The organism is Bacteroides sp. AF29-11, assembly GCF_003602895.1.
GTDB lineage: Bacteria > Bacteroidota > Bacteroidia > Bacteroidales > Bacteroidaceae > Bacteroides > Bacteroides uniformis.
The window spans coordinates 21951-77756 of record NZ_QTLY01000012.1 but is presented as its reverse complement, the minus strand read 5'-3'; the positions used below and the strand labels follow the sequence as shown (position 1 = coordinate 77756).

General features: G+C 44.6%; 67 protein-coding genes, 4 tRNA genes and 1 pseudogene (1 of these 72 cut by a window edge). 14 read left to right on the top strand and 58 right to left on the bottom strand.

What is annotated here, in order from left to right; all coding sequences use genetic code 11:
- Nucleotides 1–344 carry the final stretch of a hypothetical protein gene (locus tag DWZ03_RS18975; protein ID WP_016271991.1) on the top strand. It extends 394 nt beyond the left edge of the window, so 344 of the gene's 738 nt are visible here — the last part of the coding sequence; its start codon lies beyond the left edge, outside the window; its stop codon occupies nt 342–344.
- Between the two features lie 27 nt (nt 345–371).
- On the opposite strand, the gene DWZ03_RS18970 is transcribed toward DWZ03_RS18975, so the two are convergent.
- Nucleotides 372–722: a lipocalin family protein gene (locus tag DWZ03_RS18970; protein WP_005825659.1), complete on the bottom strand. Its 351-nt coding sequence runs from the start codon at nt 720–722 to the stop codon at nt 372–374.
- Nucleotides 723–1155: 433 nt separating this feature from the next.
- Here DWZ03_RS18970 and DWZ03_RS18960 point away from each other — a divergent pair, with 433 nt between their 5' ends.
- Together DWZ03_RS18960 and DWZ03_RS18955 are read left to right on the top strand one after the other, a co-directional pair.
- Nucleotides 1156–1434 (top strand): LysO family transporter, encoded by a 279-nt coding sequence (locus tag DWZ03_RS18960; protein WP_117749837.1) that lies wholly within the window; start codon nt 1156–1158, stop codon nt 1432–1434.
- Complete coding sequence (locus tag DWZ03_RS18955) at nt 1431–2051, top strand: lysine exporter LysO family protein (protein ID WP_117749838.1); 621 nt, start codon at nt 1431–1433, stop codon at nt 2049–2051. The genes DWZ03_RS18960 and DWZ03_RS18955 overlap by 4 nt, the downstream gene beginning before the upstream one ends.
- Before the next feature lie 229 nt (nt 2052–2280).
- On the opposite strand, the gene DWZ03_RS18950 is transcribed toward DWZ03_RS18955, so the two are convergent.
- Together DWZ03_RS18950 and DWZ03_RS18945 are read right to left on the bottom strand one after the other, a co-directional pair.
- Nucleotides 2281–2733 carry a DUF6078 family protein gene (locus DWZ03_RS18950; RefSeq protein ID WP_008661850.1) on the bottom strand — a complete coding sequence of 151 codons (453 nt, stop codon included), beginning with the start codon at nt 2731–2733 and terminating at the stop codon, nt 2281–2283.
- Between the two features lie 11 nt (nt 2734–2744).
- Entirely contained in the window at nt 2745–3389 is a 645-nt protein-coding gene (locus DWZ03_RS18945; protein WP_317125016.1) for a DUF6563 family protein, read from the bottom strand.
- Nucleotides 3390–3515: 126 nt separating this feature from the next.
- On the opposite strand from DWZ03_RS18945, the gene DWZ03_RS18940 reads away from it, so the two are divergent.
- Nucleotides 3516–5414 (top strand): MutS family DNA mismatch repair protein, encoded by a 1899-nt coding sequence (locus DWZ03_RS18940; protein ID WP_009037299.1) that lies wholly within the window; start codon nt 3516–3518, stop codon nt 5412–5414.
- Between the two features lie 40 nt (nt 5415–5454).
- Here DWZ03_RS18940 and DWZ03_RS18935 read toward each other — a convergent pair whose 3' ends face one another.
- From DWZ03_RS18935 to rpsU, 52 genes are all read right to left on the bottom strand, one after another.
- Nucleotides 5455–5994 carry a hypothetical protein gene (locus DWZ03_RS18935; RefSeq protein ID WP_005833536.1) on the bottom strand — a complete coding sequence of 180 codons (540 nt, stop codon included), beginning with the start codon at nt 5992–5994 and terminating at the stop codon, nt 5455–5457.
- Between the two features lie 109 nt (nt 5995–6103).
- Nucleotides 6104–6517: a hypothetical protein gene (locus DWZ03_RS18930; RefSeq protein WP_005825677.1), complete on the bottom strand. Its 414-nt coding sequence runs from the start codon at nt 6515–6517 to the stop codon at nt 6104–6106.
- Between the two features lie 141 nt (nt 6518–6658).
- On the bottom strand, nt 6659–7162 hold the full coding sequence (gene rplQ / locus DWZ03_RS18925; RefSeq protein ID WP_005825680.1) for a 50S ribosomal protein L17: 504 nt from the start codon (nt 7160–7162) through the stop codon (nt 6659–6661).
- A gap of 3 nt (nt 7163–7165) precedes the next feature.
- Nucleotides 7166–8158, bottom strand: a complete 993-nt coding sequence (locus tag DWZ03_RS18920; RefSeq protein WP_005825683.1) for a DNA-directed RNA polymerase subunit alpha — start codon at nt 8156–8158, stop codon at nt 7166–7168.
- A gap of 11 nt (nt 8159–8169) precedes the next feature.
- Complete coding sequence (gene rpsD, locus DWZ03_RS18915) at nt 8170–8775, bottom strand: 30S ribosomal protein S4 (protein ID WP_005825685.1); 606 nt, start codon at nt 8773–8775, stop codon at nt 8170–8172.
- Between the two features lie 117 nt (nt 8776–8892).
- Nucleotides 8893–9282 carry a 30S ribosomal protein S11 gene (gene rpsK / locus DWZ03_RS18910; RefSeq protein ID WP_002558049.1) on the bottom strand — a complete coding sequence of 130 codons (390 nt, stop codon included), beginning with the start codon at nt 9280–9282 and terminating at the stop codon, nt 8893–8895.
- An 11-nt stretch (nt 9283–9293) separates the two neighbouring features.
- The gene (gene rpsM, locus DWZ03_RS18905; protein WP_004291218.1) at nt 9294–9674 is read right to left on the bottom strand and encodes a 30S ribosomal protein S13; all 381 of its coding nucleotides are present in this window, start codon (nt 9672–9674) and stop codon (nt 9294–9296) included.
- A 34-nt stretch (nt 9675–9708) separates the two neighbouring features.
- The gene (gene ykgO, locus DWZ03_RS18900) at nt 9709–9825 is read right to left on the bottom strand and encodes a type B 50S ribosomal protein L36 (protein WP_002558051.1); all 117 of its coding nucleotides are present in this window, start codon (nt 9823–9825) and stop codon (nt 9709–9711) included.
- A 9-nt stretch (nt 9826–9834) separates the two neighbouring features.
- Nucleotides 9835–10053 carry a translation initiation factor IF-1 gene (infA, locus tag DWZ03_RS18895; protein ID WP_002558052.1) on the bottom strand — a complete coding sequence of 73 codons (219 nt, stop codon included), beginning with the start codon at nt 10051–10053 and terminating at the stop codon, nt 9835–9837.
- Nucleotides 10054–10062: 9 nt separating this feature from the next.
- Nucleotides 10063–10863, bottom strand: coding sequence for a type I methionyl aminopeptidase (gene map / locus DWZ03_RS18890; RefSeq protein WP_005825687.1), 801 nt, complete (start codon nt 10861–10863; stop codon nt 10063–10065).
- A 13-nt stretch (nt 10864–10876) separates the two neighbouring features.
- Nucleotides 10877–12220 carry a preprotein translocase subunit SecY gene (gene secY / locus DWZ03_RS18885; protein WP_005825690.1) on the bottom strand — a complete coding sequence of 448 codons (1344 nt, stop codon included), beginning with the start codon at nt 12218–12220 and terminating at the stop codon, nt 10877–10879.
- A gap of 4 nt (nt 12221–12224) precedes the next feature.
- The gene (gene rplO, locus DWZ03_RS18880) at nt 12225–12671 is read right to left on the bottom strand and encodes a 50S ribosomal protein L15 (RefSeq protein ID WP_005825692.1); all 447 of its coding nucleotides are present in this window, start codon (nt 12669–12671) and stop codon (nt 12225–12227) included.
- Between the two features lie 30 nt (nt 12672–12701).
- Nucleotides 12702–12878: a 50S ribosomal protein L30 gene (gene rpmD, locus DWZ03_RS18875; RefSeq protein ID WP_004291222.1), complete on the bottom strand. Its 177-nt coding sequence runs from the start codon at nt 12876–12878 to the stop codon at nt 12702–12704.
- Between the two features lie 11 nt (nt 12879–12889).
- The gene (gene rpsE, locus DWZ03_RS18870; RefSeq protein ID WP_005825693.1) at nt 12890–13408 is read right to left on the bottom strand and encodes a 30S ribosomal protein S5; all 519 of its coding nucleotides are present in this window, start codon (nt 13406–13408) and stop codon (nt 12890–12892) included.
- A 5-nt stretch (nt 13409–13413) separates the two neighbouring features.
- Nucleotides 13414–13758: a 50S ribosomal protein L18 gene (gene rplR, locus DWZ03_RS18865; RefSeq protein WP_005656518.1), complete on the bottom strand. Its 345-nt coding sequence runs from the start codon at nt 13756–13758 to the stop codon at nt 13414–13416.
- 20 nt (nt 13759–13778) lie between these two features.
- Complete coding sequence (gene rplF, locus DWZ03_RS18860; RefSeq protein WP_120130530.1) at nt 13779–14348, bottom strand: 50S ribosomal protein L6; 570 nt, start codon at nt 14346–14348, stop codon at nt 13779–13781.
- 15 nt (nt 14349–14363) lie between these two features.
- A complete protein-coding gene (gene rpsH / locus DWZ03_RS18855) occupies nt 14364–14759 on the bottom strand; it encodes a 30S ribosomal protein S8 (RefSeq protein ID WP_004291226.1) in 396 nt (131 codons plus the stop codon).
- 55 nt (nt 14760–14814) lie between these two features.
- Nucleotides 14815–15114 carry a 30S ribosomal protein S14 gene (gene rpsN / locus DWZ03_RS18850; protein ID WP_005825697.1) on the bottom strand — a complete coding sequence of 100 codons (300 nt, stop codon included), beginning with the start codon at nt 15112–15114 and terminating at the stop codon, nt 14815–14817.
- Between the two features lie 4 nt (nt 15115–15118).
- The gene (rplE, locus tag DWZ03_RS18845; RefSeq protein WP_005825698.1) at nt 15119–15676 is read right to left on the bottom strand and encodes a 50S ribosomal protein L5; all 558 of its coding nucleotides are present in this window, start codon (nt 15674–15676) and stop codon (nt 15119–15121) included.
- Nucleotides 15676–15996, bottom strand: coding sequence for a 50S ribosomal protein L24 (gene rplX / locus DWZ03_RS18840; RefSeq protein ID WP_005825699.1), 321 nt, complete (start codon nt 15994–15996; stop codon nt 15676–15678). Before rplX ends, rplE begins: the two co-directional genes overlap by 1 nt.
- 20 nt (nt 15997–16016) lie before the next feature.
- Nucleotides 16017–16382 (bottom strand): 50S ribosomal protein L14, encoded by a 366-nt coding sequence (gene rplN / locus DWZ03_RS18835; RefSeq protein WP_005825700.1) that lies wholly within the window; start codon nt 16380–16382, stop codon nt 16017–16019.
- A gap of 2 nt (nt 16383–16384) precedes the next feature.
- On the bottom strand, nt 16385–16654 hold the full coding sequence (gene rpsQ, locus DWZ03_RS18830) for a 30S ribosomal protein S17 (RefSeq protein ID WP_005825701.1): 270 nt from the start codon (nt 16652–16654) through the stop codon (nt 16385–16387).
- On the bottom strand, nt 16651–16848 hold the full coding sequence (gene rpmC, locus DWZ03_RS18825; RefSeq protein ID WP_005825702.1) for a 50S ribosomal protein L29: 198 nt from the start codon (nt 16846–16848) through the stop codon (nt 16651–16653). The genes rpsQ and rpmC overlap by 4 nt, the downstream gene beginning before the upstream one ends.
- Before the next feature lie 5 nt (nt 16849–16853).
- Nucleotides 16854–17288, bottom strand: coding sequence for a 50S ribosomal protein L16 (gene rplP, locus DWZ03_RS18820; protein ID WP_004291234.1), 435 nt, complete (start codon nt 17286–17288; stop codon nt 16854–16856).
- Between the two features lie 21 nt (nt 17289–17309).
- Nucleotides 17310–18041 (bottom strand): 30S ribosomal protein S3, encoded by a 732-nt coding sequence (gene rpsC, locus DWZ03_RS18815; protein ID WP_004291235.1) that lies wholly within the window; start codon nt 18039–18041, stop codon nt 17310–17312.
- Nucleotides 18042–18046: 5 nt separating this feature from the next.
- Complete coding sequence (gene rplV, locus DWZ03_RS18810) at nt 18047–18457, bottom strand: 50S ribosomal protein L22 (protein WP_004291236.1); 411 nt, start codon at nt 18455–18457, stop codon at nt 18047–18049.
- A gap of 36 nt (nt 18458–18493) precedes the next feature.
- On the bottom strand, nt 18494–18763 hold the full coding sequence (rpsS, locus tag DWZ03_RS18805) for a 30S ribosomal protein S19 (protein ID WP_002558070.1): 270 nt from the start codon (nt 18761–18763) through the stop codon (nt 18494–18496).
- Between the two features lie 20 nt (nt 18764–18783).
- A complete protein-coding gene (rplB, locus tag DWZ03_RS18800; RefSeq protein ID WP_005825705.1) occupies nt 18784–19608 on the bottom strand; it encodes a 50S ribosomal protein L2 in 825 nt (274 codons plus the stop codon).
- Between the two features lie 5 nt (nt 19609–19613).
- Entirely contained in the window at nt 19614–19907 is a 294-nt protein-coding gene (gene rplW / locus DWZ03_RS18795; protein ID WP_005825706.1) for a 50S ribosomal protein L23, read from the bottom strand.
- A 16-nt stretch (nt 19908–19923) separates the two neighbouring features.
- A complete protein-coding gene (gene rplD, locus DWZ03_RS18790) occupies nt 19924–20550 on the bottom strand; it encodes a 50S ribosomal protein L4 (protein ID WP_005825707.1) in 627 nt (208 codons plus the stop codon).
- Nucleotides 20550–21167: a 50S ribosomal protein L3 gene (rplC, locus tag DWZ03_RS18785; RefSeq protein ID WP_005825708.1), complete on the bottom strand. Its 618-nt coding sequence runs from the start codon at nt 21165–21167 to the stop codon at nt 20550–20552. Before rplC ends, rplD begins: the two co-directional genes overlap by 1 nt.
- A gap of 19 nt (nt 21168–21186) precedes the next feature.
- Nucleotides 21187–21492: a 30S ribosomal protein S10 gene (rpsJ, locus tag DWZ03_RS18780; RefSeq protein ID WP_004291244.1), complete on the bottom strand. Its 306-nt coding sequence runs from the start codon at nt 21490–21492 to the stop codon at nt 21187–21189.
- A gap of 86 nt (nt 21493–21578) precedes the next feature.
- Nucleotides 21579–23696 (bottom strand): elongation factor G, encoded by a 2118-nt coding sequence (gene fusA / locus DWZ03_RS18775; RefSeq protein ID WP_117866807.1) that lies wholly within the window; start codon nt 23694–23696, stop codon nt 21579–21581.
- A 59-nt stretch (nt 23697–23755) separates the two neighbouring features.
- A complete protein-coding gene (rpsG, locus tag DWZ03_RS18770; protein WP_005825710.1) occupies nt 23756–24232 on the bottom strand; it encodes a 30S ribosomal protein S7 in 477 nt (158 codons plus the stop codon).
- A gap of 155 nt (nt 24233–24387) precedes the next feature.
- Nucleotides 24388–24789 carry a 30S ribosomal protein S12 gene (rpsL, locus tag DWZ03_RS18765; protein WP_005825712.1) on the bottom strand — a complete coding sequence of 134 codons (402 nt, stop codon included), beginning with the start codon at nt 24787–24789 and terminating at the stop codon, nt 24388–24390.
- Between the two features lie 117 nt (nt 24790–24906).
- The gene (locus tag DWZ03_RS18760) at nt 24907–25218 is read right to left on the bottom strand and encodes a DUF3467 domain-containing protein (protein WP_005825714.1); all 312 of its coding nucleotides are present in this window, start codon (nt 25216–25218) and stop codon (nt 24907–24909) included.
- Nucleotides 25219–25486: 268 nt separating this feature from the next.
- On the bottom strand, nt 25487–29782 hold the full coding sequence (rpoC, locus tag DWZ03_RS18755) for a DNA-directed RNA polymerase subunit beta' (protein WP_008661873.1): 4296 nt from the start codon (nt 29780–29782) through the stop codon (nt 25487–25489).
- Between the two features lie 108 nt (nt 29783–29890).
- Entirely contained in the window at nt 29891–33703 is a 3813-nt protein-coding gene (rpoB, locus tag DWZ03_RS18750) for a DNA-directed RNA polymerase subunit beta (protein WP_005825717.1), read from the bottom strand.
- 105 nt (nt 33704–33808) lie between these two features.
- Nucleotides 33809–34186, bottom strand: a complete 378-nt coding sequence (gene rplL / locus DWZ03_RS18745) for a 50S ribosomal protein L7/L12 (protein WP_004291279.1) — start codon at nt 34184–34186, stop codon at nt 33809–33811.
- A 61-nt stretch (nt 34187–34247) separates the two neighbouring features.
- On the bottom strand, nt 34248–34769 hold the full coding sequence (gene rplJ, locus DWZ03_RS18740; RefSeq protein WP_005825719.1) for a 50S ribosomal protein L10: 522 nt from the start codon (nt 34767–34769) through the stop codon (nt 34248–34250).
- 15 nt (nt 34770–34784) lie between these two features.
- Nucleotides 34785–35483: a 50S ribosomal protein L1 gene (gene rplA / locus DWZ03_RS18735; protein ID WP_005825721.1), complete on the bottom strand. Its 699-nt coding sequence runs from the start codon at nt 35481–35483 to the stop codon at nt 34785–34787.
- 15 nt (nt 35484–35498) lie between these two features.
- On the bottom strand, nt 35499–35942 hold the full coding sequence (gene rplK / locus DWZ03_RS18730; protein WP_005825722.1) for a 50S ribosomal protein L11: 444 nt from the start codon (nt 35940–35942) through the stop codon (nt 35499–35501).
- Nucleotides 35943–36001: 59 nt separating this feature from the next.
- Nucleotides 36002–36544 (bottom strand): transcription termination/antitermination protein NusG, encoded by a 543-nt coding sequence (gene nusG, locus DWZ03_RS18725; protein WP_120130529.1) that lies wholly within the window; start codon nt 36542–36544, stop codon nt 36002–36004.
- 12 nt (nt 36545–36556) lie between these two features.
- Nucleotides 36557–36745 carry a preprotein translocase subunit SecE gene (gene secE / locus DWZ03_RS20475; protein ID WP_005825726.1) on the bottom strand — a complete coding sequence of 63 codons (189 nt, stop codon included), beginning with the start codon at nt 36743–36745 and terminating at the stop codon, nt 36557–36559.
- A 14-nt stretch (nt 36746–36759) separates the two neighbouring features.
- Nucleotides 36760–36832 (bottom strand) — tRNA-Trp (locus DWZ03_RS18715).
- A gap of 56 nt (nt 36833–36888) precedes the next feature.
- The gene (gene tuf / locus DWZ03_RS18710) at nt 36889–38073 is read right to left on the bottom strand and encodes an elongation factor Tu (RefSeq protein WP_005825727.1); all 1185 of its coding nucleotides are present in this window, start codon (nt 38071–38073) and stop codon (nt 36889–36891) included.
- 50 nt (nt 38074–38123) lie between these two features.
- A tRNA-Thr gene (locus DWZ03_RS18705) sits at nt 38124–38195 on the bottom strand.
- A gap of 17 nt (nt 38196–38212) precedes the next feature.
- Nucleotides 38213–38295, bottom strand: a tRNA-Tyr gene (locus DWZ03_RS18700).
- Nucleotides 38296–38419: 124 nt separating this feature from the next.
- Nucleotides 38420–38493: transfer RNA gene (locus DWZ03_RS18695), tRNA-Thr, on the bottom strand.
- Nucleotides 38494–38586: 93 nt separating this feature from the next.
- Nucleotides 38587–38886 (bottom strand): ribosome hibernation-promoting factor, HPF/YfiA family, encoded by a 300-nt coding sequence (gene hpf, locus DWZ03_RS18690; protein WP_005825731.1) that lies wholly within the window; start codon nt 38884–38886, stop codon nt 38587–38589.
- 18 nt (nt 38887–38904) lie between these two features.
- On the bottom strand, nt 38905–39789 hold the full coding sequence (locus tag DWZ03_RS18685) for a tyrosine recombinase XerC (protein WP_009037304.1): 885 nt from the start codon (nt 39787–39789) through the stop codon (nt 38905–38907).
- A 73-nt stretch (nt 39790–39862) separates the two neighbouring features.
- On the bottom strand, nt 39863–40054 hold the full coding sequence (gene rpsU / locus DWZ03_RS18680) for a 30S ribosomal protein S21 (RefSeq protein ID WP_005825735.1): 192 nt from the start codon (nt 40052–40054) through the stop codon (nt 39863–39865).
- Between the two features lie 279 nt (nt 40055–40333).
- On the opposite strand from rpsU, the gene DWZ03_RS18675 reads away from it, so the two are divergent.
- Together DWZ03_RS18675 and DWZ03_RS18670 are read left to right on the top strand one after the other, a co-directional pair.
- Entirely contained in the window at nt 40334–42127 is a 1794-nt protein-coding gene (locus tag DWZ03_RS18675; protein WP_120130528.1) for an aminopeptidase P family protein, read from the top strand.
- A 3-nt stretch (nt 42128–42130) separates the two neighbouring features.
- On the top strand, nt 42131–42643 hold the full coding sequence (locus DWZ03_RS18670; RefSeq protein WP_120130527.1) for a gamma carbonic anhydrase family protein: 513 nt from the start codon (nt 42131–42133) through the stop codon (nt 42641–42643).
- A gap of 92 nt (nt 42644–42735) precedes the next feature.
- Here DWZ03_RS18670 and DWZ03_RS18665 read toward each other — a convergent pair whose 3' ends face one another.
- Together DWZ03_RS18665 and gltX are read right to left on the bottom strand one after the other, a co-directional pair.
- The gene (locus tag DWZ03_RS18665; RefSeq protein WP_005825739.1) at nt 42736–43956 is read right to left on the bottom strand and encodes a 3-deoxy-D-manno-octulosonic acid transferase; all 1221 of its coding nucleotides are present in this window, start codon (nt 43954–43956) and stop codon (nt 42736–42738) included.
- Between the two features lie 31 nt (nt 43957–43987).
- Nucleotides 43988–45514 (bottom strand): glutamate--tRNA ligase, encoded by a 1527-nt coding sequence (gltX, locus tag DWZ03_RS18660; protein WP_016271998.1) that lies wholly within the window; start codon nt 45512–45514, stop codon nt 43988–43990.
- A gap of 97 nt (nt 45515–45611) precedes the next feature.
- Between gltX and DWZ03_RS18655 the strand changes: the two genes are divergently transcribed.
- The 7 genes from DWZ03_RS18655 (at nt 45612) to DWZ03_RS18625 (ending at nt 54356) form a co-directional block, all read left to right on the top strand.
- Complete coding sequence (locus DWZ03_RS18655) at nt 45612–47672, top strand: HD family phosphohydrolase (RefSeq protein ID WP_009037308.1); 2061 nt, start codon at nt 45612–45614, stop codon at nt 47670–47672.
- A gap of 5 nt (nt 47673–47677) precedes the next feature.
- The gene (locus DWZ03_RS18650; RefSeq protein ID WP_120130526.1) at nt 47678–48451 is read left to right on the top strand and encodes a hypothetical protein; all 774 of its coding nucleotides are present in this window, start codon (nt 47678–47680) and stop codon (nt 48449–48451) included.
- Between the two features lie 133 nt (nt 48452–48584).
- Nucleotides 48585–49538, top strand: coding sequence for a tyrosine-type recombinase/integrase (locus DWZ03_RS18645; RefSeq protein ID WP_057087507.1), 954 nt, complete (start codon nt 48585–48587; stop codon nt 49536–49538).
- 435 nt (nt 49539–49973) lie between these two features.
- Nucleotides 49974–52637, top strand: a complete 2664-nt coding sequence (locus tag DWZ03_RS18640; protein ID WP_120130525.1) for a PL29 family lyase N-terminal domain-containing protein — start codon at nt 49974–49976, stop codon at nt 52635–52637.
- A gap of 224 nt (nt 52638–52861) precedes the next feature.
- Complete coding sequence (locus tag DWZ03_RS18635; protein WP_005824474.1) at nt 52862–53086, top strand: helix-turn-helix transcriptional regulator; 225 nt, start codon at nt 52862–52864, stop codon at nt 53084–53086.
- On the top strand, nt 53086–53412 hold the full coding sequence (locus tag DWZ03_RS18630; RefSeq protein WP_022401131.1) for a HipA N-terminal domain-containing protein: 327 nt from the start codon (nt 53086–53088) through the stop codon (nt 53410–53412). Before DWZ03_RS18635 ends, DWZ03_RS18630 begins: the two co-directional genes overlap by 1 nt.
- 2 nt (nt 53413–53414) lie before the next feature.
- Entirely contained in the window at nt 53415–54356 is a 942-nt protein-coding gene (locus tag DWZ03_RS18625) for a HipA domain-containing protein (protein ID WP_087333457.1), read from the top strand.
- A gap of 28 nt (nt 54357–54384) precedes the next feature.
- Here the strand turns inward: DWZ03_RS18625 and DWZ03_RS18620 are convergent, their stop codons facing one another.
- On the bottom strand, nt 54385–55491 hold the full coding sequence (locus tag DWZ03_RS18620) for an AAA family ATPase (protein ID WP_120130524.1): 1107 nt from the start codon (nt 55489–55491) through the stop codon (nt 54385–54387).
- Nucleotides 55492–55652: 161 nt separating this feature from the next.
- Here DWZ03_RS18620 and DWZ03_RS20300 point away from each other — a divergent pair.
- Nucleotides 55653–55806, top strand: a pseudogene (locus DWZ03_RS20300) (site-specific integrase); the annotation flags it as partial.

Sequence of the window (55806 nt, the reverse complement as noted above, 5' to 3'; positions counted from 1 at the left end):
TAGATTATGCCTCTTACGGCTATGTGGATTTACAGGCCGGATTCTCCACCTTCAACCACATAAACGGCGAAATCCACAACGGAGAAGTGAATCTGGTATACGACGCAACCAAGCAGGAACCGGACACGCTCAGACTGCAACTTTGCTACAATCCGCGCATTCCCGACGGATGGACAAAAACAAGCCATCACTTCCGTACCGTATCATGCGATATCTCTTCTCTATCTTCTCTCCAACAATGGAGCGATTCGCTGACCCTCGTCATTGATGACGGAAGCAAAAAGAAGCATCTGAGAAGAATGAGCCGGAACGACTTCTTGAAACCCAGCCCCGAGACTAAATAACCAAAATCAAAGCATTTTTTTCTTTATTCAGTCTTCGTTGGTTTTGGCATACCTCAAGAGTAGCTCTCCTCTTTTAAGAGTCAGACTGTCCTGCGTCAGTTTTTCTATTGTCAGCGTATCCGTAAAAGAAATATTCTGGTGATTGCCGATGCTGGTACCTGAAAGTAACAACCGGTTTCCTACTTTTTTCCATGCCTCATATTTCAAGGTGGCCATGTTAATGGAAGAGGCGCTTCCGTCCCCATCAAGAACGAAACCTTGTTGCATACCGGACATTCCCGGAACCGGCTCCACCCAAGAGCCTTCAATGGAGGCATTGTTGCAAGCAGTCAAAGCAACCATGCCAAGAACAGCAGTTAAATCTCTCAATCTTTTCATGTCTCTTTTCTTTTTAAAACTATATTTCTAAACAAAGGAACTCTTGTATTTCCTCTATGTTCCTGCAAAAATAATGTTTTTACGGGAGCTTCCATATATTGAAGAGTCTTTTCACAAAACAAATTATGAATATTTATTTGGAAATTATTCAAGCTAGCATTACCTTTGTACCGAAATTCAAAAAACGATATGAACCAGTCTTTAACTACAACATACAATACGCGCAATGCTGCATGGGGCAACAAGACCTTATGCGGCCATTTCATAGTGCACGTACATTGGTTCAGCGGATTCATTTAACTACCCTGCAATTTACATTTTACTATTTTGCACTTCCCTTACCGAGAAAAGGAGGGAGAAATGCCGTGTATGGGGTTTCCATTCGGAAAAACCGGACTAACCTATGTATTCACCAAAAAGAAGAAGAAAACTTATGTTTACAATTATATCTATCATGTTTATAGGAATCGGTATCGGATACCTGATGCGTAACGTACAGATGTTGCAAAAAGTGGAGAAAAGCGCCTCGCTCACCATCTTACTGCTGCTCTTTGTACTCGGCGTATCCATCGGTTCCAACCGTCTGATTGTTGACAATCTGGGAAGATTCGGGTGGCAGGCCGCCGTACTGGCCTCACTGAGCATTACAGGCAGCATGTTGGCCTCACTGATGGTGTTTCACCTATTTTTCAAGAAAGGAGAGAAGAAATGAAGGGAAGTTTGACGGTTGTTGCATTTTTCTGTGCCGGCTGCCTGATGGGAGTAGCCAATGATTTTCGGTTCGACCTGCACGACTTATCCATGTATGTGCTCTATGCATTGATGTTCCAGGTGGGCATCGGCATCGGAAGCAACAAGAAACTGAAGGAGCTGGTCAAGAGCCTGCGGCCCAAAATGCTTTTGGTGCCGATGGCCACCATTGTGGGAACGCTGTTGTTCTCTGCCTTCGCCAGTCTGCTGTTGAGCCAATGGAGTGTGTTCGACTGCATGGCGGTGGGTAGCGGATTTGCTTATTATTCGCTTTCCTCCATTCTGATTACGCAATTCAAGGAACCTTCCATAGGCCTGCAACTCGCCACGGAGCTGGGCACCATCGCCCTGCTTGCCAATATCTTCCGTGAAATGATGGCTTTGCTGGGTGCACCGCTCATCCGGAAATATTTCGGCAAATTGGCACCTATATCGGCGGCAGGGGTCAATTCGATGGATGTACTTCTACCCTCCATCACCCAATATTCCGGAAAGGACGTGATTCCTATCGCTATATTCCACGGAATATTAATTGATATGAGTGTACCGGTATTCGTATCCTTCTTCTGCAATCTGTAAACAGCAGGCCGAAAAGAGGGAGATAAGGCCTCATTGTATTCATACTGTAACAACGTGAACAACAGCGACTTCTCACTGCAAAGTGAGTGCATGCTTTTTGCAGTGCCACTGCATACCGTTTGCAGCGTCACTGCATACCTATTTGCAGTGATACTGCAACTGCTTTGCAGCGCGACTGCAACGGGTTTGCAGTGACGCTGCAAAAGGTGTGCAGTGACTTTGCAGCCGGTCACCAAGCTACCGCATACTCGTAGTGGTCGAACTTAGGCTTGGTGCCTATGCCTACCGCTTTGAATACCCGGGCTATCCGCTGCTGTTCTTCGGGAGAGATAGGGCGCTCGCCCTTGCGGCAATGATAGTAATAGCGTTCGCAAGAGAAGCATCCCATCACGCGATGGCGCACGGTGAAAAGCAGCTTGGCGGGTACTTCGTCGAAAAGGCGTGTCATACCGCGGGCATAGTGCAGCTGCTCGCTGGAGCGGTAACGGGCACAGGTGGAGGACCCGGACAAGCTGCTGACATAAAAAGGATTCACCGCACGAACGGACTGTGGTTGGGGGGCTTCACTCTCGGACAACAGTTGTGCCGCTATCGCCCGCAGGCAGGAAGAGGCTTTGGGGCACTTTCCGTTACCCGCAAAGCAGTATTCGTACCCATCGGGCACGTCTTGCAATAATATCATCTTATTAATGATTAATGATTAGTGATTAATGGACGGAGTGCACGCAGATACTTGCCGATGACCTCTGCCGACTCGCTTGTTTCTTTCTCGAATTCGGCGTGCAGTGTCGGGTATCCGTCAAGCAGTTGCATCATCCGCTCACACCCCACGAATTCGGACTTTCCGGTTTCGGGATTCAGTTCGTAATAAACGCGCGCATGCACCAGTCCCGAAGCATGGATGGCATCTCCCACTTCACCACCCAAACGCGTGGCATCATCGGGAGTCATGGTACTGGCGGCCGCTTGTCCCACGGGCTGTGCACAGAAGTAAACCTTGCCGCCGAGCCACATGGCAGGTGCATACCACTGCCCGAAGCGATAACGCTTATAGCGCATCTTACGGCAATTGACATAAAGCGAGGTATCTACCCGTACAGCATAACAACGGGACTTCAAATAACGGCAAAGACCGGGATTGTCGTCTACCGTAATACGATAATCGGCACCGCCCATGAGGTAAATCTGGTTCTTTGTACGCTTCTCAATCTTCAGTGTGGTAACCGTATCGCCACGGTTCTCCACCAACTCTTTCAGATTGGAATACATTACCTGTTGCGCCGCCGCCGGCAAAACCGCCAACAACATCAGAACGCCTGACAACCAACTCTTCTTCATATCCCAACCTCCTCTTTTCTGAAACTTTGTTTTAGTGAGCGAAAGGTACATTTTTTATCGGAAGTAGACAAAAAATCGCGGAAAAAACAATTGGAAATGTATATCTTTGCCTTAAACTTAACATGTATGGAGCAAATAAATACGATAGATAAAATCAGCGCCGTCTACCGCAACACGGCAGAAGAGGCAAGACAAGAACTGAATAAAGTACAACAGAAGATTTACCGCATCGGCAGCCTGCGCCTGCTGCTGTTTGTGGCAGGAGTAGTAGGAATTATCTATTTCTGGAGCGAGAGCTGGGGTATACTGGCCTGCATTGCCCTCATCACCCTACTGCCGTTCCTATTTTTAATGAAATACCACAACCGGCTGTTCCATCGCAAGGACTATCTAGAAAAGAAGATGGAAATCAACGAGCAGGAACTCGCCGCTCTGGATTACGATACGTCTTCTTTCGATGACGGCGAAGCATACATCGACCCCACCCATCTCTACACCTATGATTTGGATGTTTTCGGTCCGCATTCCCTTTTCCAGTACATCAACCGTACCTGCACACAGCCCGGGAAACACCGCCTCGCCCACTGGCTGGGGAAACATCTCGAGAGAAAGGAAGAAATCATCCGCCGACAAGAAGCCGTCAGTGAACTGGCTCCGGAACTGAAATTCCGTCAGCGCTTCCGTATCCTCGGCCTGCTGTACAAAGGAAAAGCCGCCGATGAAACAGAACTGTGCCAATGGGCGGAAAGTCCGAGCATCTTCCGGAGCCGGAAATTACTGCGCCTCCTGCCGGTACTGGTGACGGGAGCCAACCTCATCTGCCTCGCACTCGTCATGGCAGGAATTCTGTCCGCAAGTATCTACGGCATCATCTGGACCTGCTTCGTCATCGCCGGCTTCGGCTTCACTGGCAAAGTCACCAAGATGCAGGCCATCTATGGCAAAAAACTGCAAATTCTCTCCACCTACGCCGCCCTGCTCCACCTCATGGAAAAGCAGCCTGCACAAGCCACCCTGCTCAAAGAGATAAGACAACAGATTGACGGAGAAAAACGGAAAGCCTCCCACTCCATCAGCAGGCTGAACAAGCTCATGGATGAACTCGACCAACGCAACAATGTCTTTATGTACGTCATTCTGAACGGCCTCTTCTTCTGGGAACTGCGTCAAATCATGCGCATTGAAGCCTGGAAAGAGCAATATGCCGCTGAACTGCCCGGGTGGCTCGATGCCATCGGACAAATGGATGCGCTCAACTCACTGGCAACATTTGCCTATAATCATCCGGACTATATTTACCCAAAGATAGTTCAAGCGGAAAGAAAGGGGAAAGGAAACCTAAATAAAGAAGAAGAAAGCAATTCTGAAACGGAAGCACCCATCAATGCCCCTTCCTCCTTCCGTCTCCGTGCCGAAGCCCTAGGCCATCCGCTGATGAACCGTGACCGCTGTGTCCGCAATGACATCGACATGGTGAAACGACCGTTTTTCATCATCGTCACCGGCGCCAACATGGCAGGGAAAAGCACCTATCTGCGTACGGTGGGCATCAATTACCTCCTTGCCTGCATCGGCGCCCCCGTCTGTGCCCGCCAAATGGAAATATGCCCGGCCCGGCTCATCACTAGCCTGCGTACCTCGGATTCACTGAACGACAACGAGTCCTACTTCTTTGCCGAACTCAAACGTCTGAAACTCATCATAGACAAGCTGCAGGCTGGTGAGGAGCTTTTCATCATCCTCGACGAAATTCTGAAAGGTACCAACTCCATGGACAAGCAGAAAGGCTCCTTTTCCCTTATCAAGCAATTCATGACTTTGCAGGCCAATGGCATCATTGCCACCCACGACCTGCTGCTGGGAACACTCATCGACCTCTTCCCCGATGACATCCGCAACTATCGCTTCGAAGCAGACATTACAGACAATGAACTGACCTTCTCCTACCGCTTGCGCCCAGGCATCGCCCAGAATATGAACGCCTGCTTCCTGATGAAAAAAATGGGGATTGCCGTTGCCGACTAATCCCCACCACAGTTAAAGTCAAGTCTAACTCTTTGACTGATTATGCTGTTTTACATTTCTCCAGGAAAGTAGATACTGCAACCGCATCGCTACCCGTATAGTAGCGTACGGAAGTTACCGGAGTATACGTGTAAGGCACAAACTGATACAACTGTACAGCCGCAAATTTATTGTCCTGCGAAATCATGACATCCATGCGCACATTTCCACTGCCGCTACTTTTTATTTCAGTCTCGCCATTCAGCTGTTCATTCTCAATCATATCTGTAAGTTTGCCCAAATATTTCAAATCGAAGAAAACACTGCGTTCCTTGGTCACACTGCCCGTCGGCAAATAGACCACTTCCTTCGATTTCCAAAACAGACGGAACACGCCAAGCAAGACGAATGCCGTACCCAGCACCATCAAAGCCATGCTGAGAGTGGAAGATTTATCACTCATCTCAAAAATGGATGCAAAAATAAAAACACCGACCAGCAGCATAGCTACTGAAAAGATAAGTCCTGAAACACTGGTACGCTTTACAATATCGGGATGTGAAGACGCAAAAAGAGTTGCGTCAATAGTTTGAGTTGCCATAATTATAATATGTTTTAATGAATTTATTAGAAATAGAAAATACAGTATTTCCCTGCAAAAACACATAGTCTGACCATACACAAGGGAAAAAGGAAGATTCAATAAAACACTAAATGAGAATACGCCTTAGCGTGAAAATGTAATATTCGCACACCGGCTGGCAACGATAATAGGCAGTGGCATCATAGAGTTTCTCACGATGCAGAGACAAAACAGCCGCTCGCTGGGCCAGTTTGTCAATCCAGTCCTTTAAAGAAAATATATATTCCGTGGTAGAAATGCGCTGTATACGGGAGTACGTCAGCGAATGTAATTGTCCACCCATGCCCGCCAGCTCTGCATCCGGCAGATAAGGCAATTGAGGCATCGCAATATAGGCATCAGTCTGCTCATGTACGGCAATAGTATTCTCACTCACAACATTCCCACCACTCGCCGCTTTATTGGCAAATGTATCGCTTACAGTCTGCCATAAAGCCAATGCAAGCACCATGAATCCTATGAATCTTAAGAATTTAGCCATATCTATGTGCAAATATAACAGTTTCTTTCAGGAATTTGTTTAATGCACACATCTTTTAATGTTTCTTGGATGATTTATAGGAAATAAAAAGCCGCTCCAAACAAATTGGAACGGCTTCTATATATAAAAAGAATAGTTGAATTATTCAGCTTTAGCTTCCTCAGCAGCAGGAGCTTCTGCAACTGGTGCAGCAGTTTCTGCAGCAGGAGTAGCTTCAGTAGCAGCAGCTTTCTTTGAACGGCGGGTACGAGTAGCCTTCTTGGCAACCTTTTCCTTAGCCATGTTTTCGTTGTAGTCAACGAGTTCAATGAAGCACATTTCAGCGTTGTCACCCAAACGGTTACCAGTCTTGATAATACGAGTGTAACCACCCGGACGATCAGCAATCTTCACAGAGATTTCTTTAAACAATTCAGTTACAGCATACTTGTCTTGCAAATTGCTAAATACAACACGACGGGAATTAGTCGTATCGTCTTTAGCCTTTGTAATCAAAGGCTCAACAAACTTCTTCAAAGCTTTAGCCTTTGCAACGGTCGTAGTGATTCTTTTGTGCTTAATCAAAGAACACGCCATATTAGCCAACATAGCGTTTCTATGAGAGGCAGTACGACCCAAATGGTTGAATTTCTTATTATGTCTCATTTTTTATTCTTTATCTAATTTATATTTAGAAATATCAGTTCCAAACGACAGATTCAGACTTTCCAGCAAATCATCAAGCTCGGTAAGCGATTTCTTTCCGAAGTTTCTGAATTTCAGCAAATCCGTCTTGTTGAATTGTACCAAGTCACCAAGAGTCTCTACATCTGCAGCCTTCAGACAGTTGAGGGCACGTACAGAGAGATCCATATCAACGAGCTTGGTCTTCAGCAACTGACGCATGTGCAATACTTCTTCATCAAACTCTTCATTGCCGTCAACATCATTTGTTTCCAGCGTGATCTTCTCGTCAGAGAAAAGCATGAAGTGATAAATCAGAATCTTTGCAGCTTCTTTCAGGGCTTCTTTCGGATGAATGGAACCGTCGGTAGTAATCTCAAGTACCAGTTTCTCGTAGTCGGTCTTCTGCTCTACACGGAAGTTCTCTACCTGATACTTCACATTACGTATCGGAGTATAAATAGAATCGATAGGAATTACGTTCACATCGGTGCAATATTCGCGGTTTTCGTCAGCAGGAACATAACCACGACCTTTGTTGATCGTAATATCTATCTGCATAGTCGACTTTGAATCTAAATGACAAATAACTAATTCAGGATTTAACACTTCAAATCCAGTCAAATACTTACCTATGTCACCTGCTTTAAATTCACTTGAATTCTCGACTGTAATACTTACTTTCTCACTCTCGAATTCTTCAACTACTTGCTTGAATCTCACTTGTTTCAGATTCAAGATAATGTTAGTAACATCCTCTTTTGCCCCCGGAACACTGGAAAATTCATGCTCAACACCGTCTATCTTGATAGTAGTGATAGCAAAACCTTCCAATGAAGAAAGCAGGATGCGGCGCAGTGCATTACCCACGGTAATACCGAAACCGGGCTCCAACGGACGAAATTCGAATTTTCCGAATCTAGAGTCCGCTTCCAACATTAATACTTTATCAGGTTTTTGAAATGCTAATATCGCCATGAAATTAATTATTATTTAGAATACAATTCTACGATCAAATGCTCTTTAATGTTTTCAGGAATGTCTGCTCTTTCAGGTACATGCAGCAATTTGCCTACCTTAGAGTTATCATCCCATTCCAACCAAGGATATTTGCTATGGTTAAAGCCAGCCAGTGAATTAGCGATAACTTCCAATGATTTGGATCTTTCACGAACACCGATCACCTGACCCGGTTTCACTGCATAAGAAGGAATATTCACAACCTCACCGTCTACAGTAATGTGCTTGTGGCTCACCAACTGACGAGCAGCTGCGCGAGTAGGAGCAATACCCAAACGGAATACGATATTGTCAAGGCGACCTTCCAACAATTGGAGAAGGATTTCACCAGTAATACCTTTAGCAGTCTCAGCCTTCTCAAACAAGTTGCGGAATTGTTTTTCCAAAACGCCATAAGTATATTTGGCTTTCTGTTTCTCACGAAGTTGAACACCGTATTCAGAAGTCTTTCTCTTTCTGGAATTACCGTGCTGTCCGGGAGGATAGTTCTTCTTTGACAATACTTTATCTGCTCCAAAGATACCTTCACCGAATTTACGGGCTATTCTTGATTTTGGTCCAGTATATCTAGCCATTTCTTTTAAATATTTAATTGTTTATTCATGAACTTGGGTTTGTTGCAGCCGCGATTGCAGAGAGAAAGTTTACAATCCAATAACAAAATCAAGTCTCACTTCTATTAAAGGTAAATTTTAAACTCTACGTCTTTTCGGAGGACGACAACCGTTGTGCGGAAGCGGAGTTACGTCAATGATTTCAGTAACCTCGATACCTGCACCGTGGATAGTTCTAATAGCAGACTCACGTCCGTTACCCGGGCCCTTCACATATGCTTTTACCTTTCTCAAGCCAAGATCGTATGCTATCTTAGCACAATCTTGAGCAGCCATCTGTGCTGCGTAGGGAGTGTTCTTCTTTGAACCTCTAAAACCCATCTTTCCGGCAGAAGACCAAGAAATGATCTGACCTTCGCTGTTTGCCAGAGAAACAATAATGTTGTTAAAAGATGAATGAACATGCAACTGTCCATTAGCATCAACCTTCACATTTCTCTTTTTTGCTGCAACTGTTTTTTTTGCCATATCAACAATTATTATTTAGTAGCTTTTTTCTTATTAGCAACGGTTTTCTTTCTACCCTTACGAGTACGGGCATTGTTCTTTGTGCTCTGACCTCTTACTGGAAGACCAATACGATGACGAACACCACGATAACAACCGATATCCATTAAACGCTTAATGTTCAATTGAACTTCAGAACGAAGATCACCTTCAACCTTATACTCTGCACCAATGATCTCACGAATCTTGGCAGCCTGATCATCCGTCCAGTCTTTTACTTTCAGGTCTCTGTCAACACCTGCTTTATCCAAAATTTTTGCTGAACTACTACGACCTATACCATATACATAGGTCAACGCAACTTCACCTCTCTTGTTTTGAGGCAAATCGACACCAACTATTCTTATAGCCATATACTAAATTATTTTTTTTGCAAAAATAATAATATTATCCTTGACGTTGTTTATACTTAGGATTTTTCTTGTTAATAACATACAAACGGCCATTACGTCTAACGATCTTACACTCTGGCGTACGTTTCTTTAAGGATGCTCTTACTTTCATATCTTAATTTTATTTATATCTAAATACAATTCTTCCTTTCGATAAATCGTAAGGAGACATTTCGACTCTTACTTTATCCCCTGGCAGGATTTTGATGTAATGCATCCGCATCTTACCGGAAATATGTGCAGTAATCTCATGTCCGTTTTCTAATTCAACACGAAACATTGCATTAGACAATGCTTCAACTATAACTCCATCTTGTTCTATTGCAGATTGCTTTGCCATATTAATTTCTTAAATTGCTTTATCTCCTAATACTTCTTCAATGAACTCGAATGATGACAATATATCAGCTTCACCAGTGCCGACTGCTATCGTATGTTCAAAATGAGCTGCACACTTGCGGTCTTTTGTCCTCACCGTCCAGCCATCACGCTCCATGAGTATTTGTCGGTTACCTAAAGTTATCATCGGTTCAATGGCAATGCACAAGCCTTTCTTCAGCATTGTCCCATAACCACGCTTTCCGTAATTGGGAACCTGAGGATCTTCATGCATTTCCTTGCCTATTCCGTGACCCACAAACTCACGCACCACACCATAAGAATTAGATTCGCAGTGCTGCTGTATCGCATAACCGATATCACCCAACCGCTTGCCGTGAACGGCATTCTGTATCCCTATGTACAATGCTTCTTTAGTAACCTTCAGTAATTTGCGGACTTCTTCGTCAACTTCACCTACACAAAACGTATAGGCTGAGTCGCCACAAAAGCCATTCATGTAAGTACCACAATCAACAGACACGATATCACCATCTTTCAGTACCACATCATCTCCCGGAATACCATGTACCACCTGGTCATTTACAGATGTGCAAATAGAAGCTGGAAACGGATCGCCATATTGATTAGGAAAACCTTTAAAGGTTGGAACAGCACCATTGTCTCTGATGAACTCTTCCGCCACCCTATCCAGCTCTTTTGTTGTCACTCCGGGCTTTATAACCTTAGCTATCTCAGCCAACGTCTTTCCAACAAGCAAATTACTCTTGCGGAGCAGCTCTATTTCATCTTCTGTTTTAAGAAATATCATTCTTCAAAAAAGATTAATATGCAGCTACATTACCACTGCGGCCTTTAATACGTCCGGATTTCAGCAAACCGTCATAGTGTCTCATCAACAAATGACTTTCTACCTGCTGGAGAGTATCAAGCACCACACCCACAAGGATTAACAAAGATGTACCGCCAAAGAATTGAGCAAACTCAGCTTTCACACCGAATATACCGGCAAACGCAGGCATAATGGCAACCAAGGCCAAGAAGAAAGAACCAGGCAAAGTAATACGCGACATAATCACGTCAATATACTCAGCAGTTTGCTTTCCTGGCTTGATACCCGGAATAAAACCATTGTTTCTCTTCATATCTTCAGCCATCTGAGTCGGGTTAATAGTAATTGCAGTATAGAAATACGTAAACAATATAATCAACACTGCAAAAATCAAATTATACCAAAAGCTTGTATGATCAGTCAATGCACGTACGAAACCACTTGCATCATTTACATTTGAGAACCCAACAAGAGTGATAGGAATAAACATGATAGCCTGAGCAAAAATGATAGGCATCACGTTAGCAGCATTCACCTTCAAAGGAATATACTGTCTAGCACCGCCATATTGCTTGTTACCCACGATCTTCTTCGCATATTGTACAGGAATCTTTCTAGTTCCCTGCACCAAAAGAATAGCGAATGCAATAACAACCAGCAGAACAACAAGCTCAATCAAGAACATTACCAGACCACCAGTCTTGTCCGTCATACGGGAAATCAATTCCTGGAATAAGGACTGTGGCAGACGGGCGATGATACCAATCATGATAATCAGCGAAATACCATTACCGATACCCTTATCCGTAATTCTCTCACCAAGCCACAAAATAAACATACTTCCAGCCGCTAAAATAATGGTAGAAGTAAACATAAACAGAGTCCAATCTAATGAAGCATTTAAAGAAGGACCAGCCTGCATCTTAAGATTGAGCAAATAAGAAGGAGCCTGAACCAAAAGAATAAGAATCGTCAGATAACGAGTATATTGATTCATTTTTCTTCTACCACTCTCACCTTCGCGCTGCAATTTCTGGAAATACGGAACCGCAATACCCAGCAACTGAATCACAATGGAGGCAGAGATGTACGGCATGATACCCAATGCAAAAATAGAGGCATTGGAAAATGCTCCTCCGGAAAACATATTTAACAAGGCTAAAAGACCTTCGCTTGTCTGTTGATGCAATTGTGTCAGCATTGACGGATTGATACCCGGCAAAACGACATACGAACCAAAACGGTAGATTGCCACAAACAATATGGTAATGAGGATCCGTTGTCTCAGATCCTCAATTTTCCATATATTCTTTAATGTTTCAATAGCTTTTCTCATTGAATTAGAGTTTTACTACTTGTCCACCAGCAGCTTCGATGGCAGCAACAGCAGTCTTAGAAAATGCATGTGCTTGTACATCCAACTTAGCAGTCAAAGTTCCGTTACCTAATACTTTTACCAACTGGCTTGCAGAAATGAAACCAGCAGCAATGAAGTCACTGATACCTACAGTCTGCAAGTTCTTTGCTTCAGCCAATTTCTGAATTGTATCCAAGTTGATAGCCTTATACTCTACACGATTGATATTTTTAAAGCCAAACTTAGGTACACGACGTTGAAGAGGCATCTGACCACCTTCAAAACCGATTTTCTTAGAGTATCCAGATCTTGATTTAGCTCCTTTATGACCTCTAGTAGAAGTACCTCCCAAGCCAGAACCCGGACCACGTCCAATTCTCTTTCTTGTTTTAGTAGATCCCTCTGCAGGTTTTAAATTACTTAAGTTCATATTGTAATTCGTTTTATATTCAACAAATAATTACTTAACAATGGTAACCAAGTGTTTAACCTTATCCACCATTCCAAGAATTGAAGGAGTGCATTCGTGTTCAACCACACGATTCAACTTATGAAGTCCCAGTGCATCGAGAGTTCTCTTCTGATCAGCAGGAGCACCAATTCTACTTTTAACTTGTTTAATCTTTATAGTCGACATATTCTTCCTCCTTATCCTCTAAATACTTTTTCCATACTAACTCCTCTGTTCTGGGCAACCATACGAGCATCGCGCATTTCACTCAATGCCAAGATAGTAGCCTTTACCAAGTTGTGCGGGTTGGAAGAACCTTTTGACTTAGCCAAAACGTCTGTTACACCAACACTTTCCAATACGGCACGCATTGCACCGCCAGCAACAACACCGGTACCGTGAGAAGCCGGTTTAATAAATACTTCAGCGCCACCGAACTTTGCAGACTGTTCGTGAGGAACTGTACCTTTCAGTACAGGCACTCTTGTCAGGTTTTTCTTTGCAGATTCAACACCTTTGGCAATAGCAGCGGTTACTTCACCAGCTTTACCAAGGCCCCAACCGATGATGCCTTCTTCGTTTCCTACTACCACAATAGCAGAGAAACTAAAAGTTCTACCACCTTTGGTTACTTTGGTTACACGATTAATAGCAACCAATCTGTCTTTCAGCTCTATATCGTTTGTAATCTTAACTCTATTATTAAGTCCTGCCATAATGATTAAAATTTAAGTCCACCGTTACGGGCAGCATCAGCCACCTCTTTTACTCTCCCATGATACAAGTAACCATTACGGTCGAAAACAACAGTAGTAATACCTGCTTCCTGAGCTTTTTTCGCAATCAGTTCACCTACTTTAGCAGCTTGTTCCTTCTTAGGCATTTTTTCAGTCATACCCAACGAAGAAGCGGCAGCCAATGTCTTACCGGACAAGTCATCGATAATCTGAACATAGATTTGCTTGTTACTTCTAAATACACTCATACGCGGGCATTCAGTAGTACCTGAAATTTTGTTGCGTACTCTATATTTGATCTTAATTCGTCTTTCTATTTTTGTTGTCATAATAATATCAATTTAAATGATTATTTAGCACCAGCTGATTTACCAGACTTTCTACGAATTTCTTCGCCAACAAACTTAATACCCTTACCCTTATACGGTTCAGGCTTACGGAAAGAACGTATTTTAGAGCAAACTTGACCAAGTAACTGCTTGTCGCAAGATTCCAATATAATCAAAGGATTCTTGTTTCTTTCAGACCTAGTCTCAACTTTAACTTCAGGAGGCAACTGTATAAAGATACTGTGAGTATAACCTAAAGCCAGTTCAATGATATTTCCCTGGTTAGAGGCACGGTAACCTACACCGACAAGTTCCAATTCTTTCTTATATCCTTCTGATACACCAACAACCATGTTGTGCACCAATGAACGGTATAATCCATGGAATGCATGCTTTTGCTTGGGGTTATCCAGCATTGCATTTTCATTCTCAGCCAAAACAACATGACCGTCTTCGATGGTAACATTGATAGCAGGATTTACATATTGGCTCATTTCGCCTTTGGGTCCCTTAACGGTAACCACGTCATCTTTCAGAGTAACTGTTACTCCAGCGGGAATACTAATGGGTAATTTTCCTATTCTTGACATTGCTAATTCCTCCTATTAATATACATAACACAAAACTTCACCACCAATCTTCAGTTCAGCGGCTTCTTTGTTGGTCATTACACCCTTGGAAGTAGATATTATAGCAATACCCAAACCATTAATAACACGCGGCATGTCTTTATAACCGGTATATTGACGCAAACCCGGAGAAGAGATTCTCTCCAGCTTCTTGATTGCGTTAACCTTGTTTACCGGATCATACTTCAAGGCAACTTTGATTGTACCTTGAGGACCATCTTCTACAAACTTATAATTAAGAATGTAGCCCTTTTCAAAAAGAATCTTAGTGATTTCTTTTTTCAAATTAGAAGCCGGAACTTCCACAACTCTGTGCTTCGCTTGAATAGCGTTCCGCAACCTCGTCAAATAATCTGCTATTGGATCAGTCATATAAAAAATAAATTAAATTAATCAGGCCTACCCTGACAATATTTAAAAACAATAATTACCAGCTTGCTTTCTTTACACCGGGAATAAGACCGTTAGAAGCCATCTCACGGAACTGGATTCTGGAGATGCCAAACTGACGGATATATCCTTTGGGACGACCTGTCAGCTTGCAACGGTTGTGCATGCGAATCGGGTTAGAATTTTTAGGCAAATCCTGCAATTTCTGTGCAGCTTCAAAAGCTTCAGCAGGATCACCGGTTCTAACGATTTGCTTCAACGCAGCTCTTTTCTCGGCATATCTGGCTACTAATTTAGCACGCTTTACTTCGCGTGCTTTCATTGATTCCTTTGCCATATTATCAATCTTTTTTAGCGTTTTTAAACGGTAAACCGAATTCTTTCAACAAGGCATACCCTTCTTCATCTGTTTGCGCAGAAGTTACAAAGGTAATATTCATTCCGAGAATTCTAGTAATACTATCGATATTAATTTCAGGGAAAATGATTTGTTCCTGAATACCAAGGGTATAGTTACCCTTACCATCGAACTTACTTTCAATACCCTTGAAGTCGCGGATACGAGGCAGAGCTACACGAACCAACTTTTCAAGGAATTCGTACATTCTCTCACGACGCAGAGTTACCATAACGCCAATCGGCATTTTCTTACGCAACTTAAAGTTTGCAATATCCTTACGAGAAATGGTTGCCACGGCTTTCTGGCCAGTGATAGTAGTCATTTCATTAATTGCCACTTCAATAATCTTCTTGTCGGCAACAGCCATACCCAGACCCTGATTGATAACAATCTTCTTAAGTACGGGTATCTGCATAGAAGAAGAATACTGGAACTGTGATTTCAATGCAGGCGCAATACGCTCTGCATATTCTTTCTTAAGGCTAGCAGTATTACTCATTACTTAATCTCCTCTCCTGATTTTTTAGAATAACGCACTAAAGTGCCTTCAGCACTTACTTTTCTACCAACACGCGTTGCTTTGCCAGTCTTTGGATCAACGGGGTTCAAGTTTGACAAGTGGATAGAAGCTTCTTGCTTCACAATACCACCTTGCGGGTTCTTAGCATTCGGTTTTGTGCTCTTAGACACCATGTTGATACCTTCAACGATTGCGCGGTTTTTATCAACAAGAACCTTCAATACACGACCAGTCTTACCCTTGTCTTCACCGGAGTTTACATAAACTGTATCGCCTTTTTTAATATGTAATTTACTCATTACTCAAATCTTTTACAATATTAAAGTACTTCAGGAGCGAGTGACACAACTTTCATGTTAGTAGCACGAAGTTCACGAGCTACCGGACCGAAAATACGACTACCTCTAATTTCACCTGCATTGTTCAACAACACGCAAGCATTATCATCAAAACGTATGTAAGAGCCATCAGCACGACGGATTTCTTTCTTAGTACGTACGATCAAAGCTTTAGACACTGCACCTTTTTTAATATCACTTGAAGGGATAACGCTCTTAACAGAAACGACAATCACGTCCCCTACTGAAGCATAGCGACGACCTGTACCACCCAAAACGCGGATACAGAGAGCCTCTTTTGCCCCACTATTATCACATACTGTAAGTCTGGATTCTACTTGTATCATAATTACTTAGCTCTTTCAATTATTTCTACCAATCTCCATCTCTTAGTCTTGCTCAAAGGACGAGTTTCCATGATGTGTACAGTATCGCCGATATTGCACTCATTCTTTTCATCATGAGCATGGTACTTCTTCGTCTTGCTAACGAACTTACCATATATGGGGTGTTTCTCCTTAAACTTAGCTGCTACTGTAATGGTCTTATCCATCTTGTTGCTCAGCACAACCCCAGTTCTTTCTTTTCTTAAATTTCTTGCTTCCATCAAGCTCATCATTTATTGTTAAGTTCTCTTTGGCGTAATTCAGTCTTCATACGCGCAATAGTCCTGCGTAATTGTTTGATCTGAGCAGGATTATCCAAAGGAGAAATAGAATGATTTAAAATCACTTGGTTGTAATTAGCTACTTCTGCTTCAACTCTTTCTACCAAGTCACTGGTAGGCATCTCTTTAATTTCTGCTGTTTTCATACTTCTTACGCATTTTGATTTTGAATATCATAATCACGTCTAACCACAAACTTAGTTGTGATAGGAAGCTTCTGTGCAGCCAAGCGCAAAGCTTCTTTAGCGATTTCATAAGATACTCCTTCGGCTTCGATAATAATTCTACCCGGTGTAACAGGCGCTACGAATCCTTCCGGCGCACCCTTACCCTTACCCATACGCACATCAGCAGGCTTTCTGGTGATAGGTTTGTCGGGGAAAATACGAATCCAAATCTGTCCTTGACGTTGCATATATCTTGTCACTGCAATACGCGCAGCTTCAATCTGACGGCCTGTAATCCATTTCGTTTCCAAGGCCTTAATACCAAAAGATCCGAAAGCCAACTGGTTTCCTCTTTGGGCATTACCCTTTTGACGGCCTTTTTGTTGTCTTCTGAATTTTGTTTTTTTCGGTTGTAACATAATTCCTAAAAATCAAATTCGTTAGCGATTATTTTTCTTTCTTTTGAAGTTCTTTCCGCCATTGTTTCCGCTATTGCTTCCACGACCACTTTCCTTGCTTTGCGTAAAGTTCGGAGCCAACTCCTTCTTACCATAAACTTCACCTCTACAAATCCAAACTTTAATGCCGAGAAGACCAACCTTAGTCAATGCTTCTGCATGACAATAGTCGATATCTGCTCTGAAAGTGTGCAACGGAGTTCTTCCTTCCTTATACATTTCAGAACGGGCCATTTCTGCACCATTCAAACGTCCTGAAATCTGAATCTTGATACCTTCCGCACCCATACGCATTGTATTGGCAATAGCCATCTTGATGGCACGACGGTAGGCTATTTTGCCTTCAACCTGACGGGCAATGTTGTTAGCCACGATAACAGCATCCAACTCTGGTCTCTTAACTTCGAAGATATTAATCTGAATATCCTTATCAGTAACCTTCTTCAACTCCTCTTTCAACTTGTCAACTTCTTGGCCACCTTTGCCGATAATGATACCCGGACGTGCAGTACAAACGGTAATAGTCACGAGTTTCAGTGTACGTTCAATTACAATTCTTGACACACTAGCCTTTGCCAGACGAGCGTTCAAATATTTACGAATCTTGCTATCTTCCAGCAGAGAATCGCCGTAATTCTTTCCACCATACCAATTGGAATCCCATCCTCTGATAATTCCTAAACGGTTGCTTATTGGATTAACTTTTTGTCCCATTTACCTTAATTTTGATCTTCGTTATTACTTTTAGAACCAACGAACAACGTTACGTGGTTTGAACGTTTACGAATTCTGTAACCTCTACCCTGCGGAGCCGGTCTCATTCTTTTGAGTGTAGCACCACCATCAACAAAAATCTTGGTTACGAACAGCTCGCCACTTTCAGCTTTACGTTCGTTTTTCTGCTCCCAGTTAGCAATTGCAGAGCGCAGCAACTTTTCCACTCTTGCGGCAGCCTCTTTTGAAGAGAACTTCAAAACGCCGAGTGCTCTGTTCACCTCCATCCCGCGAATCATGTCAGCCACGAGACGCATTTTACGGGGGGAAGTAGGAACATTTTGCAATTTCGCAAAATACATGGTCTTAAGGGCTTCTTTTCTTTTTTCAGCCGATATTTTTTTTCTTGCTCCCATTATATTATTACTTTATTATTTCAGATAAATCCTGTTTTATTTTTTCTTGTTACCAGCGTGTCCTCTGAAAGTACGAGTTGGAGCAAATTCGCCCAACTTGTGTCCTACCATATTTTCGGTAACATAAACAGGAATAAATTTATTTCCGTTGTGAACTGCAACAGTATGGCCTACGAAATCAGGCGAAATCATTGAAGCTCTGGCCCAGGTCTTAACTACCACTTTCTTGCCCGATTCATTCATGGCAAGCACTTTCTTCTCAAGCTTAACGTTAATATACGGACCTTTTTTTAATGAACGACTCATAATTTACTCAATTAATCAGATTACTTCTTTCTTCTCTCAATAATATACTTAGACGATTGTTTCTTCGGAGCTCTTGTCTTAAGACCCTTAGCGTACAATCCCTTACGAGATCTCGGGTGTCCTCCTGAAGCACGTCCTTCACCACCACCCATCGGGTGATCAACCGGGTTCATAACAACACCACGGTTACGCGGACGACGTCCTAACCAACGAGAACGTCCAGCTTTACCTGAACTTTCCAATCCATGATCTGAGTTACCTACACTACCAATAGTAGCCTTACAAGTACTGAGGATCTGACGAACCTCACCTGAAGGCAACTTGATAACGCAGTACTTACCTTCTCTAGAAGTCAACTGAGCGAAGTTACCAGCCGAGCGAACCAAGGCAGCGCCTTGTCCCGGACGTAATTCGATGTTGTGAATTACAGTACCGACCGGAATATTCTGAAGCGGAAGTGCGTTTCCGATTTCCGGAGCGGCAGTCTCACCTGACATCAAAGTCGTACCAACTTGCAATCCATTGGGAGCAATAATATATCTTTTTTCTCCATCTGCATAAAACAACAAAGCGATACGAGCCGAACGATTCGGATCGTATTCAATTGTTTTAACCACTGCAGGCACACCGTCTTTATTTCTCTTGAAATCTACGATACGAATAATCTTCTTACTACCGCCACCGATGTAGCGCATAGTCATCTTACCTTCGTTGTTACGACCACCTGAAGATTTCTTACCAAATACAAGAGACTTTTCTGGTACCCGTGCAGTAATCTCTTCGTAAGTACCAATAATTTTATGTCTTTGCCCCGGTGTTGTGGGCTTAAATTTACGTACTGCCATTTTTATTAAATATTGCTATAAAAATCAATAGTATCTCCTTCTTTCAACGTAACGATAGCCTTCTTGAACGCATTCGTACGTCCGTTGATGATACCGGCACGAGTATAGCGGCTCTTGTTTTTGCCGGCATACTTCATTGTATTCACATCAACTACTGTAACGTTGTAAAGGGCTTCAACTTCCTTCTTAATTTCCAGTTTATTAGCTTCAGGACGCACGATAAAGCCGAAACGATTATTCGTCTTATCAGTAATTGCAGTCATCTTCTCTGTCACTAACGGTTTAATAATAATTCCCATTATTTAAGCCTCCTTTTTACATTAAGATATTGTCGATAGCAGAAAGTGCACTTTCAGCAAACACAACGACCCCAGCGTCCAATACTCTGTAAGTATTTAACCCTGAGATAGTCTGCACATTAGCACCCTTCACATTACGAGCCGACAAATATACGTTTTTATTTGCTTCTGGTAAAATCACAAGCAGCTTTTTGTCAGAAACTTTAAGATTTTTTGTCATTGCAACAAAATCTTTAGTCTTCGGAGCTTCAAAAGAGAAGTCTTCTACTACTACAACTGCGTTGTTCTGAGCCTTGTATGACAAAGCTGACTTACGAGCCAGAGCCTTTACTTTTTTGTTTAATTTGAAGTAGTAATCTCTCGGTTTCGGACCGAATACGCGTCCACCACCAACAAGTACCGGTGAGTTCATGTCACCACGACGTGCACCACCACCACCTTTCTGGCGACCGATTTTACGAGTAGAACCACTGATTTCGCTTCTTTCCTTTGACTTGTGTGTACCCTGACGCTGGTTAGCCATAAACTGTTTAACATCCAAGTAGATAGCGTGGTCGTTGGGCTCAATTCCGAAGATAGACTCGTTTAACGTAATCTTTCTCCCAGTGTCTTCACCTTTAATGTTATATACGTTAACTTCCATTATTTCTCAATTATTACGATTGAACCTTTGCAACCAGGAACAGATCCCTTAATCAAAAGAAGATTGTGCTCCGCGATTACCTTTAATACCTGCAGGTTTTGAACAGTTACTCTGTCGCCACCAAGCTGTCCGCCCATGCGCATTCCTTTGAATACTTTTGCAGGGTAAGAACAAGCACCGATAGAACCCGGCTTACGAGCGCGGTTGTGCTGACCGTGAGTAGTCTGGCCTACACCACCAAAACCATGGCGTTTTACTACACCCTGGAAACCTTTACCCTTAGAAGTACCTACAACGTCAACAAAAGTTGCGTCATTGAACAGTTCTACGGTAACAGTGTCACCCAGATTCAACTCTGTTTCAAATTCTTTGAACTCAGCCAAGTGTTTCTTGGGAGTTACTCCAGCTTTCTTAAAGTGGCCCATCAAAGGCTTTGTAGTGTGCTTCTCCTTCTTGTCCTGGAAGCCCAGCTGAACAGCTTCATAACCGTCCTTTTCTACAGTTTTCACTTGAGTAACAACACAAGGACCTGCTTCGATAACAGTGCATGGTACATTCTTACCCTCGGCACTGAAAACGGATGTCATTCCGATTTTTTTTCCTAATAATCCTGGCATTTCACTTAATTTTTAATACTTACACTTTGATTTCTACTTCCACACCACTCGGTAACTCCAACTTCATCAGAGCATCTACTGTCTTAGCTGTTGAGCTATAGATGTCAATCAGTCTCTTGTAAGAAGAGAGTTCGAATTGTTCACGCGACTTCTTGTTAACGAAAGTCGAACGGTTCACGGTAAAGATACGCTTGTGCGTAGGAAGAGGAATCGGACCGCTAACGATGGCGCCCGTTGTCTTCACCGTTCTTACAATCTTCTCAGCTGACTTGTCAACCAAGTTGTGGTCGTAAGATTTCAGTTTGATTCTAATTTTTTGACTCATTACTGTCTTTAGTTATTAAATAGTTATATAAGATGAAGTTCCGCAGGCTAAGAGTCATTCGCTAGCCTACGGGACTTCAAGTTTTTTTAGATTAAGTCAGCACGACCTTTTACTTCCTCCAATACTGCCTTGGCAATAGAGTTGGAAACCTGGGCGTGGTGAGAGTATACCATTGAAGAGGTTGCACGACCAGAAGTGATGGTACGCAATGCTGTTACGTAACCGAACATTTCTGCCAGCGGAACCATTGCCTTCACGATACGTGCACCGGAACGGCTGGATTCCATACCTTCCACCTGGCCACGACGCTTGTTCAAGTCACCGATAACGTCACCCATGTTTTCTTCCGGAGTAACAACTTCCAGTTTCATGATAGGCTCCATCAATACCGGACCTGCCTTGGCACAAGCATTCTTATATGCCTGGATAGCACAGATTTCGAAAGACAACTGGTCTGAGTCAACCGGGTGGAAAGAGCCGTCAATCAAGGTTACTTTCAATGAATCCAACGGATAACCTGCCAATACACCATTCTTCATGGCAGTAGTGAAGCCTTTCTGTACAGACGGGATAAATTCCTTAGGAATGTTACCACCCTTCACTTCGTCGACGAATTGCAATCCGCCTTCCTTGAAGTCTTCATCAACCGGGCCGATGTTCACGATAATATCAGCAAACTTACCACGACCACCGGACTGCTTCTTGTAAACTTCACGCAAGTTGACTGTCTTAGTGATAGCTTCCTTATAGTTAACTTGAGGCTTACCTTGGTTACATTCAACCTTGAACTCACGTTTCAGACGGTCGATGATAATATCCAAGTGAAGCTCACCCATACCAGAGATAACTGTCTGACCAGTCTGTTCGTCAGTCTTAACTGTAAACGTCGGATCTTCTTCAGCCAGCTTAGCCAAGCCATTTGACAGTTTATCCATATCCTTCTGAGTCTTAGGCTCAACTGCGATACCAATTACCGGTTCCGGGAAGTCCATAGACTCCAATACAATCGGTGCAGTTTCGTCACACAATGTATCACCAGTATGTATATCCTTGAAACCTACGCCAGCACCAATATCACCAGCACCGATAACTTCTACCGGATTCTGCTTGTTTGAGTGCATCTGGAACAGACGGGATACGCGTTCTTTCTTACCAGAACGAGAGTTATAGATATAAGAACCAGCCTCAATCTTACCGGAATAAACGCGGAAGAAAGTCAAACGACCTACATACGGGTCTGTTGCAATCTTAAATGCCAAAGCAGAAGTCTTTTCGTCTTCGCTCGGTTTACGGTCTTCTTCAGCACCAGTTTCGGGGTTTGTACCGATAACGTTCTCTGTATCCAGCGGAGAAGGCAAGAATGCACACACGTAATCGAGCAATGTCTGTACACCTTTGTTCTTGAATGAAGAACCGCAAAGCATCGGAACGACAGCCATTTGCACTGTTGCGTTACGGAGAGCTCTCAAAACCTCTTCTTCTGTAATGGTAGAAGGATCATCGAAATATTTCTCCATCAAAGCATCGTCAAACTCAGCCACTTTTTCGAGCATCTTATCTCTCCATTCATTAGCTTCGTCTACCAGATTTGCAGGAATTTCTTCTACTGTATAGTCAGCACCCATTGTTTCATCATGCCAATAGATAGCTTTCATTTTGATAAGGTCTACCAGACCTTTGAAAGATTCCTCAGCACCGATAGGAATGACGATAGGACACGGATTAGCGCCCAAAACGTCCTTCATCTGGCGGACTACCTCAAAGAAGTCAGCACCCGAACGGTCCATCTTATTAACGTAAGCGATACGCGGTACGTTATATTTATCAGCCTGGCGCCAAACTGTCTCAGATTGCGGTTCAACACCACCTACTGCACAATAAGCAGCAACGGCACCATCAAGAATACGCAAAGAGCGTTCTACCTCAGCGGTAAAGTCAACGTGCCCCGGAGTGTCAATCAAGTTAATTTTATAAGTATCACCGGCATATTTCCAACGAGTGGTAGTAGCAGCAGAAGTGATAGTGATACCACGTTCTTGTTCTTGCTCCATCCAGTCCATTGTAGCGGCACCATCGTGTACCTCACCGATTTTGTGGGTCAAACCCGTGTAAAACAAAATACGTTCAGAAGTCGTTGTCTTTCCGGCATCGATGTGGGCCATGATACCGATATTACGTGTCAAATGTAAATCATGCTTTGCCATTTTCTAATTCCCTTACTTTAAGTTTTTTTAATCTTCTAATTGGTTAGTCTCTTATAGTATTAGAATCTGAAATGAGCAAATGCACGGTTAGCTTCTGCCATTCTATGCATATCTTCTTTACGTTTGTAAGCACCGCCCTGTTCATTGAAAGCATCCATGATTTCGGCAGCCAGCTTATCAGCCATTGATTTACCGCCACGCTTACGTGCAAAGATAATCAAGTTCTTCATGGAAATTGATTCCTTACGGTCAGCACGGATTTCTGTAGGAACCTGGAAAGTAGCACCACCCACACGGCGAGACTTAACTTCCACTTGAGGAGTCACATTATCCAGAGCTTTTTTCCAGATTTCAAGAGCGGATTTCTCTTCGTTCTGCATTTTGTTCTTCACTGTTTCCAACGCAGCATAGAAGATTTCATAAGAAGTGTTCTTCTTTCCATCGTACATCAAGTGATTCACGAACTTGGAAACTTTTACATCATTGAACACGGGATCCGGAAGGATAACGCGTTTTTTTGGTTTTGCTTTTCTCATTTGTCTGAAAGAATAATGTTTTTCGTTCTTGGTTGTTTACTTCTGTCTTCTTCAACTCTCCCTCCGGAGAATTTACTCAACCTTTAGCATTTCCAACAAACTAAAACGTAAGTTATTACTTTAAATTTTCCTATTTTGGGAATCAGGCCACCAGATTATTTCTTCTTAGCAGGAGCTGCTTGACCCGGTTTCGGACGTTTTGCGCCGTATTTGGAACGTCTTTGTGTACGACCTGCAACACCTGCAGTATCCAAAGTACCACGTACGATGTGATAACGCACACCCGGAAGGTCTTTTACACGACCACCACGTACCAACACGATAGAGTGTTCCTGCAAGTTGTGACCTTCTCCCGGAATATAAGAGTTCACCTCTTTACCATTGGTCAAACGTACACGAGCTACTTTACGCATAGCTGAATTCGGCTTCTTCGGAGTGGTTGTATACACTCTCACGCAAACGCCACGTCTTTGAGGACAAGAGTCCAAGGCTGGAGACTTTGATTTCTCCACCAGCACTTCGCGTCCTTTTCTTACTAATTGCTGAATTGTAGGCATTTTAATTGTTTTTAGTTATATATTATTGTTTATATTAATTCAAAACTATACACTTTTGGGCTGCAAAGATACTAATAAGTTTTGAATAATCAATGCACTACAAGTTTTTTTTTGATTTTACGCTTCACCCTTGATGTTGGGAAGAGGCGGAAATGTTTGTTCGTCCGGCATGCGAATCAGTCCGAAAGCGCGTTCATATTTCCCAATATTCTCTTCGAGTGCACGCAGCAAACGCTTGGCATGTTCGGGTGCCAAAACTATGCGCGATTGCACGCCAGCCTTTGGCATTCCAGGCATCACGCGGATAAAGTCGAGAATAAATTCCGAACTGGAATGAGTTATAATAGCCAAATTGGCATATGTACCTTGCGCCACTTCTTCCTTCAATTCTATCTGGAGTTGACCGTTGTTGTTTTCTTGATTTTCCATGTTGCACAATTGTTTTTAAAATGTTCTTAAAAGATAGACCAAAAGTACTCTTTTTTTTCGGATGATATACATTTAAGTTCAAAAAGACACATAATAATCCGTTCTGAAAAAGGAGCAAGCCACTGCAACCGTTTTGCAGTAGCACTGTAACAAACATACAGAAGCATTGCAGTACAGAAGGAAGAGGCAAAGATAAAACAGAGAGGGAATACTCCTTCTTATAGGATATTCCCTCTCTATTTTATAGAATTATATTGACGTTGTAAGGCTATCCCTCTACTTTCTCGTCTACAGCATAATCAAGTACCGTCTTCTTGTTGGCAAGCATACGGTCGTACTCTTCTTTGGAGCCAACGATAATCTTCTCGAACTCGCGTTGTCCGGTACCGGCAGGAATCAGGTGACCGCAAATTACGTTCTCCTTCATACCTTCCAGACGGTCCACCTTTCCGTTGATGGCAGCCTCGTTCAGTACCTTCGTCGTTTCCTGGAAGGAAGCAGCCGACATGAAGCTTGAAGTCTGCAATGCAGCACGGGTGATACCTTGAAGAATCTGAGTAGAAGTCGCAGGTACAGCGTCGCGCACTTCCACGGGTTTCAAGTCGCGGCGTTTCAACATGGAGTTCTCGTCACGCAGCTTGCGGGCCGTCACAATCTGGCCAGCCTGCAGACTCTGGGAATCTCCAGCATCCACTACCACCTTCTTTCCCCAGATACGGTCATTCTCTTCCATGAATTCCATCTTGTCAACAACTTGCTGTTCCAGGAAGCGGGTATCACCTGGCTCGTCGATTTCCACCTTGCGCATCATCTGACGAACGATGATTTCAAAGTGCTTATCATTAATCTTCACACCCTGCAGACGGTAAACGTCCTGAACCTCGTTCACAATATATTCCTGCACGGCCGTAGGACCTTTGATAGCCAGGATGTCCGCAGGTGTGATAGCACCGTCAGACAACGGAGTACCGGCGCGTACATAGTCGTTCTCCTGAACCAGAATCTGCTTGGACAACGGTACGAGGTACTTCTTCACTTCACCGGTCTTGGAAGTAACGATGATTTCGCGATTACCGCGTTTCACCTTACCCATGGTAACCTCACCGTCGATTTCTGAAACCACAGCGGGATTAGACGGGTTACGTGCCTCGAACAACTCAGTGACACGGGGAAGACCACCCGTGATATCACCCGCTTTACCTACGGCACGCGGAATCTTCACGATAACTTCACCGGCCTTTACCTTCTGACCGTCTTCAACCACTACGTGGCCACCTACTGGCAAGTTGTATGTACGGATCAGTTCGCCGTCTTCTGTCATGATGTGTGCGGTAGGCACCTTCGTCTTATCCTTAGACTCAATGATGATGATTTCGCGCAAACCGGTAGATTCATCAGACTCTACCTTATAAGTCACGTTTTCAATAACACCTTCAAATTCAATCTTACCGGTAGCTTCGGTAATGATAACCGCGTTGAACGGGTCCCAACGGGCAATCATCTTGCCTTTCTCTACCATTTCACCATCGGCTGCATAGAGCGTAGAACCGTAGGGTACATTATGAGTGGAAAGCACAATACCCGTGTTGACATCCACGAAACGCACTTCGGCCAAACGGCCTACCACTACCTTTGCCGGTTCGCCTGCTTCGTCGATAACGTCTACCGTACGGAGTTCTTCGAATTCCAGACGGGCAGGATTCTTGGCCACGATGCTTGCGTTGGCAGCAATATTGGCTGCCGTACCACCGGCATGGAATGTACGCAGTGTCAACTGTGTACCCGGCTCACCGATAGACTGTGCAGCGATTACGCCGACTGCCTCGCCCTTCTGAACCATACGGCTGGAAGCCAGGTTACGTCCGTAACACTTGGCACAAACACCTTTCTTGGATTCGCAGGTCAATACAGAACGGATTTCAACGCTCTCGATTGGAGAGTCTTCAATGCGTTGTGCAATGTCCTCGGTAATTTCCTCACCGCCGGCCACAATCAGTTCGCCGGTTGTAGGATGAACAATATCATGTACGGATACACGACCCAGGATACGTTCATACAGAGTGGCAATGGTTTCATCATTGTTCTTCAGTGCCGTACAAACCAATCCGCGGAGCGTGCCGCAGTCTTCTTCATTAATAATCACATCATGCGATACGTCAACCAGACGACGGGTCAGGTATCCGGCATCGGCCGTCTTCAAAGCGGTATCGGCAAGACCCTTACGGGCACCGTGGGTAGAGATAAAGTACTCCAACACGGACAGACCTTCCTTAAAGTTAGAAAGAATCGGGTTTTCGATAATCTGACCGCCTTCGGCACCTGCTTTCTGGGGCTTCGCCATCAAACCACGCATACCGGAGAGCTGACGAATCTGTTCCTTAGAACCACGGGCACCGGAATCCAGCATCATGTATACAGAGTTGAAACCCTGGTCGTCGCTTGAAATGGTTTTCATCAGGATGTTGGACAACTCAGAGTTCACGTGCGTCCAGATATCGATTACCTGGTTGTAACGCTCGTTGTTCGTGATGAAACCCATGTTATAGTTATTGATTACCTGCTCTACTTCATCATAACCTTTCTGTACTAATGCTTCCTTCTCTTCCGGGATAATGATATCGCCCAAGTTGAACGACAAACCACCCTTGAAGGCCATGTAATAACCGAGGTTCTTGATTCCGTCGAGGAAGTCGGCTGCCTTGGCAACACCGCACACCTTGATTACGTGACTGATGATGTCTCGGAGTGACTTCTTGGAGATAATCGTATTGATATATCCTGCTTCTGCCGGAACAATTTCGTTGACAATGACACGGCCCACGGAGGTATCGTGCATCATCTTGTCCACAATGTTACCATTCTCGTCAACGTCTTTCACTATTACGCTTACCGGAGCATGGATGTCGCACTTACCTTCATTGTAGGCAATCAGCGCTTCCTCAGGACCGTAGAATGTCAGGCCTTCACCCTTGGCACCCTTGCGCAGCTTCGTAATATAGTACAGACCAAGTACCATATCCTGAGCAGGCACAGTGATAGGAGCACCGTTGGCAGGGTTCAATATATTGTGTGACTGGAGCATTAGCATCTGTGCTTCCAGAATCGCTTCGTTGCTCAACGGCAAGTGCACGGCCATCTGGTCACCGTCGAAGTCGGCATTGAACGCCGTACATGCCAACGGGTGCAGCTGGATTGCCTTACCTTCAATCATTTTAGGCTGGAATGCCTGGATACCCAGACGGTGAAGTGTCGGGGCACGGTTCAACAGCACCGGATGCCCCTTCATCACGTGTTCCAAAATATCCCAGATAACGGGTTCCTTGCGGTCTACAATCTTCTTGGCGCTCTTTACCGTCTTCACGATACCACGCTCAATGAGCTTACGAATGATGAACGGCTTGTAAAGCTCGGCTGCCATCAGTTTAGGGATACCGCATTCGCCCATCTTCAGCTCCGGACCTACAACGATTACAGAACGTGCGGAATAGTCGACACGCTTACCCAACAAGTTCTGACGGAAACGTCCTTGCTTACCCTTCAAACTGTCGGAAAGTGACTTCAACGGACGGTTAGCGTCGGTCTTCACTGCACTCGATTTACGGGAGTTATCAAACAGAGAGTCGACAGCTTCCTGCAACATACGTTTTTCATTACGCAAAATCACTTCAGGAGCCTTGATTTCAATCAATCTCTTCAGACGGTTGTTACGGATGATGACACGACGGTAAAGGTCATTCAAGTCAGAAGTTGCGAAACGGCCGCCATCCAATGGGACCAACGGACGAAGTTCGGGCGGAATAACCGGTACAATGCGTACAATCATCCACTCGGGCTTGTTGCGTCCGCGTGATGCACGGAACGACTCAACTACCTGAAGACGTTTCAGAGCTTCGGTCTTGCGTTGCTGTGAAGCATCGCTTCCGGCACGGTTACGCAGTTCGTAAGACAAAGAGTCAAGGTCGAGGCGTGACAGCAAATCGTAGATAGCTTCCGCGCCCATCTTGGCAATGAACTTATTGGGATCTGAATCTTCGAGGAACTGGTTGTCTTTCGGCAACTTTTCCAGCAAGTCCAGGTATTCTCCTTCTTCAAGCAAGTCATACTGTGCCACTTCATCGGACAGTACACCCGGCTGAATGACAACATAACGCTCGTAATAGATAATGGCATCCAGCTTCTTGGTGGGCAAGCCCAACAAGTAACCGATTTTGTTGGGAAGTGAACGGAAGTACCAGATGTGAGCCACGGGCACAACGAGCTGGATGTGTCCCATACGCTCACGGCGCACTTTCTTTTCAGTCACTTCCACACCACAACGGTCGCAGACGATGCCTTTGTAACGGATACGCTTGTACTTACCGCAATGGCACTCGTAATCCTTGATAGGACCAAAGATGCGCTCGCAGAACAATCCGTCGCGTTCGGGCTTATACGTACGATAGTTGATGGTTTCAGGCTTTAAAACTTCACCACTCGAATTCTCAAGGATTTCCTCAGGAGAAGCCAAACCGATAGAGATTTTCGAGAAATTACTCTTTATCTTGTTATCTTTTCTAAAAGCCATAAATTTATTTAATTGATAATTGACAATGGAAAATTGAAATTGAAAAACTGAAAACCGATAATTGAGAATGGTAACTTGCATTATCCACTCTCAATTATCAATTATCCATTATTCTAAGTTGATGCTCAAGCCCAAACCTCTCAACTCGTGCAGCAATACGTTCAGTGACTCGGGGATACCCGGAGCAGGCATCGGTTCACCCTTCACGATTGCTTCATAAGCCTTGGAACGTCCTACAACGTCATCAGACTTGATAGTCAGGATTTCCTGCAGAATGTGTGCGGCACCGAACGCTTCGAGTGCCCAAACTTCCATTTCTCCAAAACGCTGACCACCGAACTGTGCCTTACCACCCAACGGCTGTTGCGTAATGAGTGAGTACGGACCGATGGAACGTGCGTGCATCTTGTCTTCAACCATGTGACCGAGCTTCAGCATGTAAGTCACACCTACCGTAGCCTGCTGCTCGAATGCTTCACCGGTACCACCATCATACAGCGTTGTCTTGCCGTAGCGAGGCAAGCCGGCCTTATCGGTCCATTCGTTCAAATCGTCCAAAGATGCACCGTCAAAGATAGGAGTGGCAAACTTCACGCCCAGGTTTTTTCCGGCACGCCCGAGAACGGCCTCGAATATCTGACCGATGTTCATACGTGAAGGCACACCCAACGGATTCAGCACGATGTCTACCGGAGTACCGTCAGCAAGGAACGGCATGTCTTCCTGGCGTACCACACGGGAAACAATACCCTTGTTACCGTGACGACCGGCCATCTTGTCACCGACACCAATCTTACGTTTCTTGGCAATGTATACCTTGGCCATCTGAATGATACCTGCGGGCAACTCGTCACCGATAGTGATGGCGAACTTCTTGCGTTTCAGCTCGGCATCGAGTTCCTTGTACTTCTTGATGAAGTTCATCACCAATGCACGAATCAGTCCGTTGGTATGTTCATCCTTCGTCCAGTTGCTCAACTGAACAGCGGTGAAGTCCAAATCGCTAAAGTCGGAAGCAGAGAATCTGGCGCCTTTGGAAATAATGTCGGCACCCATGTAATCCTTCACACCTTCCGATGTATAATTTTCTGTAAGCTTCAACAGCTTGTTTATCAACACTTTCTTGAGGTCACCAATCTTAGCGTCGAACTCATCGTCAATCTTCGGTAACAGAGCCTTGTCGGCCAGCTTGGAGCTGCGGGTCTTGACAACACGGGAGAACAGACGCTTACCGATAACAACACCCTTCAAAGAAGGAGAGGCTTTCAAAGAAGCATCCTTCACATCACCGGCCTTGTCACCGAAGATGGCACGGAGCAGTTTCTCTTCCGGAGAAGGATCCGATTCACCCTTCGGAGTAATCTTACCGATAAGGATATCACCCGGTTCGATGCGGGCACCCACACGAACAATACCGTTTTCGTCAAGGTCTTTAGTCGCTTCCTCACTTACGTTAGGAATGTCAGAGGTCAACTCTTCCATACCACGCTTCGTTTCGCGAACTTCCAAAGAATATTCTTCTACGTGTACAGAGGTCAAAAGGTCCTCACGAACCACACGTTCATTCAGTACGATAGCATCCTCATAGTTATAGCCCTTCCACGGCATGTAAGCAACCAGCAGGTTCTTACCCAGTGCAAGTTCTCCGTCTTCGGTTGAATAACCTTCCGTCAGGATTTGACCTGCAGTCACGCGCTGACCCTTCTCGCAAATCGGACGGAGGTCAATCGTCATATTCTGGTTGGTACGGCGCCACTTCGGGATATTATATTCTTTCAATGCAGGCTCGAAGCTTACGAACTCTTCCTCCTCTGTACGGTCGTACAGAATACGGATAGTCGTTGCATCCACGAATTCAACCACACCGTCACCCTCGGCAGTAATCTGCGTACGAGAATCGCGTGCCAGCTGGCGTTCGATACCGGTACCTACAATCGGAGCTTCGCTCTTCAATAAAGGAACAGCCTGGCGCATCATGTTTGATCCCATCAATGCACGGTTGGCGTCATCATGCTCCAAGAACGGAATCAAAGAAGCCGCAATAGAAGCAATCTGCTGGGGAGATACGTCCATCAATTCCACCTCGGAAGGAGGAACCACCGGATAGTCGGCATCCTGACGGGATTTTACTTTATCACGTACAAAAGTACCGTCATCGTTCAAAGGAGCATTACCCTGAGCAATAATCTTGGCTTCCTCTTCTTCTGCGGTGAGGTAAACCAAACCTTCGTCAGAAAGATCAACCTTACCCTCTGCCACCTTGCGGTACGGAGTTTCAATGAAGCCAAGCTCGTTGATTTTCGCGAACACACAGAGTGAAGAAATCAAACCGATGTTCGGACCTTCAGGAGTCTCGATAGGACAAAGACGTCCGTAGTGAGTATAGTGTACGTCACGAACCTCGAAGCCTGCACGCTCGCGTGACAGACCGCCGGGACCCAGGGCAGACATACGGCGCTTGTGAGTAATCTCGGCCAGCGGGTTGGTCTGGTCCATGAACTGTGACAAAGCATTCGTTCCAAAGAATGAATTGATAACGGAAGAGATTGTCTTGGCGTTAATCAGGTCAATCGGAGTAAAGACTTCATTGTCACGGACGTTCATACGCTCGCGGATAGTACGCGACATACGTGCCAGACCGATGGCAAACTGATTGGACAACTGTTCGCCCACTGTACGCACACGACGGTTGCTCAAGTGGTCGATATCGTCCACATCCGCTTTCGAGTTAATCAACTCGATGAGATATTTGATAATTTCGATAATATCTTCCTTGGTAAGGACACGCACGTCCATATCGGTCGTCAAGTTCAACTTTCTGTTGATACGATAACGGCCTACATCACCCAGGTCATATCTCTTCTCTGAGAAGAACAGGTTATTGATAACCTCGCGTGCACTGGCATCATCGGCAGGGTCTGCATTACGCAACTGGCGGTAGATGTAGAGTACAGCTTCTTTTTCCGAGTTACTCGGATCCTTCTGCAGAGTATTATATATGATAGAATAGTCAGACTGGTTCGGTTCTTCCTTGTGTACGAGGATATTCTGAACGCCCGACTCTAATATAATGTCAACATGTTCCGGCTCGATTACAGTTTCACGGTCAATAACGACTTCGTTACGCTCGATGGAAACAACTTCACCGGTATCTTCGTCTACAAAATCCTCAATCCATGTTTTCAACACACGTGCGGCCAACTTACGTCCCACCATCTTCTTGAGGTTCGTCTTGTTCACCTTCACGTCTTCCGCCAAATTAAAAATCTCGAGAATGTCCTTGTCATTCTCAAATCCGATGGCTCTCAGCAAAGTGGTAACCGGCAATTTCTTCTTACGGTCAATGTACGCATACATGACGTTGTTGATGTCGGTGGCAAACTCAATCCACGAACCCTTGAACGGGATGATACGGGCTGAGTACAACTTGGTACCGTTGGCATGTACGCTCTGTCCGAAGAATACGCCCGGTGAACGGTGAAGCTGGGATACAACCACACGTTCCGCACCGTTGATGACGAATGTTGCCTTATCCGTCATGTAAGGAATAGGACCGAGGAACACGTCCTGAATGACCGTGTCAAAATCTTCGTGGTCGGGGTCGGTACAATATAATTTCAATTTTGCCTTCAAAGGCACGCTATATGTAAGCCCTCGCTCTATACATTCATCAATGGTATAGCGCGGCGGATCAATATAGTAGTCCAAAAACTCAAGAACAAAATTATTTCTTGTATCGGCAATGGGGAAGTTTTCAGCAAATACTTTATACAGTCCCTCGTTCTTACGTTTCTCGGGTGGGGTGTCCAGTTGTAGAAAGTCTTTGAATGACTTCAATTGTACTTCCAGAAAATCCGGATATTCAAGCGGATTCTTAGTCGAAGCAAAATTAACTCTTTGATTTACAGTATTTGAAGACATCTGTTAATGGATTTGTAGAACTTAATTTTAAATATATACACAAAAAGGTTAAGAACCCTTTTCACGAAGGGTTCCTAACCGAATTACCTGATTTACAGGCTAATGTTATTTAAGTTCAACTTCAGCTCCAGCTTCTTCCAATGTTTTCTTCAATGATTCTGCTTCGTCCTTAGCCAAACCTTCTTTTACTACGCTAGGAGCACCGTCTACCATGTCCTTAGCTTCCTTCAAGCCAAGACCGCAAGCTTCCTTAACGGCTTTAACTACCTGAAGTTTAGCTGAGCCAGCGCTCTTCAATACTACGTCGAAAGAAGTCTTTTCTTCTGCGGCAGCAGCACCACCGGCTGCAGGACCAGCAGCAACAGCTACAGCTGCAGCAGCAGGTTCAATACCATATTCTTCTTTCAGGATTGTTGCAAGTTCATTAACTTCTTTTACTGTCAAGTTAACTAATTGTTCTGCAAAAGCTTTCAAATCTGCCATTTTTGTATGATTTTTAATTGTTTAAATACTAAATAAATTGATATAATTCTTTTTCCGAAATTTACGCTTCGGGACGTTCACCAAGAGTCTTGAGAACTCCGTGGAGGGTGTTACCACCTGATTGCAGAGCAGAAATAACATTCTTGGCCGGTGACTGCAGCAATGCAACGATATCGGCAATAACTTCATTCTTACTCTTGATACTTACGAGAGCATCCAACTGGTCAGCACCAACATAGAAGCTTTCTTCTGCATATGCAGCCTTCAGTCCGGGAATACCGTTCTTAGCCTTATCTTTAATCAACTTGGCCGGAGCGTTAGCAACGTTGCTGAACATTACGGCAGTTGTACCTTTCAGAGAACCATAAAGCGGAGAAAAGTCTTCTTCCAGGCTCTCCAATGCCTTGTGAAGCAATGTATTCTTAACTACCATCAATTTGATGTCAGCCTTGAAACATTCTCTTCTCAACATGCTGGTTGTAGCAGCATTCATGGCAGTGGTATCCACCAAATAGAAGTGACCGTATTCCTTCACTGTAGCAGCAATCTGCTCAATAATCGTACTTTTATCTTCCTTTCTCATTATTACTCCGTTTTATTAGATTTCTTCTACTGTTTTCGGGTCAATCTTGATGCCCGCACTCATCGTGCTAGAAAGATAAATACTCTTAATATATGTACCCTTGGCTGCAGTCGGTTTCAATTTATTCAAAGTAGAGATGAATTCTTTCGCATTGTCGCGAATTTGCTCAGCGCTAAATGAAACTTTACCGATAGAAGTATGAACAATACCGCTCTTGTCAACCTTAAAGTCGATTTTGCCTTGTTTTACTTCTCTTACAGCTTTAGCAACATCCATAGTTACAGTGCCACTCTTGGGGTTAGGCATCAATCCACGAGGACCGAGCACACGACCGAGTGCACCAATCTTACCCATGATGGACGGCATAGTGATAATCACATCAATATCAGTCCATCCACCTTTGATCTTTTCAATATATTCGTCAAGACCAACATAGTCAGCTCCGGCTTCTTTTGCAGCAGCTTCAGCATCTGGTGTACAAAGCACCAAAACGCGTACAACCTTACCAGTACCGTGAGGAAGTGATACAACACCTCTCACCATCTGGTTGGCCTTACGCGGGTCAACGCCCAAACGTACGTCGATATCCAGAGAAGCGTCAAACTTGGTATAAGTGATTTCCTTTACCAACTGAGCAGCTTCCTTGAGAGAGTATGCTTTCCCTGCTTCAATTTTTTCTGCAGCCAACTTTTGATTTTTTGTCAGTTTACCCATTCTAATTGAAGTTTATTAATTATTAACCGGGAACTCCCCTTTTACAGCGATACCCATACTTCTAGCTGTACCGGCAACCATTTTCATGGCAGCTTCTACAGTGAAACAGTTCAAGTCAACCATTTTGTCCTGAGCAATCGTACGAACCTGTTCCCAAGTAATCTCGGCAACTTTCTTACGGTTAGGCTCAGCAGAACCACTCTTTTGCTTCGTCACTTCCAACAACTGGATAGCCACGGGAGGAGTCTTGATTACAAAATCGAAAGACTTGTCTGCGTAGTAAGTGATAATCACAGGAAGAATCTTTCCTGCTTTGTCTTGGGTTCTGGCGTTGAATTGCTTGCAAAACTCCATGATATTGATACCCTTGGAACCCAATGCAGGTCCTACTGGGGGTGATGGATTTGCCGCGCCTCCTTTAATCTGTAATTTGATTAGTCCAGCAACTTCTTTAGCCATTTTCTAATTGATTTATATATATAAACATTAATGAAGAATACTACAGCGTAACACCTGCACTATTCTTTTTCAACTTGCATAAAGCCCAATTCGAGCGGAGTCTTCCGTCCGAATATCTTGACCATGACCTTCAGTTTCTTCTTCTCGGTGTTCACTTCTTCAATGATTCCACTGAATCCACTGAACGGACCGTAATTCACCTTTACAGTCTCGCCGACTACATACGGGATACTCAAGTCTTCACCTGATTCCTGCAATTCGTCGACCGTACCAAGTATACGATTCACTTCCGACTGTCTCAGAGGTACGGGTTTTTCCGAACCACCCAAGAACCCTATCACATTAGGAGTATTTCTCAGATGATGAGCAACCTCACCCACCAGAACAGCCTCCACCAAAACGTAACCAGGGAGATAACTTCTCTCTTTCACAATTTTCTTACCATTGCGAACCTGATATACCTTTTCGGTAGGAATCAATACCTGAGATACGTAATCACCAAGGTCGCTGTTTTTAATATCAGCTTCAAGGTATTCCTTTACCTTAGCTTCTTTTCCGCTAATAGCACGCAAAACGTACCATTTCTTTTCAATCTCAGACATTTCTCCTTACTTTTAATGTGGATAAACAAATTCCATCAGATGCTGGAAACAGAAGTCCATCGCAAATACTACCACTGCAATTAGTAGGGAAGCATATAAAACAACTACTGCACTGTTAGTAAGTTCAGAATACGTAGGCCACGACACTTTATGAACAAGTTCGTCGTAAGTTTCTTTAAAATAAGCTACAATCTTCTTCATTTCAAAAATATTAGCACGGGAGGAGAGGCTCGAACTCCCGACACCCGGTTTTGGAGACCGGTGCTCTACCAACTGAGCTACTCCCGTTTGTACATAATCAGTTCCCGATGTATACCGGGAACTGATTAAGATTATATTGGTTATTAGTCAAGAATTTCAGTAATCTGACCAGAACCTACTGTACGACCACCTTCACGGATAGCGAAACGCAAACCTACGTTCAATGCTACCGGGTAGATCAGTTCTACAGTGATTTCTACGTTATCACCAGGCATTACCATTTCAGTTCCTTCCGGAAGAGTGATTTCACCTGTACAGTCCATAGTACGCAGATAGAACTGAGGACGGTATTTGTTGTGGAACGGAGTGTGACGACCACCTTCTTCTTTCTTCAAAACGTAGATAGAAGCTTTGAACTTAGAGTGAGGTTTAATCTGACCGGGCTTACAAAGAACCATACCACGTTTGATTTCGTTCTTGTCGATACCACGGAGCAACAGACCTACGTTGTCACCAGCTTCACCTTGATCCAGCAACTTGCGGAACATTTCAACACCAGTTACAACAGACTTCTTGTCTTCACCCAAACCGAGGATTTCAACTTCGTCACCTACATGGATAACACCAGCTTCGATACGACCAGTAGCTACAGTACCACGACCAGTGATTGAGAATACGTCTTCAACCGGCATCAAGAACGGTTTGTCAATATCACGCGGAGGCAGAGGAATCCAAGTGTCGCAAGCATCCATCAGCTCCATAACCTTCTCTTCCCACTTTTCAACGCCATTCAACGCACCAAGAGCAGAACCCTGGATGAACGGAGTGTTGTCGCCGTCGAATTCGTAGGCTGAAAGCAGTTCACGCATTTCCATTTCAACGAGTTCCAACATTTCAGCGTCGTCTACCATGTCACACTTGTTCATGAATACAACCAGTCTCGGTACGTTTACCTGACGAGCCAGCAAGATATGCTCACGAGTCTGAGGCATCGGACCATCAGTAGCAGCAACTACGATGATAGCACCGTCCATCTGAGCAGCACCAGTTACCATGTTCTTTACGTAGTCGGCGTGACCCGGGCAGTCTACGTGAGCGTAGTGACGGTTAGCTGTTTCATACTCTACGTGAGAAGTGTTGATAGTGATACCTCTTTCCTTTTCTTCAGGAGCGTTATCGATAGAATCGAAAGAACGCAATTCAGAAAGACCTTTCTTTGCCAACACTGTAGTGATAGCAGCTGTCAACGTGGTTTTACCGTGGTCAACGTGACCAATTGTACCAATGTTTACATGCGGTTTGGTACGTTCGAATTTCTCTTTAGCCATAGCTTTACTTGTTATTTATTTGATTAATAATCAGCTTTTACATTTTTGTGAGCTGTTACCGGGACTTGAACCCGGGACCTCTTCCTTACCAAGGAAGTGCTCTACCGCTGAGCTATAACAGCAAGGAGAATAAGAGTTGTGGGCAAAGATGGATTCGAACCACCGAAGGCGTAAGCCAGCAGATTTACAGTCTGCCCCATTTGGCCACTCTGGTATTTGCCCCTACATTACAAAAAGAACTCTTTTCCTTACTAAATCATCGCAGAGTGAACTTTACCCGGACGATTTCCGTTCTCATATCATCTCCACCTCGTGAAGAAAGACTCATTCCACTCATCCTTGAGCGAGCCTCTTGTCGGATTCGAACCAACGACCCCGAGATTACAAATCACGTGCTCTGGCCAACTGAGCTAAAGAGGCAAGCTAAAAAATGCAACCGTAACGTTCATAGTGTGAGCGAAACGGCTGCAAATTTAGGCATTTATTTTTTACCCGCAAAATTTTAGCGGAAAATTATTTGCTCCGTTGCTTTTCCTTGTACTTAACCAGCTGTTTTTCCAAAGCTTCCAGGCATAAATCCACTGCTTCTTCAAACGTATCACAAACCTTGTTTGCATAAAACTCGCCATTGGGAACCAATACTTTCACTCCGGCTTCTTTATTTTCGGCTGTTTCTGGTTTTACTACCTTTAATGACACCTCTACTTTCTTTATATCGTCGTAAAATTTCTCCAACTTAGCAACTTTCTTTTGAACGAAAGACTGCAATTGCTCTGACGCATCAAAGTGAATCGATTGAATTCTTACTTCCATACTTACCTCCTTTTTACTTTAGGCTCGGGGATGAGCCTGATTATACACTTTTTTAAGCTCTTCAAAAGTAGTATGCGTATAAACTTCCGTTGTCGCCAGACTCTCGTGTCCGAGGAGTTCTTTTATCGAGCCTAAATCAGCACCATTGTTCAGCATAGCCGTTGCAAAGGTGTGCCTCAGCACGTGGGGACTTCTTTTTTTTACAGTCACTACCTTCGAAAGGTTTCGTTTCACAAGGCATGCTACGATACTGCGGTAAAGCCTCTTTCCATTCTTCCGGACAAAAAAAGCATCCGAGCGAACCGGGACAGCTTCATTCCGCACATTGACATATTCTCGCATCGAGCGTCCCAGCTCCTCATCGAAAGGTATAAGACGTTGTTTATTCCGTTTTCCCGTCACTTTAACGAGAGAAGCCGAAAAATCGACATCCTTATCATCCAACCCTATCAATTCTGAAAGTCGCATGCCGGTAGCATAAAACATTTCAATAATCATATGGTCGCGACACCCTTCAAAACCTTCACCAAAGTCCATATCATCCAGCAACCTATTCATCTCACCCTCTCTCAGAAATACCGGAAGCGGCTTTTTCTTCTTGGGCCCCGTCACTTTCCGCAACGGATCTACCGCGACCTTACCTCTCCTCAAAAGGAATTTATAGTATGTCCGGACAGAACTCAGCTTTCGGTTTATCGTATTAGAAGCAAGTCCTTTGTCCATCAAGGAAGCAATCCATTCACGAACAAGTTCCGCATCTACATCCGATGGAGTCAAGTCTCCCAACATTTCTTCTCCAAACCTCTGCAGTTCAAGAATATCTGCCCGATAGTACTCAACCGTACCTTTGGAATAGTTCCGCTCGTGCAGAAGATAGTCAAGAAAAGAATCTGTCAACAACATATCGCTACATATCTAAAATCATGCAACGAATGTATGAAAAAGAATTCAATAATTCAAAGGAATTTACGAATTATTAATCTTCTACTTGCTGAAGTTGTTGAACGTAAACAGCACGTTCTTTCTTAAGTCTTTTAGTCACAGACGGTTTATCAAACTGTTGTCTGCGTCTCAATTCCTTAACTGTGCCAGTTTTTTCAAACTTTCTTTTGAATTTCTTCAGCGCTTTTTCAATGTTTTCGCCTTCTTTTACAGGTACTACAATCATTTTCTTTTAATTAAATGTTAATGGTTTAAAAATCTCACGATTAAATTGAGCGGCAAAATTACACATACTTTCTTTATTCACAAAACTTTCTGCAAAAAAATTACCCATGATTCCTAATTATCAAACGAATGAGCAAAGGGAAAGATGTTTTTATTGAGCCAATCCGCTAAAATCCGTGAAGCATAGCAAATTTTTAAAAGAGAATGTGTAACTTTGAAAGCAGAGAATGAAGAGATTATAAACTCATTTACACGCCTACTTAATTACATTTATAAAAATATGGCTCAGACAATCAATCAACGTATAGATGCTCTACGGGCATTGTTAAAAAGAGAAGGCATAGACGCTTTCATTATCCCCAGTACCGACCCGCACCTAAGCGAGTACGTAGCACCGTACTGGAAATCAAGAGAATGGATATCAGGCTTCACCGGTTCGGCAGGCACGGCGGTGATTACCACCGACAAGGCGGGACTGTGGACAGATTCTCGCTATTTTCTCCAAGCCGAGCAGCAGCTGGAAGGCAGCGGCATCGACTTATACAAGGAAATGCTGCCCGAAACGCCCAGCATCCTCGATTTCCTGCGGGAGAACCTTACAGCGAATTCAGTTGTAGGTATAGACGGAAAGGTATTTTCCACCACACAAGCCATAGCCCTGCAAGAGGATCTGGCAAAAAACGGCATCACCGTAAAGAGCATTGCCGACCCGATGAATGAGATATGGACAGACCGCCCTCCCATGCCCGAAGCACCCGCCTTTATCCACGAGATGAAATACGCCGGGAAAAGCTGTCCGGACAAACTGGCTGCTATCCGCCGGGAGATGAAGAAGAGTGAAGCGGACGTATTATTGGTGTCGGCATTGGACGAGATAGCATGGACACTCAATATACGCGGCAACGATGTGCATTGCAACCCCGTAGTAGTAAGCTACCTGATAATCAACGAACAAGAAACACACTTTTTCATCCAGCCCGAGAAAGTAACGGAAGAGCTTTCAGCCTATCTGGAAGAAGCCGGCGTCACCATCCATGCTTATGGGGACACCGAATCCTTTGTGACAAGAATACCGGACGGCAGCATCATGCTCGACATGGGAAAGACGAATTATGCCGTTTATTCCGCCCTCCCCCCTTCCTGCCGGGTACTTGACGAGCGCTCACCGATAGCCTTGCTGAAAGCGGTCCGCAATGACCGGGAAATAGCCGGCATCCACGCAGCCATGCAACGCGACGGAGTGGCACTGGTGAAGTTCCTGAAATGGCTGGAGGAGGCCGTTTCCGCAGGCAACGAGACAGAAATCAGCGTAGACAAGAAACTGCACGAATTCCGTGCCGCACAGCCACTCTACATGGGGGAAAGCTTCGACACCATTGCCGGGTACAAGGAACATGGAGCCATCGTACACTACGAAGCCACTCCGGCAACGGACGTGCCACTGAAACCCGAGGGATTCCTGCTGCTGGACTCGGGTGCGCAATACCTGGACGGCACTACCGACATCACCCGCACCATCGCACTGGGGAAACTGACCGAAGAAGAGAAGACGGACTACACCCTGATACTGAAAGGACATATCGACCTCGCCATGGCTGTCTTCCCGGAAGGTACGCGAGGAGCGCAACTGGATGTACTGGCCCGCATGCCGATATGGCAACACCACATGAACTTCCTGCATGGTACCGGGCACGGCGTAGGCCATTTCCTCAATGTGCACGAAGGTCCGCAAAGCATCCGCATGAATGAGAATCCGGTAACCCTACGGCCAGGAATGGTCACTTCCAACGAACCGGGCGTTTACAAAGCCGGAAGTCATGGAATACGTACGGAAAATCTGGTGCTGACCGTGAAGGACGGTGAAGGCATGTTCGGAAATTACCTGAAGTTCGAAACCATTACCCTCTGCCCCATCTGCAAGAAAGGTATCATCAAAGAGATGCTGACGGCAGAGGAAACGGCATGGCTGGACAACTATCACCAGCATGTATACGAGACACTTTCGCCAAGCCTGAACGAAGGAGAACGGGAATGGCTGAAGGAAGCATGCAGTAACCTAACCACTAATCACTAAAAAATGGCATTAATAAAATCAGTAAGAGGATTCACTCCCGAAATCGGGGAGAATTGTTTTTTGGCGGACAATGCGGTTGTCATTGGCGACGTCAAGATGGGACGGGATTGCAGCATCTGGTTCAGCACCGTGCTGCGGGGTGACGTAAACTCAATCCGCATAGGGAACGGAGTAAACATCCAGGATGGAAGCGTGCTCCACACCTTGTACGAGAAATCAACCATAGAGATAGGAGACCACGTATCCGTGGGGCACAACGTGACCATCCACGGAGCCACTATCAAGAACTATGCTTTGGTAGGGATGGGTTCCACCATCCTTGACCACGCAGTAGTGGGCGAAGGGGCTATTGTCGCCGCTGGTTCCCTGGTATTGAGCAATACGGTCATCGAGCCGGGAAGCATCTGGGGAGGAGTCCCCGCCAAGTTCATCAAGAAAGTAGATCCGGAGCAGGCCAAGGAGCTGAACCAGAAGATTGCACACAACTATCTGATGTATTCCGACTGGTACAAATAAAGGGAGACAAGGCGCCCCAAAAAGGCAGGGCGATAAAGGGATGCCATTCCATCACCTTTACCGCCCTATCGCTTTTATCACTCTTTACTTTTCTAAAAGTTTATCATACTCATTATCTTATCCGTTGCACCGGCGTTGCCGGTCACATAATTGCTTGCATTCATGCCTGATTCGCGCAAAAAGACTTCATCTGTCAGCATACGGTCGAGCAAAGTTTTCAGTTCCTCATAATCCTTCACCGAGAAAGCGCCTTTTGCCTCCAACAACTGGATGGCCTCCTGGAATTTCTGATACTTCGGTCCGAAAATCACCGGAATGCCATAAACTGCAGCCTCAAGGGTATTGTGGATTCCCACCCCAAAACCACCTCCGATATAGGCAATCTCGCCATAGCGGTAGATGGAAGAGAGCAACCCGAAGCAGTCGATAATCAGGCAGTCGGCCTTACGGACATTCTTCTCGTCGGCACGGGTATAGCGCACGTAGGGGCGTTTCAGTTTACGGATAATCTCTACCAGATGGTTTTCGTCGATAACGTGCGGAGCGATAACCAACTTCACCTCTGGATGCTGGTTGAAGTATTCAATAAACAAATCCTCGTCCGGCTGCCAGGAGCTTCCTGCCACGAAAGTCATCGTGTTGTTCTTGAAAAGCTCCACCAAAGGCAGATGTTTGGCCTCCTCACGAATCTGCAGCACACGGTCAAAACGGGTATCCCCCACCACCGTGACACGGCTGATACCTATCTTCGCCAGATAGCGTTTGGAGCGTTCATTCTGCACAAACAAATGGTCGAAGTCGCGCAGCACATGTCTGTACGTACCGCCATACCACTTGAAGAATACTTGTCCGCGGCGGAAAATGGAAGAAATGCTGTACACCGGAATACGGCGCTTGTGCAGTTCGTCCAGATAGTTCTTCCAGAACTCGTACTTGATGAAGAATGCCATGCAGGGATTCACGATATCCAGGAACTTCTTCACATTGCGGGACTTGTCGAAAGGCAAGTAACAGACAACGTCTGCCCCCCTATAATTCTTGCGGACCTCATAGCCCGACGGCGAGAAGAAAGTCAGCAGAATACCGTAATCCGGATATTTGGCACGAATTTTCTCAATCAACGGCCGTCCCTGCTCGAACTCCCCCAAAGAAGCGGCATGGAACCATATATAGCGCACGTCCTTCTCCAACTGCTGCCGGAGAAGTTCATAGACCACCCAGTGTCCCTTCATCATTTTTCGGGGCTTACGGCTAAATGGAGCAGCCAGATGCACCAGAATATCGTAGATGGCTATTGCCAAGTCATATAGCATACTATATGGATTAAGGATGAAGAAGATTTATTCACTTTAAAGCATCAACAGCACGCTGTATACGGGCCAACGTCTCTTCCTTGCCAATCAGCTCGGTAATGTCGAACATGTGCGGGCCTTTACACTCGCCCACCACTGACAAGCGGAAGGCATTCATCACATTTCCCATGTGATAGCCACGCTCAGTAATCCAACCAATCACAATATCTTCGGAAGGCTTGGAGGAGAAATCCCCGATGCCGCGCAGCACATCCATCAATTCGGTCATGATGCGGGGAGTATCTTCCGACCAACGTTTCTTCACATCCTTTGCCGCATATTCCGTGGGGGCTACGAAGAAAAAACGGGTCTGGTCCCACAGTTCCTTTACGAAGTTGACGCGTCCCTTCACCAGTGAAACCACTTTCGTAAGGAACTCGTCGCTATAGTTGGAGGCGTCTATGCCGTTGGACTCCAGCACCGGTCTGAAAAGACAAGCTATCTCCGCATCCGGTTTCATCATGATGTACTCATGGTTGAACCAGATACCTTTCTTATAGTCGAATTTGGCACCCGACTTGCTGCAATGGCTCAAATCAAACAATTTCACCAATTCATCCATAGACATCAGTTCCTGGTCATTGCCCGGATTCCAGCCCAGCAGAGCCAGGAAATTAATGACCGCTTCGGGCAGATAACCAGATTCCCGGTAGCCTGAAGAAACATCTCCCGACTTGGGGTCATGCCACTCCAACGGGAAAACCGGGAAGCCCAGACGGTCGCCGTCACGCTTACTCAATTTGCCGTTACCCTCGGGCTTCAGCAACAAGGGCAAATGCGCAAAGGCAGGCATGGTATCCTCCCACCCAAAGGCACGGTAGAGCAATACATGCAACGGCGCGGAAGGCAACCATTCCTCACCGCGTATCACATGGGACACTTCCATCAAATGGTCGTCCACAATATTGGCCAGATGGTAAGTAGGAAGTTCATCTGCCGATTTATAAAGAACCTTGTCATCAAGAATGGAAGAGTTTATCACTACTTCCCCACGAATCAGGTCGTTCACATGCACATCTTCGTTCGGCTCTATCTTGAAACGCACCACGTACTGCTTACCGGCAGCAATCAGCGCGTCTACCTCTTCTTTAGGAAGGGTCAGTGAATTGCGCATCTGCAAGCGGGTAGAAGCATCGTACTGGAAATTCGCAATCTCCGCACGCTTTGCTTCCAGCTCCTCAGGAGTATCGAAAGCGATGTAGGCTTTTCCGGCCTCCAGCAGAATCTGAACATACTTCTTGTATATTTCCCGACGTTCCGACTGACGGTACGGGCCATGGTCTCCACCGAAACTCACGCCCTCGTCAAACGGGATGCCCAACCACTTGAAAGACTCCAGGATATATTCTTCCGCACCCGGTACAAACCGGTTGGAATCAGTATCTTCAATACGAAATATCAAATCTCCTCCATGCTGACGCGCAAAGAGATAATTGTATAAAGCTGTACGCACACCGCCGATGTGCAACGCCCCCGTAGGACTCGGGGCAAAACGGACTCTGACCTTTCTTTCTGTCATAATCTACCTTACTTATGAATATTTTAGACGGCAAAATTAAACCTTTTTTTCCACACTAATGTTTTTTTTTGTACTTTTCGCAAAAATTTCAGCCGATATGAGTTATTTCAATACAAAAAAAGAGTTCTCGCTCAGAGATTTGCTATACAGAGCACTGATATTCATCGGCACTGTGGGGATTATTGTCTATTTTCTGCCACGTGACGGTAAATTCAACTACCAGTTCGACATTGACAAGCCCTGGAAGTACGGACAGCTCATGGCCACCTTCGACTTCCCCATCTATAAGGCCGATGAAGTGGTGAAACGCGAGCAAGACAGTATCCTCGCCGCCTTCCAGCCGTATTTCCAGCTGGACAAAAGCATTGAGAAAAGTGTGCTCGCCAAGTTGAAGGCAGACTATCAGACCCACCTGCGCGGCCTGCTTCCCTCCACCGACTACGTCCGCTTTCTGGAAAGGAAACTCTCTGAAGTATATCGCGCCGGCATCGTTTCTACCGAAGAGCTGAACCAACTGCATAAGGACAGCACAACCGCCATCATGGTCATTAACGACAAACTGGCCAACCAGCAGGACATCAACAAGGTATATTCGGTGAAGGATGCCTATAACTATATACTCACGGCCGATACCGCCCACTACCGCCCGGACATTCTACGGCAATGCTCGCTGAACGAATATCTGTTCCCTAATCTGACCTATGACGAGCAGCGGACCGAAACCGCTAAGAAGGAGATGCTCGACAACTATTCATGGGCCAACGGCATCGTACTGAGCGGACAGAAAATCATCGACCGCGGCGAGATTGTCAGCCAGGAGACATACAACATCCTTGAGAGTCTACGGAAAGAATCCATCAAACGCAGTGAGTCCATCGGGCAAAAACGGTTGATGCTGGCGGGGCAGGTATTGTTTGTCAGTATCTTCATGCTGTGTTTCATGCTCTACCTCGACTTGTTCCGTAAAGATTACTACAAGCGCAAGGGCAGCCTCTCCCTGCTCTTCGCCCTCATCATGTTCTATTGCGTGGTGACGGCCATCATGGTTGCCAACAACATATTCAATGTCTATATCATCCCGTATGCCATGCTGCCGGTCATCATCCGGGTGTTCCTCGACTCACGCACGGCCTTCATCGCACAAGTCACCACCATACTGATATGCTCCATCTGCCTGCGCTATCCGCATGAATTCATTCTTCTGCAACTCTCGGCGGGGCTGGTTGCCATCTTCAGTCTGAGGGAACTTTCACAACGGTCGCAACTGTTCCGGACAGCCTTCCTCGTCATATTGACCTACGCTGCCGTCTACTTTGCTTTCGAGCTGATTACAGAAAACGACTTGACAAAAATCAACGGAAGCATGTACACCTATTTCGTCATCAACGGAGTGTTGCTGCTGTTCACCTATCCCCTGCTCTTCCTGGTGGAAAAGACGTTTGGCTTTACCTCCAATGTCACCCTGGTCGAATTGTCCAACATCAACAACAGCCTGCTACGCCGCATGTCCGAGACAGTTCCCGGCACCTTCCAGCATTCCATGCAGGTTGCCAACCTTGCGGCGGAAGCGGCCAACCGTATCGGAGCCAAAAGCCAGCTGGTACGTACCGGAGCGCTGTATCATGACATCGGCAAGATGGAGAATCCGGTGTTCTTCACCGAGAACCAATCGGGTGGAGTCAATCCGCACAAGAATCTGGGCTATGAGCAAAGTGCCCAAGTCGTCATCAGCCATGTGACGGACGGGCTGAAGCTGGCCGAGAAGAACAATCTCCCCAAAGTAATCAAGGATTTCATCACCACTCACCATGGCCGTGGGAAAACGAAGTATTTCTATATCTCCTGGAAAAACGAGCACCCCGGTGAAGACCCTAACGAGGAGGCATTCACCTACCCCGGTCCCAACCCGTTCACCAAAGAGCAGGCTATCCTGATGATGGCCGATTCGGTGGAAGCCGCTTCACGCAGTCTGCCCGAATATACGGAAGAGAGCATCAGCAACCTGGTAGACAAGATTATCGATTCGCAAGTGGCAGAAGGCTATTTCAAGGAATGCCCCATCACCTTCAAGGATATTGCCACCGTGAAGAACGTATTCAAGGAGAAGCTGAAGACTATATACCATACCCGCATCAGTTATCCCGAACTTAAAAAATAAGAACTATGGAAGTGACCAGTAAAGAACAGAAAAGAGCCGAACAACTGCTGCAAAGCCAGCACATCGGACTGCACCAAATCAAGAGTTTCAGTTTCATGAAGCGTTACCACCAGGTTCCCCGCAAAAGCAACTTGGCTGCGAAAGACAAATATGGTCCGGGCATACTGACTTTACATCTAAAGGAAGGGAAAGAAAAAGTAATCTATCTGCCTCCTTTCCGTCACCCTTCCTCGGTCATCCGCTACCTGGTCTCCCAAGAAATCCCCTTCGACAACTACACACCGAGGGAACGGACAGTCGCAGAGGTTCCCACAGAAACATACCAGCGTCCGTCACTCTATATGTTCTGGTTCTTTGTCTTATTCCTGATATTCCTTATATTGGGATATTATTCCATCAGTGGCAACGTATGGTGGGGCTTCATCCCGGCTATCATTTCGTTTGCATTAAGTCTTTTTTTCATCAGTATGCTGATGACCCGCTTCTGCTACCTGACGTTGGACAATAACGGCCTCATCATACACAGCGTAGGCAGGACCATCCGCTATCCGTACCAGAACCTAAGAAAAGTAAACTTCGACTTTGCCCGCGAACAGAATTTCACGCACGTCATGGAATTGCTGGACAACGATTACCGCTACCGTCTGTTCTATATCGGAAGGGTTTCGAGGAAGAAACTGAATGAGATTGCCGAACGCCTGCAACAAGCCGGAGTGGATGCCACTTGCAGCCTGAATGATAACAAGCGGTTCTTCCAGGATACGTATATCAGCCACTAAACAGACGTTAGCCAACAAATAAGCTGTCGGATACGGCATCATTCCCATTTCGCAGATTTCAGAATGATGCCTTTGCACTTGCTCTCAATTTATTTATAATTGCAGGATAAACCTTTTTATAAATAATTTGGAAATGAGCAGAAATGAAATTACCTTACAAGAGATGTTCTCCTCAGTCATCGGAGAACTCCGGGAAAGCGGCAGGTGGGGAACGGCACACATCTACCAGTCAGCGGTGAATGTATTCTCGGCATTCACCAAATGGCAACCGATGCCCATGCGCAAGCTGAGCCCGACCGTACTGAAGAGATTCGAAAACTTCCTTAGGCAGAGAAATTGCAGCTGGAACACCGTATCCACCTATGTCAAAGCGATACGTTCGGTTTACAACCGGGCGGTGGACAGAAAGCTGGTGCGATATGTACCCAGGCTGTTTGAGCATGTGTATACCGGCACACGGGCGGATAGGAAAAAGGCGCTCGAAGCTTCCGACATAGGCTGCTTGGTACGGGAGACAGAGATGAGCCTGCAGACCGGTAATTCTCCCAACACCCGACAGAAAACAAGAATTTTCTTTGTATTGATGTTTATGCTAAGAGGGATTCCTTTTGTGGACCTGGCCTATTTGCACAAAAGGGACTTACAAGGAAACACCTTGTCTTATAGGCGCAGGAAGACGGGACGGGCACTGACCGTCTCACTGACGCCGGAGGCTATGCAAATGGTGAGAATGATAGCAAACAAAGACAAGGACTCTCCTTATTTATTCCCCATATTGCAAAGTGAGGAAGGCACAGAAGCGGCATACCGAGAATACCAGTCGGCACTCAGGGCATTCAACCAACGTTTGGCAGTACTCAGACAATGCTTAGGAATGCAGTCTGCACTCAGTAGTTATGCGGCACGCCATACTTGGGCGACCATAGCTTACCACTGCGAGATACATCCAGGAATCATATCGGAAGCCATGGGGCACTCTTCCATCACAGTGACAGAAACCTATCTGAAGCCTTTCAGCAACAGAAAGATTGACGAAGCCAATCAAAGGGTAATTTCTTTTGTAAAAAACGAAGGATATCCAGTATAAAAGAGATTACTTCTTTTGAGGAAGTAGAGCAAACTTGTTGTTTCTTTTTTATAGTCTTCAAACAAAGTTTTGAGGAGCGGGTTGATATTAGCTTTACAAAAAGTTTCCCAACGTAAGCAATAAACTGAAAGATAGAATCTTATATTGAAAATTAGAGACTTTTTCACTTCATAATTTCTATTGCAGCTTTTCTATGATGTTGGAGATTAAGACTATATATCATCTTTCCAATATCCCAACGGACTGATTTTTACTATTCCAAACAAAACCGGTCTATTTTCTCCTTATCTCCTGATTATTAACGAAATTAACAAGATTTCATTACCTGCGAAGTAACGGAATACTTAGTAACAAAAGAAGTATGCGAAAGGAATTCAAAATGAGATATTATTCACTTTTTATTTTTTTAAATTTATAAATTTAAAGTTTTCAATTATGAACAAGAAGTTTCTAAGTGTAATCCTGTTCAGCGCCTTAATGGTGGGCACTGCAGGAACGTTTACGTCTTGTAAGGACTACGATGACGACATCGATCAGATCAATAAGGAGCTGACCGACATCAAGTCTTCATTAAGTGCTTTGCAAGCAAAAGTTGACGCTGGTAAATATGTAACCAACGTAACTAAGAGTGGTGATGGTATTGTTGTAACCTGGAATGACAATTCAACCAGCACAATCGAAACCATTAAGGGTGACAAGGGTGACAAAGGCGACAAGGTTGAAATCACAATTGATCCTACCACTAAGAACTGGAAGATTGACGGTATAGATACCGGCATTTGTGCAGAAGGCAAAGATGGTGGAGCTGGTACTCCAGGCGCTCCGGGAGCAGCTGGTAAAGACGCAAAATCTCCTACTATCAGCGAAGAAACTGGCAACTGGGTAGTTTATGCATGGGATTCCGAGAAACAAGAGTATGTAGGTACTGATACCGGTGTTTCCGCTAAAGGTGCAAGCGCTTATGTTGTAGATAAAGGTAACTATTATGAATTGAACGTTGCCGTTGATAAAGCCGGAAGTGCTTATACAACTGTTAAATTGCCAAAGACTCCGGTAGTGATTACAGAGATTGAAGTAATGGGACAAGTTGTTACCAAGGACAATGGTAAAACTTACCAAGTTACAGATTGGAGCGAGCCTATTTCTTATAACTTCGTGTTGGCAACTAAAGCTAATGCCGACAAATGGAACAAGCTGGATGGTGCCAAGAAACTGAAAGAAGGTCAAGCATTGTCGACACTATCTAACGGAAATCTGCTGGTTCGTATCGCACCGGCTGCTTTGGATGCAAGCGAATTCTCATTCAAGATGGTAAATTCCAAGCTAGGTGAAGCTCCTATGACTTTGGGGACTCCCACAGCTTTCAATGGTTTACTGACAAGAGCTGTTTCTGGCAATGGTTTGTGGGCTATGCCTCTCTCTGCCAACGAGGGTGAAACATATAAAAAAGAAGCTGATTACAAAGCTAAATTCACAGTTGACAATAAAGCTATTGCATACGCTTTGCAAGAAGCTGATGGATTTACTACATTGTACAATCTTTCATTTGAATTCAATGAAAACATTGATTTGGCAGCCAAACCGATAAAGCTCAATGACAAAGCTATTGACTCTGCAACCGATCAGGATAACACGAAGGTAACGCCTGCTACTATCGGCGAACTGCTGACTGTGAAATTCGACAATCCGCAGAATGTGTATGATGCTTACGTAGAAATCGATGAAGCTACTATTGTACGTTGGGGTATTACTGACATTGACGGTCTTAGCTTCAAGATTGGCAAGTTGGCTGACAACATTACTACTACTTATTTCCCGATTACAATTCATTATGTAGCATTGGATGGTGTGGTAAAATCTACAACAACCAACGTTAAACCTGCCAAGAGCTTGAGCGGTGTGACAACTCTGCCGTCTCAAAACATTGAAATCTCTGCAACTGCAGCCAATAACAAAAAAGACTACTCTCTTACTCCGATGTTCGAAGATTTGGCAGGTAGCGCATTAATTCTGTGGAAGGCAGATGTAGCAGACAAAGCTATCACAGTTTATCGTGTTGAAAGTACTGGAGACGTAGTAGAAGCGGGTCTTACAAATGCTGTTACGTTCGATAAGTCAGCATTGAAAGACATTACAAAACTGACTCTTAATGTAGACGCTGCTAGAACGACAGCTTACAAACTTGACAAGAGTTATTATGCTAAGATTGACTTCAAAGATGCTAACGGTGAAATTTTGAATACCGTTAAGGCTCCGTTCACTTTGTCAATCCCTGCATTGTCTAAGTTCCTCGTTAAGGAAAATGTTGTATTCGGCACTACTTCTACAGGTAAGGCTTACATGAATACGGAAGACCTTGTTACTCCTGCAGCAGGCACTCCATATGCATCACGTTACGCATTCAAACATGCATTCAACAAGTTTGATAATGTATACGCCAATAGCTCTACGATTACATTTGCAATCGATCCTGCACAGAAGATTAACAACGTTGCAGTTGCAAATACCCATGCTAAGTTGACTGATGCAAGCACTAGTAATGTTGCAATCGAATTGATTGGCGACAAAGCTTACCATACACCTATCAACATCGTTATTTCAGATGCTAAATATTTGGGTATCTATGCATACGGTGAAACTGAACGTGCTGCCAATGCATTCAAACTGGATGTAATGAGCCCGATTGAACAAGGTACTGTAGAAGCTGCAAGTGCTGCCGGCATCAGTGTAGTTGCAACATCTGAAGGCGTTGCTAAGTTGTACGAAAAAGACTTTAAGGCTGCTACATATGCTGGTATTGCCTATAAGATCTTCAAAGACAAGTTTGCTGCGGGAGATACTGAAGCATCACTGTACACAAGCCCATACATCTCCGATGTTACATTCGAATCTGCCAATACCAACGTATTTACGGTAGAAAAGAATGGTGTAGGAGCCAAGAAGAACGGCAACAAGGTTGAGGAAGGCTATGTAGAAGTTACTCCGAAGAATGCCGGATATGACACTACTGAAAAACTGAATGTTACAGTAAAAGACATCTGGGGCTATACAAAGAAAGCTGATATCAATGTAACAGTTAAACCAAATTCTGCAAACTAAAATATAAACAGAATCGGTCTAACCTTTACAAATAGTAAAGATGAGTTAAGGGTGTGCTATTTTTAGCACACCCTTTCTGTATTCTCCATGTTTCATCATTACTTTGATATTTCAGTTAATTTATACCCGAAAAGATATAATCTCTTTCTCCTTTAATCTTTTTATACCCTTATGGGTGTAATAACGAAAATATATTCTATCTTTGTACCCCAAAGGGTATAAAAATGGAATATACGGAACAAACAACATTATCCAAATATGTAAAAGCGATGCGTAAGCAGTACAATCTGACCCAAGTGGAACTTTCGGAAAAGTCAGGAGTAGGCTTGCGCTTTGTCCGTGAATTGGAACAAGGCAAACAGACGCTGCGGTTGGACAAGGTAAACCAGCTACTGTCTTTGTTTGGCAGCGAAGTTGGCGCAGTACCTATAACTAAAACTGACGAATGATGAAGCAGGCATTGATAAATCTCCGAGGAATAAAAGCCGGTATCCTCACAGAGGATGAGGATGGCTATACCTTCCAGTACGATACGGAATTCCTGCAGTCGGATGTTGCAGAAGCTGTCAGTCTCACATTACCCTTGACAGAGAAAGCCTATCACGACAAAGTGCTGTTTCCTTTTTTCGACGGACTGATACCCGAAGGATGGCTGCTTGACATTGCGGAAAAGAACTGGAAAATAGATGCACGTGACCGAATGTCACTGTTGCTGGCGTGCTGTAAAGACTGTATCGGTGCAGTGGGTATCGAACCTATAAATGAGGAGGATTAAAAATGGCAAAATGTCTGTATTGCTACAAAGAACTGAATGGAAATGAGAGGGATTTCCACAAGGCTTGCTCAAAAAAGATATTCGGGACACTAGAGGCGCCTATATTGCCTTATACGCACAATAATCTCAACGATTTGGCAAGGCAGGTAATTCGCAGTCAGACCACACTGACCGGAGTGCAGGCCAAATTATCATTGGATATCAACAAAGGAAGTAAAAACGAGCCTGGACGATTTACGATTGTAGGCTTATGGGGGCGCTATATTTTGAAGCCGCAAACCGAACGGTTCGGTAATCTTCCCGAATTAGAGGATCTGACAATGCATCTTGCGGAAATAGCCAAGATACGAGTTGTGCCACATAGCCTCATCCGCTTTGAGGATGGTGAATTATGCTATATCACCCGGCGCATAGACCGCACGAATGAAGGGAGAAAATTGGCTATGGAGGATATGTGCCAACTTTCTGAAAAACTCACTGAACAAAAATACAAAGGTTCTTATGAGCAGATTGCGAAGCTAGTGCTGAGATATTCATCCGCTCCCAAATTGGACCTGGTGAATTTCTGGGAGCAAGTCGTCTTTTCATGGATAACCGGTAATGCCGACATGCATTTGAAGAACTTCTCGCTTTATAGTCCCCAACAAGAGGTATATACGCTCACACCAGCATATGACATGCTGTCTACCGCATTGGTGATGCCTGAAGACACCGAAGAACTTGCACTTACACTAAACGGCAAAAAACGTAAATTGAAGAAGACTGACTTTGTCACGTCCATGCGGGCGTCGGGATTGGACGAAAAAGTAATAGAAAACCTCTTCAAGAAACTCTTGAAAGTAGAAACCAAATGGATGGAGTTCATCAGTCTCTCTTTTCTACCGGAGGAGATGCAAATATCATATAAAGACATGATAAGCATAAAACTCAATATGCTGAAATGATACGAAACCCAACAAGGATTTCCTCTTTCTATCGCCCTTCTCTCTTTACTTCAATCCACCTTCTGAAGAAAGGGTCATCCAGTTCATACCCCTCATTACGTATCACATATCCTTGTTGTCCAAGTCGCTTCAAACTACTGAAGGCAGTACTTGGAGAATCAATACCGACACCTTGTAGAAAAGGAAGACTGGACGGAGTCCCCATCTGCATAGTTAAGCCTATCAAGACTTTTTTATCTGTTTTATTGAAAGTGCTCCATAAACGTTCATAATCCATATCGTGTACATGAGTCAACTCCGTAATGGCAGTTTCCAACAAAGTATCACTGTAACCGTTTTGTTTCCAGTTATTCCATGTCTGGTAAGCCAGTTGCTGGGTGTAATAGGGATGACAATTGGTGAACGACAGAATGCTGCGGCCTATCGTTTCAGCATCCATATCTTCACCCAAGAGAAGAAAGCCATTCTTGAGAAACTCATAGAAGTCATCTTGAGGAATCTTACCCAACTTCATCAAATATCCAAAATGATAGAAAGGAGATTTCTTTTTCTCAAAGATTTCCTGCATCATCGATTCCTGGCTACCTAAGAAAATGTAATTGGCATGGTTGTAAGTCTGTAGAATAGACCGCAATCTTTTATCCAGATTCTTGTCCAATGTACGTATTTCTTGGAATTCGTCCAGTACTACAATCGGTTTCTTGTGTGGATTCTTCATTCCCAGTTTATCAATCAGTGTGAATACATCCTCTAACAGAATGAAACCATCCATTGACGGCTGAAATGAAACTTCTATGCCATCCGTCATGGGATTGGTTGAAATGGTGGGGATAAAACGAAAGTGAGTGATAAGATGCTTCAGACGTTCCATAGGATATTGTTGAAGCACAATCCGCAATAATCGTGCAGCAAAGTCGGCAGTGTCTGTTACCAACTGCAGGTTCAACTGAAAAACGGGACGTGACAATCCTTTCGTTACTTTTTGAACGAGGCTGGTCTTGCCGAAACGTCGTGGACTAATAAGTATCAGGTGATTCTCAGTTGCAAGTATCTCTCTTACTTTTTCTTGTTCCCCTACTCTATCCGTAAAGTATTCACCGTCTACAATCGTACCGAATTTAAATGGATTATTCATATTGCGACTTTTTTCAATGCGACTTTTTTCGCAAATATAAGAAATATATTTGAGTTCATTCTGAAAGACTGGCTAAAATGAAGAAATACATTATAAGCTTCTGTTTTGCTTCATTTTATTGTATATACTTGTAAGGTAAACCTTTTATAAATAAATTGGAAATGAATAGAAATGAAATTACCTTACAAGAGATGTTCTCCTCAGTCATCGGGGAACTCCGGGAAGGCGGCAGGTGGGGGACGGCACACATCTACCAGTCAGCGGTGAATGCATTCTCGGCATTCACCAAATGGCAGCCGATGCCCATGCGCGGGC

Bases quoted from the DNA above. Each gene is read 5' to 3' on its own strand.
- rpsQ (WP_005825701.1), bottom strand. From the start codon at position 16,654: ATGATGAGCTTGATGGAAGCAAGAAATTTAAGAAAAGAAAGAACTGGG.
- rpsM (WP_004291218.1), bottom strand. From the start codon at position 9,674: ATGGCTATAAGAATAGTTGGTGTCGATTTGCCTCAAAACAAGAGAGGT.
- map (WP_005825687.1), bottom strand. From the start codon at position 10,863: ATGATATTTCTTAAAACAGAAGATGAAATAGAGCTGCTCCGCAAGAGT.
- DWZ03_RS18620 (WP_120130524.1), bottom strand. From the start codon at position 55,491: ATGAATAATCCATTTAAATTCGGTACGATTGTAGACGGTGAATACTTT.
- DWZ03_RS18670 (WP_120130527.1), top strand. From the start codon at position 42,131: ATGGCATTAATAAAATCAGTAAGAGGATTCACTCCCGAAATCGGGGAG.
- rplJ (WP_005825719.1), bottom strand. From the start codon at position 34,769: ATGAGAAAGGAAGATAAAAGTACGATTATTGAGCAGATTGCTGCTACA.
- rpsH (WP_004291226.1), bottom strand. From the start codon at position 14,759: ATGACTGATCCAATAGCAGATTATTTGACGAGGTTGCGGAACGCTATT.
- DWZ03_RS18970 (WP_005825659.1), bottom strand. From the start codon at position 722: ATGAAAAGATTGAGAGATTTAACTGCTGTTCTTGGCATGGTTGCTTTG.
- rplX (WP_005825699.1), bottom strand. From the start codon at position 15,996: ATGAGTAAATTACATATTAAAAAAGGCGATACAGTTTATGTAAACTCC.
- rpsG (WP_005825710.1), bottom strand. From the start codon at position 24,232: ATGAGAAAAGCAAAACCAAAAAAACGCGTTATCCTTCCGGATCCCGTG.
- hpf (WP_005825731.1), bottom strand. From the start codon at position 38,886: ATGGAAGTAAGAATTCAATCGATTCACTTTGATGCGTCAGAGCAATTG.
- rpmC (WP_005825702.1), bottom strand. From the start codon at position 16,848: ATGAAAACAGCAGAAATTAAAGAGATGCCTACCAGTGACTTGGTAGAA.
- rplD (WP_005825707.1), bottom strand. From the start codon at position 20,550: ATGGAAGTTAACGTATATAACATTAAAGGTGAAGACACTGGGAGAAAG.
- rpsJ (WP_004291244.1), bottom strand. From the start codon at position 21,492: ATGAGTCAAAAAATTAGAATCAAACTGAAATCTTACGACCACAACTTG.
- rplN (WP_005825700.1), bottom strand. From the start codon at position 16,382: ATGATACAAGTAGAATCCAGACTTACAGTATGTGATAATAGTGGGGCA.
- DWZ03_RS18955 (WP_117749838.1), top strand. From the start codon at position 1,431: ATGAAGGGAAGTTTGACGGTTGTTGCATTTTTCTGTGCCGGCTGCCTG.
- nusG (WP_120130529.1), bottom strand. From the start codon at position 36,544: ATGTCTGAGATTGAAAAGAAATGGTACGTTTTGCGTGCTATTAGCGGA.
- DWZ03_RS18950 (WP_008661850.1), bottom strand. From the start codon at position 2,733: ATGATATTATTGCAAGACGTGCCCGATGGGTACGAATACTGCTTTGCG.
- DWZ03_RS18685 (WP_009037304.1), bottom strand. From the start codon at position 39,789: ATGTTGTTGACAGATTCTTTTCTTGACTATCTTCTGCACGAGCGGAAC.
- DWZ03_RS18655 (WP_009037308.1), top strand. From the start codon at position 45,612: ATGAGTTATTTCAATACAAAAAAAGAGTTCTCGCTCAGAGATTTGCTA.
- rplP (WP_004291234.1), bottom strand. From the start codon at position 17,288: ATGTTACAACCGAAAAAAACAAAATTCAGAAGACAACAAAAAGGCCGT.
- fusA (WP_117866807.1), bottom strand. From the start codon at position 23,696: ATGGCAAAGCATGATTTACATTTGACACGTAATATCGGTATCATGGCC.
- rpsE (WP_005825693.1), bottom strand. From the start codon at position 13,408: ATGGCAGGACTTAATAATAGAGTTAAGATTACAAACGATATAGAGCTG.
- DWZ03_RS18630 (WP_022401131.1), top strand. From the start codon at position 53,086: ATGAAGCAGGCATTGATAAATCTCCGAGGAATAAAAGCCGGTATCCTC.
- DWZ03_RS18640 (WP_120130525.1), top strand. From the start codon at position 49,974: ATGAACAAGAAGTTTCTAAGTGTAATCCTGTTCAGCGCCTTAATGGTG.
- secY (WP_005825690.1), bottom strand. From the start codon at position 12,220: ATGAGAAAAGCTATTGAAACATTAAAGAATATATGGAAAATTGAGGAT.
- DWZ03_RS18675 (WP_120130528.1), top strand. From the start codon at position 40,334: ATGGCTCAGACAATCAATCAACGTATAGATGCTCTACGGGCATTGTTA.
- DWZ03_RS18940 (WP_009037299.1), top strand. From the start codon at position 3,516: ATGGAGCAAATAAATACGATAGATAAAATCAGCGCCGTCTACCGCAAC.
- DWZ03_RS18930 (WP_005825677.1), bottom strand. From the start codon at position 6,517: ATGGCTAAATTCTTAAGATTCATAGGATTCATGGTGCTTGCATTGGCT.
- rpsS (WP_002558070.1), bottom strand. From the start codon at position 18,763: ATGAGTCGTTCATTAAAAAAAGGTCCGTATATTAACGTTAAGCTTGAG.
- DWZ03_RS18645 (WP_057087507.1), top strand. From the start codon at position 48,585: ATGAGCAGAAATGAAATTACCTTACAAGAGATGTTCTCCTCAGTCATC.
- rplV (WP_004291236.1), bottom strand. From the start codon at position 18,457: ATGGGAGCAAGAAAAAAAATATCGGCTGAAAAAAGAAAAGAAGCCCTT.
- rplA (WP_005825721.1), bottom strand. From the start codon at position 35,483: ATGGGTAAACTGACAAAAAATCAAAAGTTGGCTGCAGAAAAAATTGAA.
- gltX (WP_016271998.1), bottom strand. From the start codon at position 45,514: ATGACAGAAAGAAAGGTCAGAGTCCGTTTTGCCCCGAGTCCTACGGGG.
- secE (WP_005825726.1), bottom strand. From the start codon at position 36,745: ATGAAGAAGATTGTAGCTTATTTTAAAGAAACTTACGACGAACTTGTT.
- rpoB (WP_005825717.1), bottom strand. From the start codon at position 33,703: ATGTCTTCAAATACTGTAAATCAAAGAGTTAATTTTGCTTCGACTAAG.
- rplL (WP_004291279.1), bottom strand. From the start codon at position 34,186: ATGGCAGATTTGAAAGCTTTTGCAGAACAATTAGTTAACTTGACAGTA.
- rpsU (WP_005825735.1), bottom strand. From the start codon at position 40,054: ATGATTGTAGTACCTGTAAAAGAAGGCGAAAACATTGAAAAAGCGCTG.
- rplR (WP_005656518.1), bottom strand. From the start codon at position 13,758: ATGACAACAAAAATAGAAAGACGAATTAAGATCAAATATAGAGTACGC.
- ykgO (WP_002558051.1), bottom strand. From the start codon at position 9,825: ATGAAAGTAAGAGCATCCTTAAAGAAACGTACGCCAGAGTGTAAGATC.
- infA (WP_002558052.1), bottom strand. From the start codon at position 10,053: ATGGCAAAGCAATCTGCAATAGAACAAGATGGAGTTATAGTTGAAGCA.
- DWZ03_RS18945 (WP_317125016.1), bottom strand. From the start codon at position 3,389: ATGAAGAAGAGTTGGTTGTCAGGCGTTCTGATGTTGTTGGCGGTTTTG.
- rplO (WP_005825692.1), bottom strand. From the start codon at position 12,671: ATGAACTTAAGTAATTTAAAACCTGCAGAGGGATCTACTAAAACAAGA.
- tuf (WP_005825727.1), bottom strand. From the start codon at position 38,073: ATGGCTAAAGAGAAATTCGAACGTACCAAACCGCATGTAAACATTGGT.
- DWZ03_RS18625 (WP_087333457.1), top strand. From the start codon at position 53,415: ATGGCAAAATGTCTGTATTGCTACAAAGAACTGAATGGAAATGAGAGG.
- rplW (WP_005825706.1), bottom strand. From the start codon at position 19,907: ATGGGAATTATTATTAAACCGTTAGTGACAGAGAAGATGACTGCAATT.
- rpsD (WP_005825685.1), bottom strand. From the start codon at position 8,775: ATGGCTAGATATACTGGACCAAAATCAAGAATAGCCCGTAAATTCGGT.
- rplE (WP_005825698.1), bottom strand. From the start codon at position 15,676: ATGAGTAATACTGCTAGCCTTAAGAAAGAATATGCAGAGCGTATTGCG.
- rpsK (WP_002558049.1), bottom strand. From the start codon at position 9,282: ATGGCAAAAAAAACAGTTGCAGCAAAAAAGAGAAATGTGAAGGTTGAT.
- rplF (WP_120130530.1), bottom strand. From the start codon at position 14,348: ATGTCAAGAATAGGAAAATTACCCATTAGTATTCCCGCTGGAGTAACA.
- rpsN (WP_005825697.1), bottom strand. From the start codon at position 15,114: ATGGCAAAGGAATCAATGAAAGCACGCGAAGTAAAGCGTGCTAAATTA.
- rpsC (WP_004291235.1), bottom strand. From the start codon at position 18,041: ATGGGACAAAAAGTTAATCCAATAAGCAACCGTTTAGGAATTATCAGA.
- DWZ03_RS18665 (WP_005825739.1), bottom strand. From the start codon at position 43,956: ATGCTATATGACTTGGCAATAGCCATCTACGATATTCTGGTGCATCTG.
- DWZ03_RS18935 (WP_005833536.1), bottom strand. From the start codon at position 5,994: ATGGCAACTCAAACTATTGACGCAACTCTTTTTGCGTCTTCACATCCC.
- DWZ03_RS18920 (WP_005825683.1), bottom strand. From the start codon at position 8,158: ATGGCGATATTAGCATTTCAAAAACCTGATAAAGTATTAATGTTGGAA.
- rplB (WP_005825705.1), bottom strand. From the start codon at position 19,608: ATGGCAGTACGTAAATTTAAGCCCACAACACCGGGGCAAAGACATAAA.
- rpsL (WP_005825712.1), bottom strand. From the start codon at position 24,789: ATGCCTACAATTCAGCAATTAGTAAGAAAAGGACGCGAAGTGCTGGTG.
- DWZ03_RS18635 (WP_005824474.1), top strand. From the start codon at position 52,862: ATGGAATATACGGAACAAACAACATTATCCAAATATGTAAAAGCGATG.
- DWZ03_RS18760 (WP_005825714.1), bottom strand. From the start codon at position 25,218: ATGGAAAATCAAGAAAACAACAACGGTCAACTCCAGATAGAATTGAAG.
- rpmD (WP_004291222.1), bottom strand. From the start codon at position 12,878: ATGTCGACTATAAAGATTAAACAAGTTAAAAGTAGAATTGGTGCTCCT.
- rpoC (WP_008661873.1), bottom strand. From the start codon at position 29,782: ATGGCTTTTAGAAAAGATAACAAGATAAAGAGTAATTTCTCGAAAATC.
- DWZ03_RS18650 (WP_120130526.1), top strand. From the start codon at position 47,678: ATGGAAGTGACCAGTAAAGAACAGAAAAGAGCCGAACAACTGCTGCAA.
- rplC (WP_005825708.1), bottom strand. From the start codon at position 21,167: ATGCCAGGATTATTAGGAAAAAAAATCGGAATGACATCCGTTTTCAGT.
- rplK (WP_005825722.1), bottom strand. From the start codon at position 35,942: ATGGCTAAAGAAGTTGCTGGACTAATCAAATTACAGATTAAAGGAGGC.
- rplQ (WP_005825680.1), bottom strand. From the start codon at position 7,162: ATGAGACATAATAAGAAATTCAACCATTTGGGTCGTACTGCCTCTCAT.
- DWZ03_RS18960 (WP_117749837.1), top strand. From the start codon at position 1,156: ATGTTTACAATTATATCTATCATGTTTATAGGAATCGGTATCGGATAC.